This window comes from Paenibacillus phyllosphaerae (genome assembly GCF_014192105.1).
Taxonomy (GTDB): domain Bacteria; phylum Bacillota; class Bacilli; order Paenibacillales; family Paenibacillaceae; genus Paenibacillus_Z; species Paenibacillus_Z phyllosphaerae.
This window is the reverse complement of the sequence record NZ_JACHXK010000005.1, coordinates 418,938-475,071: the sequence shown is the minus strand read 5'-3', so window position 1 is coordinate 475,071 and position 56,134 is coordinate 418,938. Positions and strand designations below refer to the sequence as shown.

Below are 56,134 nucleotides of genomic sequence, written 5' to 3'. Positions count from 1 at the left end.
GCTTACGTTGCTTCGTCGCCCGGAAGTGAACTATTCGCATGTGGAACGCTTCGTACCGTCACCCGTAGAATTGACGGAAGATATGAAGGAACAGGTCGAGATTCAAATCAAATACGCCGGTTATATCGAGAAACAGCTTATTCAGGTCGAACGCCTCTCGAAGATGGAGAAGAAGCGGATTCCGGACAATATCGATTATAGCGACGTTCATGGGCTGGCCTCGGAAGCGAAGCAGAAGTTAACGAATATCCGCCCGCTATCGATTGGGCAGGCATCACGGATCAGCGGCGTAACACCGGCAGATATATCGATTTTACTCGTGTACCTCGAACATTATAATCGGGTTACTGCAGCGCGGGGGTAACAGAACATGAATGAAGCACCAGAGTGGTTCCTTCCTCTAATGGCAGAGAAGGGGGTAGAGCTGAACGAGGAGCAACTGCGCCAGTTCGGTCTCTACTTCCGCCTGCTGGTGGAGTGGAACGAGAAGATGAACTTGACAGGGATTACTGAGCGAGAAGCGGTTTACGAGAAGCATTTCTTCGACTCGGTATCCCTTGCGTTCTTTGTTAATATGGGCAAGGTGCAGTCGATTGCAGATATCGGATCAGGGGCAGGGTTCCCGAGCATTCCGCTTAAAATCTGCTTCCCGCATTTGAAAGTAACGATAGTGGATTCGTTGAATAAGCGGATCCAGTTCCTAACTCATGTTGTGGAACAGCTAGGTCTGCAAGACGTAGCTTGTGTCCATGGACGTGCTGAAGATATTGCCCGCGATATCAGTCATCGCGATCGTTATGATCTGGCGACGGCAAGGGCAGTTGCCAAGCTCAATGTACTCAATGAGTTCTGCTTGCCGTTCGTGAAGAAGGGCGGATCGTTCGCAGCGATGAAAGGCGCCGATCCACAAGAGGAGATCAAAGAGTCCGTTAGAAGTTTGTCTGAGTTAAAAAGCAAGGTAGCTAACACCTTTCACTTGAAGCTACCGTTCGAGCAGTCCGATCGGCATATCGTCGTCGTGGACAAGTTGGACGGAACACCTAAGAAATATCCGCGCAAAGCTGGTCTTCCTTTAAAACAGCCAATTGCGTAAAACGAGAAGCAAAATGTTCCACGTGAAACATTTGCCGATAAATTGGAATTTAATCGCTTCTTGTCAAGCAGGAAATCATTTTGCAGCCGCAGAATTAGTGTAGTGACAATTCTCGGCACTTTGAATTCGGGTGGTAGTTGACGAGATGAAAGAACAATTTTCGCGTTTATTTGGTCTTGCCGACCAAAAGAGCAATCAAGACGAAGTCAAGCAGGTGGCAATGGGCGAGATAGACACGAGCCCGTATCAGCCGCGTACCGTTTTTGATGATGAGCGTATTGAAGAGCTCTCTCAAACGATTCGAACACATGGGGTTATTCAGCCGATTGTCGTTCGGATGCGGAATGGACGTTATGAGATCATTGCTGGTGAACGGCGCTATCGCGCAGTGAAGAAGCTAGGGCTGGAGACGATTCCGGCTATCGTCCGTGAGTTTAATGATTCTCAAGCGGCTTCGATTGCACTAATTGAGAACTTGCAGCGTGAAGGTCTAACCGCCATCGAAGAAGCGGTCGCTTACCAGAAGCTGATTGATCTCCATTCGTTAACCCAAGAAAGCTTGGCGCAGCGCCTGGGCAAAAGCCAGTCCACAATCGCGAACAAGATCCGCTTGTTAGGTTTGAGCGAGCCTGTTAAGAATGCACTTATCGAACGGAAAATAACAGAACGCCACGCTAGGGCGTTGCTCGCTTTGGATACGGATGAGCTGCAGCAAAAGGTGCTTGAAGATGTTGTAACCAAAGAATTGAACGTGAAACAAACCGAAGCCCGTGTCGCTTTCTATAAGGAAGCGGCGAAGATGAAAAAGTCGAAGCGGGTTTCATTCACGAAGGATGTTCGGCTAGCGCTCAATACGATCCGCCAATCGATTGATATGGTTACAGAATCTGGGCTTCAGATTAAGACGGACGAGAAGGATTATGAAGATCATTACGAGATTGTCATTCAAATCCCGAAACGTTCGCGTGAAGGCAAGGTTTAAAGTTGGACAAATGCTATTGGTAAGACCGGGATATTATGAAACTTTCTTCATATAGTAGCGAATACTAGAGAAACATGAGAGAATAGAGAAGTCGAGACGAACATTAATCTGTTCAACACCAGCCGTCCTGTGTAAGGGCGGCATCGCCATTTTTACAACTATCGTACAAGATATGCAGTCGCAGTAGCATTCATCGCGATAAAGCGGAGATTAAGGCAATGTTCCGTTTTGTCGTTTTTTTGCGATCAATGTATAATAAGATAGATTGCAGGGAAGTGTGCGATCGACTGCATTTGATAATGAAGATAATCGGCGACGAGATGCGCTGCGTGATGGATAATGGACGACTATTCCAATTTCTTCTAGAAGGTTCGAGAGAAGGTATTAAAGAAGGTATCGGAAAGGCAACTCTTGTGTGTCACGGGTGAAGATCGACAAGCTATCAACATAGAGGTGAACGGTTTGTCTAAAACGATTGCGATAACCAACCAGAAGGGCGGTGTCGGTAAGACGACAACGTCTGTCAATCTGGGTGCCTGCCTCGCCACACTAGGCAAGAAAGTACTGTTGGTCGATATTGATCCGCAAGGCAATACGACAAGCGGGGTCGGCGTTAATAAAGCTGATGTTCGGCATGATGTATATGATATTCTCATTAATGATGTCCACCCTAGCGATGCCACCATTGCCACAAGCATTGAAGGGCTAAGCATCATTCCTGCGACGATTCAGCTTGCCGGTGCGGAGATTGAGCTCGTACCGACAATATCCCGCGAGATGAAGCTGAAGAAATCGCTGCAGCAGGTGAAGAATCAGTATGACTACATTCTCATCGACTGCCCGCCATCGCTCGGTATTCTGACCGTCAATTCTTTAACCGCGGCCGACTCGCTGATCATTCCGATTCAGTGCGAGTATTATGCGCTAGAGGGCTTGAGTCAACTGCTCAATACGGTACGTCTCGTGCAGAAGCATCTCAATACGAATCTTCAAATCGAAGGCGTATTGCTGACTATGTTAGATGCGCGTACGAACCTGGGCATTCAAGTTATTGAAGAAGTGAAGAAGTATTTTCAGCAAAAAGTGTACCAGACCATTATTCCGCGCAATGTCCGTTTAAGTGAGGCGCCATCTCATGGACAAGCCATTATTACGTATGATCCGAGATCCAAAGGGGCCGAGGTTTATCTTGAACTCGCGAAGGAAGTGATTATGTATGAGCAAGCGGCTAGGTAGAGGACTTGATGCGCTTATTCCATCTCTTTCAGTTAGCGAAGAAGATAAGGTCGTTGAAGTTTCATTAGGTGATCTTAGACCCAATCCGTATCAACCACGAAAAACATTCGATGATGATGCAATAAGAGAACTAGCCGAATCAATTAAACAGCATGGCGTTATTCAACCGATCATCGTTCGTACGGTTCTGAAAGGTTATGAAATCATTGCAGGTGAGCGTCGTTTCCGCGCTTCACAGCTGTGCGGTAATAGTTCTATTCCGGCTGTCGTACGGAATTTCTCGGATCAGCAAGTGATGGAGATCGCGCTGATCGAGAATTTGCAGCGCGAGGATCTGAATGCGATCGAGCTTGCCTTGGCCTATCAAGCTCTCATGGATAAGTTTGATTTGACCCAGGAAGAGCTCTCACTAAAGGTAGGTAAGTCTCGTTCTCATATCGCGAATTTTTTGCGTTTGTTATCGCTGCCTGAGGAGATCAAAGATAATGTTTCACGTGGAACATTATCGATGGGACATGCAAGAGCGCTCGTCGGGGTTAAAGAAGACTCGCGTAAAAAAGAGTTGGCGGAAATCGCGATTCGTAACGAGTGGAGTGTACGCGATCTGGAGGAAGCGATTCAGAAGCTGGATCAGCAGACGCCGCTTAAGACGAAACCTGCCGCCAAAAAACGCGATCCTTATATTGAACAAGTCGAGGATACGCTGCGCGATCAATTCAAAACAACAGTGAAAATTAAACAGCAGAAGGATAAAGGACGTATCGAGCTGCTGTATTACAACAAGCAGGATCTAGAGCGTTTGCTCGAAATGCTGCGACTAATGGCTTAAATCAGATAGCATACCGAAGCGGAGGAGGAAGATGAAGATGCCGCTTCGGTATGCTATTATTAAGTTGCGGAACAAACGAGAGGGAGGGGGAGAAAGATGGATCAGGAGCAAACACGCCCGATTATTTATTTGGACCATGCTGCAACCTCGTGGCCGAAGGCACCTGGCGTGATCGAAGCTGTCGTCCAAGCCATGGAGAACGATTCGGCAAACCCGGGCAGAGGAAGCCACCAGATGGCGGTTCGGGCTAGCCGAATTTTGTTTGATACCCGCAAACAATTAGCTAAGCTCTTCCGGATTAAAAATCCGAATGATATTGCCTTTACCTTGAATACAACAATGGGACTTAATATGGCGATCAAAGGATTGGTTACGCCGGGGGACCACGTTATCGCTACAGCGGTAGAGCACAACTCGGTTCGCCGTCCGTTGGAATATCTCAAGGCAACAGCAGGGATCGATGTTACGTACCTGGAACCCGATGATAAAGGTTATCTAGATCCGAATCTGGTGAAAAACGCGATACGCTCAACGACCAAACTGGTTGCAGTTAATCATAGTTCGAATCTGCTCGGGTCGGTCATATCGGTTGGCGATATTGGCGCTATAACCAAAGCCAACGGCGTTAAGCTGCTCGTAGATGCCGCGCAGAGTGCGGGGACAATCGATATTGATGTGGCAGCTATGGGAATCGATATGCTCGCTTTCCCTGGACATAAAGGCTTGCTAGGCCCCCAAGGGACCGGTGGATTGTACATCGCCCCAGACCTGGATTTGGAACCGCTTATGCATGGTGGAACGGGCAGTCAATCGGAGTCGCCTCAACAGCCGCTTGTGAGACCGGATCGCTATGAAGCCGGGACCCCTAATACATCGGGATTAGCCGGATTGAAAGCGGGCGTGCAGTACGTCCTGCATGAGACACCGCAAAAGATACATACTAAGGAGTGGGCATTAACCCAACGCATGATGGAAGGGCTATTGTCTATCTCTGGCGTGCGCATACTAGGCCCGGCACTGGGAGAGAATCGCTCGGGCATTGTATCCATTATCGTGGAGAATGTGGATCCTTCGGAGACCGCCTTTATCCTTGATCAGCATTACGGAATTGCCGTGCGCTCGGGATTCCATTGCACGCCGCTTGCCCATGGCATAGCCGGAACATTGGAGACAGGCGCAATTCGATCGAGTGTGGGCTGCTTCACGACAGAAGCGGAAGCCGATGCATTCGTAGATGCGATCCGAGAAATCAAGCAGCATTATCAATAACAGTAAGCAGGCAGACAGGGGAGCGGAACAAACTGATGGAAGAGTGGACATTGCAGCCTATGGATGGGGTAACGATCGGACTTGCAGCGCTGGTACTAATTTTATTGATCCGGTCGTTCGTGATAGGCAGCAAGTTGAAAAAACTGCGTAAAAGCTATACGCAGTTTATGGACGGAGCAGGCGTAGAAGATTTGGAACAAGTCATCCTCGGTCTTAAGTCGCGGATCCAGGAGCAGGATGAACAACTCGCTCAGCTTCGCACGCAGCTGGGCCAGTTGAGTCAGAACGCCAAATCGAAGAAGGGCAATGTTGCGGTTCATCGCTATAACGCCTTCACAGACGGCGGAAGCAATCTCAGCTTCTCTCTGGCGGTGCTTAGCGATGAGGAAGAAGGCTTCGTGTTAAGCGGACTGCATAACCGAGAGACGACGTATGTGTATGCGAAGCCGGTAAAGCAGAGAGATTCTGAATATCCGTTGACACCGGAAGAGAAGATGGCAATCAATCTTGCGTTGAAGCAGGAATCGTAGGGCGGACCGTCTTCATGATGGCCGAGAAAAGGCTATGTGAAATGACGTCTGACATCCGCATGACGAGATGAAGACGCGTATTCTGCAAAACAAAATATTCCATAAAGCCGCCTACGTTAACGATACCCGTAACATGAATATCGCCGACGGGCGGCAGTTCTTTATTCACGCCTGCGCCGGGGCGAACAGGGCCTGTCCCGACCTGGATGCTGCCGACGCTGGATACCTGACCTAGACAGGCATCAATGCCGATAATATAAGGATTGCGAACTTGGCGGCTGATTCGTTGGAGCGTATCATCCAAATTCATGGCATGAACCGGATCCTCGAGCGTGCCATAAAGATCGAAGTAGCGGCTGCGATATTTGCTCAGAGAGGTGCCGACCAAGGGGCCGAGCGCGTCACCGGTAGAGCGGTCGGTGCCTACACAGACGACGACGATCCGGGCATGATCCGGGACGTCAGCAAGCAAGTGCGTCAGTCGATTGATCAACAGACCGGTAACATTCGGCTCCGTGTAAGGTACTTTGAATGGATTGTCTTTCATTCCCGTCAGTTTCATGGAAATCCCTCCCGCCTAATTGAGCAAGAGCCCGCGCGTCGGCATCTCTAGCATTCTATCAACAGCGCAATCTCTTAGATCCGGCTTCCTAAGATCATAGGATCTTTATTGTTGTTTACTAGCTAGTATATGGTTGGGACAACCATTTTATACTTGCCCATAAGGAGAAACGCTACTTTTCGTTAGAGGGGACGAAAGCTTGTGCTTATCGCATTTGATTCAACGCAGCAGGCGCTTCGTGCGGAGATGCTGCTAGAGTACGTGGACATTGAAATAGATATTTGTCCCACGCCGAAAGAAATAACGGCAGGCTGCGCGCTATCCATTCATTTTGCCGAAGAAGATCTGCAGATGGTCCACCATGTCATTACGGAAGAAAAAGTGGAGATCCGCGGATTATTTCGTCCATCTGAGGGTGGAGGTTATGAGCAGGTCATCGTATAATAGATGAAATGATGCTTAGGCTAAGGCGCACGTTCGCACCTTGCCAGAAGGGGAGCGTAAGCGAATGGAACGCAAACAGTTCGATCTTGGCGACGTGGTACAGATGAAGAAGCAGCATCCGTGCGGCACGAATGAGATGGAGATTATCCGGATGGGGATGGATATCCGAATCAAATGTGTCGGCTGCAAGCACAGCGTGCTTATACCGCGGGCAAAGTTTGAGAAGAATATGAAGAAGGTGCTTCGTTCGAAGGCAGCCCAGGAGGGCGGAGAAGCGGAACAAACGCAGGAGTAAAGCAAATGTAAAAAACTTTTGCGGGGCGCTTGCATTTGGACGAGTACCATGCTACAATAATCTTCGTTGACCGAATTGGAGAGGTACCCAAGAGGCCCAAGGGGGCTGACTCGAAATCAGCTAGGCGTGTCACAGCGTGCGTGGGTTCGAATCCCACTCTCTCCGCCATACATACAATCAAGCGACTCTGATGAGTCGCTTTTTTTGTTGCTTAAGACCAGGCACAGTCGTCGCAAGTTGATGGTTGTGCGAGCTCATAATGGCCACAGTAGGTATGGGGGTTCAAGGGCAGAGCTTCAAGGAAGCCGGAAGCATACAGGACCCTCAGGAATATAAGATCGAGTAGGGCAGCACAAGGCGTGCACACGGATCACGAGGCTGGCCTCTGGCGCATGATCATTACCATATGACCGAGCCACACTGCATGTCGCGATGGAACGGCGAGATACCCCACCACAGCTCCCGGCAGAACTGCGGCGTCCTAAGACAAGCGTATGAAGCGATAGACCACCCATGGAGTTGGACTTCGAGTGAGGCGTTTTTTCAACCGATGCATTGTATGTGTTCAGTGAAGAGCATGAATGATTCATGCAAAGAGGTAAGAGCAGTTGAGGGTCAGCCAAGGAGCAGGAGACAGACAGGTAAAGGTATAGCAAGAACATTCCGCAGGCACTTTGTCACGAAGTTAGATGTGAGCGGCAGGTTCTGTAAGCGTGGAATGGAAGGTACAGATGACAGCGAATACGCAAGCGCTTATCGCAAGAGGGGAAGCGGCGAACATTCGGCAGAGATTCATGGGGAAGACAAATAGAAAAAGGGCTCTTGCGAGCCCTTTCCGACGGTGGTTGATCGATTGTAATTCGTCACAGATAAGCTTTAGGAAGAAACCACGGTCATCGGTTAAACCGATGTGCTTGTGTTACAGACGCTGGTCTTTGGCACAACCCCTCGCTTCTTGGTTCATGCTTAATTAGTGGACTAAATCACCATGCGTTCCTTGCGCCATTAGGTTCAACGGAACCACGCCTCTCTTCGCACCGTCATGAATTAGAATGAGCAGCCTGCGCTGTTTTTATACATGGCTTTTTTATTTCATTCGCGTCCACTTGCGATTATGGTTAGACGTTTCCGGGAACCTGGCGCCTTTATCGAGATGAACTTTCTTCGGGTTATTGATCCCCATATGGAAATCGGCCTCGCCAACCTCAATATAAGTGCCTTCATTCGGAGCGCGATCGCCAGGTCGAAACTCTGTCCATTCACCCACAGTATTCAGCCTCCTTAAGGATATATAGAGGATGATCTTTCATAAGCCGTGATGGGCAGAACGAAAGACATCCGGCTAATAGTGTGTGCGGACTTGCCTAGAACATGAAAGGCAGAATGAGGGATGTCGAAAGTTGAATTGTTTTGCTTGCTATTAGCCATAAGGATTTGGTATAGTGTTATGGTATGCGAGGAATTACTCGCTCCTTGCTCCCTTAGAGGGGGCCGCTAGTCCAAAAGGAGGTGAATCAGAATGCGCAAATACGAAGTGATGTACATCATTCGTCCGGATGCGGAACAAGAAACGGTACAAGCTCTTACCGAGAAGTTCCAAGCAATCATCTCGAACGGCGGAGAGGTTACAAAGCAAGACGTAATCGGTAAACGCCGCCTTGCGTATGAGATCAACAAGGTTCGTGACGGTATTTACGTTCTCGTTCATTTCAACGGCACTCCAGCTGTTGTTGCTGAGCTTGACCGCGTCATGAAAATTACGGATGAAGTTATCCGTTTCTTGGTTGTTAAAGACGTTGCTTAATTATAAGTCGTCTACATTACGTAAGGAATGTTTGATTGGAGGCGAATGTCGATGTTGAACCGTGTTATTCTTATCGGCAGATTGACGAGAGATCCGGAGATGCGTTATACCCCGGCAGGCGTTGCGGTTACGCAATTCACGCTTGCAGTAGACCGTCCGTTCCAAAGCGGCGGAGAACGGGAAGCGGATTTCATTCCGGTTGTTACCTGGCGTCAACTCGCTGAGCTATGTGCGAATTATTTGCGTAAAGGTCGTCTTGCGGCGGTGGAAGGTCGCATTCAAGTGCGGAACTACGAGAACAACGAAGGCAAACGCGTCTATGTGACGGAAGTAATTGCCGATAACGTTCGTTTCTTGGAATCCAATCGTGAACAAGGCGGACAGCGCGAAGAATCGGGCGGCTTCGGCGGCGGTGGCGGTCAAGGCGGCGGCGGCAGCTATGGTGGAAACCAGGGCGGCAGCGGCGGCGGAGGCAATTATGGTGGCGGCGGCGGTTCTTACGGCGGTGGAAGCCGATCTGGTGGATCCGGAGGATCTTCGCGGAACGACAATCGTGATCCGTTCTCGGATGACGGACGCCCGATCGATATTTCGGAAGATGATTTGCCATTCTAACTGAAAGGACGGATGAATATGAGCTTCAAGCAAAGAGAAGGCGGCGATGAGCGTCCAGAACGCAAATTCGGCGGTCGTAAAGGCCGTAACAAACGTCGTAAAGTTTGCTTCTTCACGGCTAATAAAATTTCGCACATTGACTATAAAGACACGGACTTGCTCCGTAAATTTATCAGCGAGCGCGGAAAAATTTTGCCACGCCGCGTAACAGGAACAAGCGCGAAGTACCAACGTCTCCTGACGATCGCTATCAAGCGTTCCCGTCAAGTAGCGCTCCTGCCTTACACAACAGAATAGTCTTCCCGCGTACATGTACGCTTACGGAAGATCTAACGGAACAGCCGACTTTGTCGGCTGTTTTTGTTTTTCTTGGCATTGTAAACGACTGCAGCTGCTGTCGCTCTAACTGTGATACGAATCAAAACAACTGCGACTGGCGTTCGGCATACTCCCCGATAAGCGGCAGCTTAAACCAGCGTCCACGCATGGCGAGTGCCATCATGGCAATCCAGAGGATGACGCAGAACGGAGCGAAGAAAATGCCAATAATCCACCCGATAATCGGCAGCAAGCCGAGCACAATATTGATTACCATCAAGGCGATTGAGACCAGAATGGACTGGAGGGCATGGAACTTCACGAATCGGCTTTGCTTCTCCCAGACAAGAAAAATAACACCTGTAATGCAAAGGCCGAAATAGCAAAGCAGACCAACCAGCCTGGGGTCCATTCCGGTCGATGAACGGTCCGGCATATAAGGCTGCATAAGACTTGTCTCCCTTCCCGAATATGTCCTAGTGTTACTTATTCGTTAGTAAGGCAAACTATGCCCTCAAGGCTTGGCAAGTGACACGCGATCGAACAAACTGTCAGCGGGATTCACCAAACCTTAAGCATCCAATCGTTACCAAGTTGTAACTTTCGTCTTGGCTATATCGTTTAAACTAAAGGCGATCCGTTTATATAGATAAAGGAGTTAGGGGTTAAGCCATTCATGACACAACAACAAGAGGCACGTACATCACGTAGATGGAAATGGGTGGCTGCGCTGCTCGCTGTCGTTCTTGTATCCGGCGTTGCCGGATATGCCAATCGTACGCGGCTGGCGTCATGGGGATTCGATCTGTTCTTCGCCGATCAGGTGAAGGAGAAGCTCGATCACTCCTACAAACCGCTTACTGGACGTGAAGCCAAACCGATTGCCACCTACAAGAAGGAAGAGCCGCTATCGTTGCTGCTGCTCGGCGTTGATCAACGCGAGGATGAGATCGGCCGGTCGGATACGATGATCTATACCGTCATTCGCCCGGAGGACGGAACCATTCTGATGGTATCCATCCCGCGAGACACGTACACTCCTATTGTAGGCAAGACGAAGAAGAATGGTGATCCGTGGGAAGACAAAATCACGCATGCCTATGCATTCGGCGGCGCGAAGATGTCGGTGGAGACGGTAGAAAACTTATTCGGCTCCCGCGTGGATCACTATGCGACGATTAATTTCAATGGATTCCGGAACGTCATTGACGCGATAGGCGGCATCCCGCTGCCGATCACGGAAGATCTCGTGAATGATGATCCCGACCATGAGAAGTTCGTCGTCAAGGCAGGGCAGGATGTGTACAACGGCAAGGACGCGCTCAATTATGTCCGTTACCGCGAAGATGCGGGAGGAGATAGGAGCCGGACGGAAAGACACCAAGTATTTTTGAATGCCATTATGGATAAGGCGTCTCAAGTCAATCAATGGTCGAAAATACCTGCACTCATGGACATAATGGGAGATAATTTTACGACCGATCTGACTTCTACCCAAATCATTGATTTGGCCAAAATCATGCTGAAATCGAACCAGCGGACGATCTACAGCCATACCTTAAAAGGGGAGGGGCATCGTAAATCGAGAGGCGGGGCGTGGTATTATTTTGCCGATGAAAATGATTTGGCGGCTGTGAATGCGTTAATCGAGGCTTGGCTGGATCCAACCTTGAAGAGCAGTCAGCTGCCGTTGCCGGATGAATATAAACCGAAGACACCGCCTGCTGGATCGCCGAAGGGAAGCGGCGGGACGGTCAGCGAACATACGCAGTCTTAAATAGAAGCAGAACGGATCGGATGTCTCCAAGGCTTAAGCTGGCGGTCAATGCGTCATTCCAAGTCTTACGGCTTGCAACGCAAACCAATGCCGCGAGAGGCCGACTATATATGAAATAGGGAGATCCTTTCATGAATATTGCGTTTTTCTTATTACCGAAGCAAGAAGTCGTATGTCTGCCGCTCGAAGCAACGCTGAGGCAGACGCTGGAGAGAATGGAGCATCATCGCTACACGGCTGTACCGATCCTGGACCAGGATGGTTGTTATGCGGGCACCGTGACGGAAGGCGATTTGTTATGGCATATGAAGAACAATCCCGAGCTGACATTCGAGCAAACCCACCGGGTGAAGCTAGCCGATGTTCAGCTTCGCCTTGCGCATAAGGCCGTACGTATCGATGCGAATATGGATGACCTGATTACGCTGGCGAAGGTTCAGAATTTCGTACCCGTTATCGATGATATGAACCGCTTTATCGGTATCGTTCGCCGGAGCGATATTATCGATTACTGCGAGAAGACGATCGTGAACGGCGGCTTGCCCATGAAAGAAATCGCGGCCGGATAACGTTTGCGTTGGCGACTTCATCGTAGTAGGATAAAGGAAACAGTTGGTAATAGGGTATGAGGCCGTCCTCCTGTGAGGGCGGCTTTTTTTATGAAAACAAGCGATGCAGATGTGTACACAGGAGGCGTTAGAATGAGTAATCATGAAGAACGCAAGAGAAGCAGCGGCCGAGGCTCCATGCGCGGACTGTTGACGCTTGCGGTTGTGCTTATTATCGCATTCGGCGGATATTTGGCTTACTCCTTGTTACAAGACGGCGGCTCTGCCCCGAAACAGCAGCCGAATGAGACGGCAGAAAACAACGAAGGATCTGGCGCAAGTAATGGGACGAGCGGCGCCGGACAAGCTGACGAGGGTGAGGACGGAATCCCTGAGGCAGAGAGTGACGGTAGCGGGCAGGTACAGCCTCTTGATCCCGCCGCAGAACTGGAGAAGACGGTGACCGAAGCGGATCTCGCCAAGCAATACGATATCGTCATTACCGGCGGACGTGTCATTAACCCGGAGACCAAGCTGGATCAGGAAGGATTGAATGTCGGCATTACCGGAGACACCATCGAGGTCGTGACGGCCAAGCCGCTTCAAGGGAAGAAGGTTATCGACGCGACCGGCCTCGTCGTATCGCCGGGTTTCATCGACAATCTGTCCTATGACCCGAATCCGCTGGGCGTCTGGCAAAAGATCGGCGATGGCGTCACCTCCAATATTGCGATGCATGGCGGCACGTCGACCCCGAAGGCTTGGTATGCGCATTATGAGCGGGACATGCCCCCGGTTAACTTCGGCGCCTCCTTCTTCTACACGCAGGCGCGCAACCAATTCAAGCTAAGCCGTTACGAGGCAGCGAAGCCGGAGCAGATCGCCAAGCTGCGCGAGCAGGCGGAAGATGCGCTCAACAACGGCGCTCTCGGGATCTCGTTCAGTCTGGAATATGTGCCGGGCATCTCGAAGGAAGAGATTATTCCGTTGATGGAGCTTGCGCAGGAGTATAATGTGCCGGTGTATTTTCACGGGCGGTATTCCGATGCAGAGGCACCGGGAACGGAGCTTGAAGGGACGCAGGAATTGATTACTTACGCGGAAGAGACGGGCGCGGCTGTCCATATTGACCATATTAACAGTACGGGCGGAACGTTCTCGATGACGGAGGCGCTCAGCCTGATCGATGCGGCGAGGGCGCAGGGATACGATATTACCGCATGTACATACCCGTACGATTACTGGGGTACCTACCTGAATTCGGCTCGATTCGACGAGGGCTGGCAGGACCGGTTCCGTATTTCGTACAATGATCTGCAGATTGCCGGCACGACGGAGCGCTTGACCGAGCAGACCTTCCGGCAATATCAGAAAGAAGGCAAGCTGGCCGTCGCTTATGCGATTCCGCCGCAAGCGGTCATCGACGCCTTCAAGGCGCCGTACGTGATGATCGGCAGCGACGCGATTCTAGAGCCGGGCCACAACAACCACCCCCGTGCTTCCGGGACGTTCGCGCGGGCAATCGGGCTCTACGTGCGCGAGCAGCAGGTTATGTCCTTGATGGACGGTATCGCCAAGCTGAGCCTGATGCCGGCGCAGCGGCTGGAGAAGCAGGCGCCCGAGCTCCGCAAGAAGGGCCGGATCGCTAAAGGAATGGACGCAGATATCGTCATTTTCGATTACAACACGATCAATGACCGTTCGACGGTGGAGCAGCCGGATTTGATGTCGGCAGGGATCAATGTGGTGATTGTGGCCGGGCAAGTCGCGCTGGAAGACGGCAAGTTGAACAAAAAAGCGCGCCTTGGTGAGCCGCTGCGCAGCCAATTCGTCCGTGTCGGCGCTCAGACGGCAGCGAGCACGCTGCAATGGGAAGGCAAGAGCTATCCGGTGCTGTCCTACAATCAGGCCAGCTACGTCGATCTGGCGGCGCTCGGAGAGCATGGATACTCGCTCACGTGGGACAAAGTGACGAGTACCTTCACGGTTGCCCAAGGCAGCGCTGCAGCGGGCACGCAGAGCGCGAGCACGCCAAGCGAAGCGCCGAAGCAAGGGATGCTCATGCTGCAACGCGGATATGAAGCTCAATTCGGCGAGGTAAAAGGGGAGCTGCTCTCGATCGGCGACCGCGCCTTCGTGCCGATCTCGTTCCTCGCCGGCATCGGATTGAAAGCCGAAAATGACGGCGACGCATGGATGATCGAAGCGTGACAAATAGCGCATCCGGCTAGTCAAGGGCGTTCTCGCGCATCGCGCGGAGCGCCTTTTTGCCATAGCAAGGCTGAAGGGGCTCACGGGAGGGCGCGCATTCTCAGTTGCGCTTTGTTTTATGGTATAATGGGGATTAAAGTTTAATTGCATAACCTAAAGCTGCAAGAGGTGAACAGGTTGAAAACCGGCATGAAATCTATTGTATGGAGCGCGTTGCTGCTGCTAATGCTGCTAGCCATCGCAGTTCCGCTGCTTAATGTCCTGAGCGTAATCGTCATTATGGTTCCGGCGGTTATTCTGTACGTGTCATTAACCAGAAAGGCTTTTGCTATTCACATGCTGGTTGTCTACGGCATCGCATTGGCTGTGCTAGGTCCCGCATCGCTTATCGTCGGCTTGTTCTTCTTGGTGCCCGCCATCGTAATGGGTCATCTGTACAAGAAGCAGGCGACGGCACGCAAGGTGCTGACGGCGACGATGTTGACGCTGCTCGGCGAGCTGCTGCTGGAACTGGTGCTATTCGACATTCTGTTTGGCGTATCGATGTTGGATGAGATCAGCGATATGATGCGGCAGACGATGTCGAACATAAGCGCGGAAGGCATGATGCCCGCGTATATGACCGCAGATGTGACGGATGCCTTCATCCAGACGCTCATTCACTCCATCCCAATGACGCTCATCGTCGTCGCGTTCCTGTACACCGTCATTACGCATGCGATCGCAAGACCGACGCTTGCCAAGGCAGGGTACACGGTACCGAAGCTGCAGCCAGCCCGCGAGTGGATGCTGCCGCGAATTTTCGTTCTTTATTATCTCATCGTTTTCTTAGCTGATATGGTCGTGTCCGATCAGAACAGCTCGTTCCTGGGCGTCGCGCTGCTTAATCTGGCACCGCTCATGCGGATGGCTTTCTCGATTCAAGCTATCGGATTTTTCTTCTTTGTCGCACATGAGCGCGGCTGGAACCGGATCGTTCCGATTCTGCTGGCAGCCCTCATCGTCGTATTCCCGCCACTGTCGATGATTGGGGTATTCGATACCGCATTTCCGATCCGCAGAGCGTTCAAGAAACCGTGAGTACAGGGGCGAAGTAGCGATGCCGAAGTTTCTGATGAAAAGATGGCACGGCATGCACCACTTGTGGGCGTTCGTGCTGATGCTGCTGCTGACGGTGGCCCTGGCTTGGTTCGAGTGGAAGCTCGGCCTGCTGGGGCTTGTGCTCTCAGGCGCTGTAGGCGCCTTCTCATGGATGGCGGAGCGGGCGTTCCGGCGTGACCTGAAGTCGTATTTGGCGACGCTGTCTTACCGCGTGAAGAAGGCCGGCACGGAAGTGATCAGCGACCTGCCGTTTGGCATTATTTTGTATAATGAAGAGAAAACCGTGGAATGGCATAATTCGTTCGTGACCGATATGTTCGAGCGGGAGTCGGTGATCGGGGATTCGTTAACCGATCTGTTCCCGGCACTGACGCAAGCGAAAGACAAGGAAGGGACGATGGAAGTCGCCATCGGTTCGTCGATCTATGAGTTGATGTTCCGCTTCGAGGAGCGGCTGCTGTACGTGCGCAACGTGACGCAGCGCTGGGAGCTGGCCAGAAGGTATGAGGAAGAGAAGCTCGCCCTTGGCATCGTCATGATGGATAACCTCGAAGAGGTGACCCAAGGAATGGATGACCAGCAGCGCAGCATGCTCCTCTCCAAGGTAACGACGGAGATTACCGAATGGGCGCAGAAGTTCCAGGTTTATCTCAAAAGGTTGACCAGTGACCGTTATCTGATCGTCACCGATCAGCGGACGCTGAAGCAGCTGGAGCTGTCGCGCTTCGTCATTCTCGACGAGGTGCGGGAGATGACCGGCGATCAGAAAATCCCGATGACGCTCAGCATCGGCTTCGCGGCCGGCGCCGAGACGATCGTGGAGCTCGGTCAATGGGCGCAGACCAGCCTCGATATCGCGCTCGGGCGCGGAGGCGACCAGGCAGCGGTCAAGGTTGGCCAGCGACAGTCGTTCTACGGCGGCAAGTCCAACGCGGTGGAGAAGCGTACCCGCGTGCGGGCAAGGGTCGTCGCGCATGCGCTGCGCGATCTGATCAAGGAAAGCGACAATCTCGTGATCATGGGCCACAAGATGCCGGATATGGATGCAATCGGCGCGGCGATCGGCGTGATGAAGGCGGCTCAGCTGTTCAACAAGGAAGCGTTCATCGTGCTAGAGGGCATCAATCCGGCGATCCAGAAAATGATGGAGAACCTGAAGGAAGACGAACGTTTCGCCAAACGGTTCATTACGCCGGATCAAGCGACCAACCTGATCGATTCCGGTACGCTGGTCGTCGTCGTCGATACGCACAAGGCTTCGATGGTCAAGGAGCCGCGGCTGATACAGCAGGCGGATCGGATCGTCGTCATCGACCATCACCGTCGCGGCGAGGAATTCATCAACAATGCGATTCTGGTCTACATGGAGCCTTATGCTTCCTCGACCTGCGAGCTCGTCACCGAGCTGCTGCAGTATATTCATGACCGCGTCGTGCTCGACGTGAGGGAGTCGACCGCTTTGCTTGCGGGGATTACCGTCGACACGAAGAGCTTCTCGCTGCGTACGGGCTCCCGCACGTTCGAGGCTGCTTCGTTCTTGCGCCGAAGCGGGGCGGATACGTCGATGATCCAGAAGATGCTGAAGGAAGATTTGGCCGAATATATCAAGAAAGCCGAAATGATCAAGCATGCGGAGATTATGTTCGAGCATGTGGCGATCGCTGTGACCGAGCCGGGGCGCAAGTATTCCCAGCTGCTCATCGCGCAATCGGCGGATACGCTGCTCAATATGACCGACGTGCTCGCCTCCTTCGTCATTGGGGAGCGGCAAGACGGGCTGATCGGCGTCAGCGCCCGTTCGCTCGGGCACATGAATGTGCAAATCGTTATGGAACGCATGGGCGGCGGGGGTCATCTGACCAACGCGGCGGCTCAGATAGAAGGAACGGTCACCGAGGTGTCCAATCGACTGAAGCAGGTGCTTCAAGAACTTGATGAGGAAGAGGGGTTATTCGAATGAAAGTAATCTTTTTGCAAGACGTAAAGGGCCAAGGCAAGAAGGGCGAGGTTAAGGAAGTATCGGAAGGCTACGTACGGAATTTTTTGCTGCCTAAGAATTTAGTGAAACCTGCATCAGAAGGCAACCTCAAGACGTTAGATATTCAGAAGGCAGCCGAAGTGAAGCGCAAAGAGAAAGAGAAGGAAGATGCGCAGGCACTCGCGGCGAAGCTCGGAGAACTTACCGTCGTCGTGAAGACGAAAGCCGGCGAAGGCGGCCGCGTATTCGGCTCGATCACGAGCAAGCAGATCGCCGAATCGCTCGAGAAGCAAGGCTACAAGATCGACAAGCGCAAAATCGAGCTCGCCGAGCCGATCCGCGCCATCGGATTCACGAATGTTCCCGTGAAGCTGCATCCGGAAGTGAAAGCAACGCTTAAAGTGCAGACAGCGGAGGAATAATACTCTAAGGGTAAAGGAGACAAGCGAACAATGAGCGAAGAACAGCTGATGTTTGACCGTGTACCCCCGCAGAATACAGAGGCCGAGCAAGCGGTCCTGGGCGCTGTCTTATTGCAGACAGAGGCTCTGGTTACCACGATGGAACGGCTGCGCAGCGAAGACTTCTACACGCCGTCTCACCAGTTGATCTATGAAGCCATGATCGAGCTGGGGGAAGCGAATCAGCCGATCGACCTTGTCACACTGACTGCCCATCTGCAAGGCAAACAACAGCTCGAAGAGGTCGGCGGCGTCAGCTACTTGGCGAAGCTCGGCAACGCCGTTCCGACGGCGGCGAACGTGGATTACTACGCGCAGATCGTCGAAGAGAAGTCGCTCTTGCGGCGGCTCATCCGCACCGCGACGCAGATCGTCTCGAACGGCTATGCGGCAGCCGACGATATCGGCCTTATGCTCAGCGACGCCGAGCAGCGCATTCTCGAGCTGTCCAACCGCCGTTCGAGCAGCGGATTCATCTCGATCCGCGAGGTGCTCATGGAAGCCTTCGAGAAGGTCGAGCAGCTGTATTCGAACAAAGGCACATCGACCGGGATTCCGTCCGGATTCATCGATTTGGATAAAATGACGGCCGGCTTCCAGCGCAATGACTTGATCATCGTGGCGGCCCGTCCTTCCGTAGGTAAGACGGCCTTCGCGCTGAACATCGCCCAGAACGTCGGGGTCCGCGCCAAGGAGACGGTCGCGATCTTCTCGCTCGAGATGAGCGCCGTGCAGCTCGTAAACCGGATGATCTGCGCGGAGTCGAACGTCGATGCGGGACGGCTCCGTACGGGTTACCTGGAGGGAGACGACTGGGAGAAACTGACGATGGCGATCAGTGCCTTGTCGGAAGCTCAGATTTATATCGACGATACGCCGGGAATAACGGTCGCCGACATCCGGGCCAAGTGCCGCCGCCTGAAGAAGGAGCGGGGCCTCGGCATGATTCTGATCGATTACTTGCAGCTCATCCAAGGCCGCGGCAAGGCCGGCGAGAACCGTCAGCAGGAGGTCTCCGAGATCTCCCGTACGCTGAAGCAGATCGCTCGTGAGCTCGAGGTGCCGGTTATCGCGCTGTCGCAGCTCAGCCGTGGCGTCGAGCAGCGTCAGGACAAGCGCCCGATGATGTCCGACCTTCGCGAATCCGGATCGATCGAGCAGGATGCCGACATCGTTGCCTTCTTATACCGTGACGACTACTACGATAAAGAATCCGAGAAGAAGAACATCATCGAGATCATTATCGCCAAGCAGCGTAACGGTCCGGTAGGGACGGTGGAGCTGGCGTTCCTGAAGAGCTTCAACAAATTCGTCAGTTTGGACCGGACGCATCAAGAGCCGGGGCAGGCCTCATAAAATCAATTATTTGTGGTTCGAAGTTGCGACAATCCCGAACAATCGTGTGTAAGCCCATGCGATTGTTCGGGATTTTTTGTTGACTTTGATTTTTAACATTGCTACACTAAGACTGCTGCCATACGAACCTGGCAGTAATTTTCGGTGTGCACCTGCACCGAGTGGGGGTATGAGCATGTCAACGGTAGTTGTTGTCGGAACCCAATGGGGAGACGAAGGAAAAGGAAAGATTACGGACTTCCTCGCGGAAGGCGCTGACGTGGTCGCCCGTTATCAAGGCGGTAACAACGCAGGCCATACAATTATGATCGGCAACAAGAAATATAAGCTGACGATGATTCCGTCCGGTATCTTCAATCAGAATAAAACTTGTGTCATCGGGAACGGCATGGTTATCAACCCATCCGCGCTCATCGATGAAATCAACTATATACATGACAACGGGTTCTCGACAGAAAACCTGCGCATCAGCGACCGCGCGCACATCATTATGCCGTACCATCTCGTGTTGGACGGTCTGGAAGAAGAGCGCAAGGGCGACAACAAGATCGGCACGACGCGCAAAGGCATCGGCCCATGCTACATGGACAAAGCTGCGCGCAACGGTATCCGCGTAGCGGATCTGATGGATGCGGAAGAGTTCGAGCAGAAGCTGCGCCGCTTCGTAGTCGAGAAGAACCAAGTGATTCAACAAGTGTACGGCAGCGAAGGACTGGACGTGGAGAGCATTCTGAAGGAGTTCCTCGGCTATGCAGAGGTGCTTCGTCCATACGTCACCGATACGTCGGTCGTGCTGAACGATGCGATTGACGGTGGGCAGAAAGTACTGTTCGAGGGCGCGCAAGGCGTCATGCTCGATATCGACCAAGGTACATATCCGTATGTAACTTCGTCGAATCCGTCCGCTGGCGGCGTCTGCATCGGTTCCGGCGTAGGTCCGTCCAAGATTCAGCAAGTCATCGGCGTAGCCAAAGCTTACACGACTCGCGTAGGCGACGGCCCGTTCCCGACTGAACTGGCGAACGAGACTGGCGATTGGATCCGCGACCGCGGCCATGAGTACGGTACGGTAACAGGCCGTCCGCGCCGTGTCGGCTGGTTCGATACGGTCGTTGTCCGCCACGCACGCCGTGTCAGCGGCATTACAGGTTTGTCCCTCAACTCGCTGGACGTATTGTCGGGCCTTGAAACGGTCAAGATCTGTACGCACTACAAGCTTCGCGGCGAAGTGATCGAGCATTACCCGGCGAGCCTGAAGCTGATCTCCGAGTGCGAGGCAGTCTATGAAGAGCTGCCAGGCTGGAGCGAAGATATCTCGAATGCGAAGACGCTCGATGACCTTCCAGAGAATACGCGCCGCTACGTTGAGCGCGTATCCGAGCTGACAGGCATCCCGATCGCGATCTTCTCCGTCGGCCGCAACCGCGAGCAGACGAACCAAGTTATGCCGATCTACGTCTAGTCGATCAGAAGATAAGAGCAGCGAGCAATCGCTGCTCTTTTTTGCGTCCAGGGGGCATCAGCGGATAGGGCAATAGAGGGGAGGGTGTAACATTTTTAACCAGGCCTGGTGAATGGTTCAAGTCCGCGATGCGCATACTAAGAAGTATGAATTGGGGATGCAGGCGCCCCTCCCAAGGAGGTACGGCGGTGCATTCGCACGCGGAGGATGATCAAAATGGGTTGGAAAATGGCAAGCTGGTTAGGGAAGACGGTCGCGGCAGGATTAATCATCAGCTTCTTATCGATCTGGACGACGGGTTACATCGTGAACAGCTACGTGGAGACGCTGCTGAAGCAGTTCAACCTGCCGCTCGAAGTGCAGCCGGTCGCGCTTAGCGGGGTATGGGGCGGCTTATGGGGAGCTGACCCGGTGGAGGAGAAGGAGACGCAGACGGCTGAGACGGACAAGGATGAACCTGCGGATAAGGCCGCGACGGAAGATCCCGCTGATGAGGACAAGACCGGCGAGAAAACGGCGGTAGACGGCAGCGGAACTACGACAAGCCCTACGTCGGATCTTGACGAGACCGCCAGCGGAACGGATCCGGCAGCGGACGAGGATAGCGGCAGCGATCCGCTCGCAGTCGATGCCTTCGGCGATCTGCCGGATGGCGCGGTAACGGATATCGGCGGCGGGACGGGGACGAAGGCGAACAGCGGGGCTACGGCGGATGACGGTGCTTCTGCGCTCGATGAGGCGTCAGAGGGCGGCGTGGCGATGTCCACGGAAGAAATCAATGCGGCCAAGAGCCAAATTAGCGATGCGGACAAAGCCGAATTGTTCAATGTCATGATGACCAAGCTGCCGCAAGAAGCGTGGCAGAACATCTCGACGATGATGGAGGAAGGGCTTACGGAAGTCGAGATGACGGATGTGCAGCAGCTGATCGCGCAATATTTGAGCCGGGAAGAGTACGACCGGATGATGGAGATTCTGAAAAAATATTAATGTTTCATAAAGGGCGATTTGTTTGATCGCGTCTTAGCGCGTGTGATACAGTATAAAACGGAGCCAATCGATGTAGAAATTTGATGTCGAAATCGAGCAAACGAACGTACCAAGACACGAGAAGGAGACGATCATGTCCGTTTTTAACGATAACGATCGGATCCGAAAGGTGTGGAACTCGTTCCGGCAGACCTTTCGGCGCGTCCGACCAGAAGCAGACAATCCAGAGCAACAACAAGACGCGATCAAACATATAGCAGCAAAGCGAATCCTACATAAGAAACCTCTTATTATGGCAAGCGGTGCTATCGCAATCCTGCTCATCGCCGGTTTCGGCGGGAATGAGTTTGTAAAAGCCAACACGACCGATTATTACAATGTCTATAAGGACGGTCAGCTAATCGGCGCCGTCGCAACCGAAACGCAAGTGAAGGAGCTCGTCGCGAAGAAGGAGCAGGAGGTCAAGGCAGCTAATCCGGACCTCAACATGGTGCTCAGCACGGGTACGCTTACCTATGAGAAGAAGAGCGAGTTTAAGGCGGATCCGGACACGGAAGACACGCTGCAGAAGCTTCAAGGGCTGTTCACTTCCCATGCTACAGGCGTGGAACTGAAGGTCGAAGGCAAGACCATCGCGATCGTGAAGGATCAGGCGGCGGCAGATAAGATCCTCGCGAGTGTCAAAGCGCGCTATGCGCCGGAGACGGCTGCGAAGAATAAAGCAACCGAGGTAACCGCGCTCGCTTATGCGGAAGAAGCAACGACGGACAAGCCGGTTACTGAAGTGAAATCGGTCGAGATCGTCGAGAACGTGACGACCGCGGCGGCCAATGTAGACCCGGATCAGATCGTGGATGCGGGCACTGTGTATGCTCAGATGGTGCAAGGATCCGTGAAACCGACGAAGTATACGGTGCAAGACGGCGACTGCATCGGCTGTATCGCGCAGAAGTTCGAGATCTCGCCGCAAGTCATCTATGAGAACAACAGCTGGATTCAAGACGATATGATCAAAGTCGGCGATGTGTTGGATCTGACGGTCCGCCAGCCGGAAGTGACCGTGGAGACGGTTGAGCGCGTGACGGAGATCGAGTCGATCGAACCAACGACGGTCGTTCAGAAGAACAGCAATATGATGGCTGGCGAATCCAAGGTGATCCGTCAAGGCAAGAGCGGTTCGAAGAAGGTTGTCTATCAGCTGACCAAGCAGAACGGTTACCTCATGAGCGAGGAACTGCTCGGCGAGCAATTGATTGAATACTCGGTGCCTACGATCGTGATGAAGGGGACGAAAGTCATCCTCGGCGAAGGAACCGGTAATTTCGCATGGCCGGTATCGGGCGCCAAACTGACGAGCAGCTACGGCGAACGTTGGGGACGGATGCATAAGGGGATCGACATGGTCGGGAGCAGCACCATTATGGCTGCGGACGACGGCGTCGTTATCTTTGCCGGATTCAAGAGCGGCGGTCTCGGCTATGCCGTCATCGTCGACCATAAGAACGGGTATCAGACCACTTATGGGCATATGAGCGAGGTTACGGCGGAGAAGGGGCAGATCGTCGAGAAAGGCGATAAGCTCGGCGTTATGGGCAATACCGGACATTCGACCGGCACCCATTTACATTTTGAAATTTCAAAGAACGGGGTCGTGCAGAACCCGATCAAATATCTATAAGCTTGCCGCAGAATCGGGCAGGCTGAAGGAGAACCACACTTGCTGGAATGCGGGTGTGGTTTTTTCCATTTTCCGGGCCACATGAGGGAACTTTCATTGGGACTGGCCGAGTACCTATGTTAGAATGGGTATTAGGTATGGCAAGCATTCTTACTAGGCTGAAGCGATGCACAATTCTAGCAATGTGACAGGCGGTGGCATAGGTTGCACGGTAAAATATTGGTCGTCGATGACGAACAGCCAATTGCGGATATTTTGAAGTTTAATTTGGAGAAGGAAGGCTATCAGGTGATCTGCGCCTTCGATGGCGGAGAAGCGGTGAAGCTGGCGTTCTCGGAGGCACCGGATCTCATTCTGCTCGACCTGATGCTGCCGGTGAAGGACGGGATGGACGTCTGCCGCGAGGTGCGGACGCGTCTGTCGACGCCGATCATTATGCTCACCGCGAAGGATACCGAACTGGATAAAGTATTGGGCCTTGAGCTTGGGGCGGACGACTACGTGACCAAGCCGTTCAGCACGCGCGAGCTGCTGGCACGGGTGAAGGCGCATCTGCGGCGTCAGAAGGCTGAGCCGGCGCAAGCGGCTGTCAGCCAGCCTCAAGGAGCGGGAGAGCCTGCGGAAGAGAAGCAGGGCTTAGCGATTTTCAACCTGTTTATCGATACGGATATGTACGTGGTGTACAAGGATAACGAGCCGCTCGATCTGACGCACCGGGAGTATGAGCTCGTCTATTATTTGGCGCGCAACAGCGGCAAGGTGATGACGAGGGAGCATCTGCTCCAGGCCGTATGGGGCTTCGAGTATTTCGGCGATGTACGTACCGTGGATGTGACGATTCGCCGTCTGCGGGAGAAGATCGAGGATGATCCGAGCCGTCCGGAATATATTCTGACGCGCCGGGGTCTAGGCTACATGATGCGTAATCCGAAGCTTGGAGGTTTCGGAAGCGGATGAGCGGCATTCGCTATTTTCGTTCCATTCAGGTCAAGCTGATCATTATTTATGTGCTGCTCATTCTCATTGCGATGCAGCTCATTGGCGTCTATTTCATCAGTACGATGAAGACGTCGCTGACGAGCAACTTCACGACCAACCTGAATAATCAGGCGGACGTGCTGGCCAGCTTCGCGGCCGAGAAACTCGATGCAAGACCCGAGCTGCCAAGCGGCGATGGGCAGCAGACCGAGGAAGACCTGAACTCGCTCGTTCGCAACCTGTTTAGCGTGAACGAGGCGGAGATTCAGCTGATCGACGCCAGCGGCAAGGTGTTGGCGACTTCGCTGTCGACCCATCAGGAGTATGTAGGGAAGAAGAATACGTCGCTGGCGGTCAGCCGTGCGCTGCAAGGCATACGGGATAACGAAGAAGAAGTGATCGACGAGGACAATGTGCGCAAGAAGATTATTGCGAAGCCCGTCGTCTACGATACGAAGATCGTCGGCGCCGTCTATCTCGTGGCGTCGATGAAAGAGCTCTACTCGACCGTGAACCGGATTAACCGGATCTTCATGTCGGGGATGCTGATCGCGCTCGGATTGACTGGCGTGCTCGGCATCGTGCTCGCCCACACCATTACGAATCCGATCAAGGGGCTGACCAGGCAGGCGGCCGCGGTTGCCGAAGGACGGTTCGACCGTCAGGTACCGGTGCTCGGCGATGACGAGATCGGGCACTTGAGCGAAGTGTTCAACAACATGACGATGCGATTGCGCGATGCGCTGGAGACCAATGAGGAAGAGAAGGAGAAGCTCTCTTCCGTACTCGCCAATATGAGCGACGGCGTAATCGCGGCTGATGAGCAGGGAACGGTGATCATCTCGAATCGGCGCGCGGAGGAGATGCTGGGCGAGACGTGCCAAGGCCGGAAGATGTCCGAGCTGCTCGATATGGGCGAAGGCCAGCTGGCCGCCCTGCTGTCCGGCCATGAGTCGTCGTCGGTCATTCATCGCCAGCAGCCGGATGAGGATCTCGATGAGGTGATGCGCGTCACGTTCACGCCGATCCACCGCCGGGACAAAGGCATCTCCGGCGCCATTGCCGTGCTGCAGGATGTTACCGAGCAGGAGCGCCTGGAGCAATCGCGGCGCGAATTCGTCGCGAACGTCTCGCATGAGCTGCGGACGCCGCTGACGACGATCAAGAGTTATACGGAAGCACTCGATGACGGAGCGATGGAGGAGCGCGAGCTTGCCCAGCGCTTCGTCGGCGTTATCCGCAATGAGACGGAACGGATGATTCGGCTCGTAACCGACCTGCTGCATCTATCGCGGCTCGATTCCAACCAGGCGCCGCTGCGCAGGCAGCCGACGAATGTGCCGGATATGCTCGAGGAGGTAGCCGATCGGTTCTCCTTCCAGCTGCGGAAGAAATCGATCCGTGCTGAGGTGAAGGTGGAGAACGGCATTGTCAACGTGCTGCTCGACCGCGACCAGATCGATCAGGTATTGGACAATCTCGTATCCAATGCGATCAAATATACGCTCGACGGCGGAAGGATCGAGATCGCCGCACGCATGGCGGAACAGAGTTCGATCGCAATCAGCGTGAAGGATACCGGAATCGGCATCTCGCGCAAAGATTTGAACCGCATCTTCGACCGGTTCTACCGGGTAGACAAGGCTAGATCGCGCAATATGGGCGGTACTGGCTTAGGCTTGTCTATTGCCCGGGAAATCGTCAAAGCGCACGGCGGTTCGATCGCGCTCGATTCGGAGCCGAACGTCGGGACGACCGTGACGGTCACGCTGCCTGCCCTTCATGAAGGAGGTGCGGCCTCATGATCGAGAAGGTGAAGACGGTGGTCCTGACGCTGCTCGTGCTGCTCAGTCTGCTGCAGAGCTATTGGCTCGCTTACAGCATGCCGGGCATGGGAGCGACGGTAAGCCAGAAGCAGGATTACGTGAAAGCGGAGCAGATGGGTACGGAGGCGAAGGTCGAGGATCTTATTTTCCCGGCGGATATCGTGCTGCACTTCGGCAATGACCGTCATACGGTGCTGTATCCGGGCGTCAACTTCTATCAGATTATTTATGAACGCGTGATGGGCCGTGAGTTCAAAGGCTTCCAGCGCGACAACGTATATGCGATCGATTGGGACGCGGTGCGCAAGAGCGGCATCGGCGTCGAGCTGCGGTTCGGTTCAGGCGTTCCGGTCGAGCTGCTGAGCAAGGTGCTGAAGCTGTCCGAAGGCGACGTGGCCTTCCAGAAGGACGTGATTACCCGCATCTGGATCTACAAAAGCAATGACCGCGAGGAAGTGAGCACGTATTTCTTCAGCCTCGACGGCACGACGGTCTATCAATCCGTGCGCGCCGACTTGACCGTGCGAGACGTGCAGAACTATGTGGGCTTCGGCCAGTATTGGACGCCGTATCGCTACGTGGCGGACGAGCTGTATCTTGCCAAGGAGCCGCTGCAGGCGGTCGAGTCGCAGGTGAGCTATCAATCCTATACGCCGGAGCAGATGCAGCATAATCTATTCTTCGACCCGAGCGCGACGCGGGCGATTAACGACCGTGACGGTTCGCAGATCTATACCGATAGCAAGAGGGCGCTCCAAGTAGAGCAGGACGGCACTTGGATCCGCTATCGCGACCCCGCTGCCGTTCAAGACTCCGAGGACGATATGAGCGAGAATGTCTATGCCTCCGTCGTCTTCATTAATGAGCATGGCGGCTGGAACGGCTTGCACCGATTCATCCAGCCTTGGTCGGGAGAGAGCGTGCCGACGATTCGTTATCAGCAGTATTACGGCTCTTATCCGATCGTCTCGAAGCAACCGTTCTTGTTCGGCGAGATGCTGCTGCGGATGCAGCAAGGCGTCGTGACCGAGTATGAACGTTCGCTTATTACGCTCAGCGATACGCCCGAGAAGAAGGAAGTGCGCTGGCTGCCGGGCGGGCAAATGCTCGTCGATGCGCTGGCGAACTACGCCCGCCGCGAAGAGGTACAGTCCGTCTATCCGGCCGTTGAGGTAGCGATGCTGGCAGGCAGCAAGCTGCGGTTCTCGCCGATCTGGGCGGTACGCCTTCTCGATGGCACGCAGGAGAAGCTGCTCGGGGCTATGCAAGGGGCTACGAAGCCGGGACCGGGCGAGCCAGGCGGCGCCGATCCAGCCGAATCCGGCAATGGCGGAACAGCCGCCGGATCCGCTAACGGACCTTCAAATGATGCCGATCAGACCGCTTCTCTGTCCAAGACAGGGGCAGCTGTCGTATGGAGGTGACGGAAGCGAGATGGATTGGGGCAGAGCGAAGAGTGTGCTCATTCTGGCTTTCCTGCTGCTGAACGTGGCGCTTGGCTATCAGCTATTGTCGAGTATCGGCGAGGGGCTAAGTCCAAGCACCGATGTGAATGACCTGCCGGCCGAGACGCTGGCGATGATCCGGGAGAAGCGGATTGAGCTTGAAGCGAGCATTCCGCCGGAGACGCCGGAGCTGCGGGATTTGACCTATAAGGCCGCTTCCGAACCGGGTGGAGGCGAACGAACGGTACTGAAGACGCCAGTCGAGAATACGGTCGTGTATCAGGACCAGAAGCTGGAGGACGCGCTAGGCGGCGTCATTCCGAATTTGGACCAATATACGTTCGACCAAGCGGTCAGCCGTGACGGGGTGGACGGCGTGTTCGTCCTCTACCGGATGGTGGAAGGGCGGCCCATGTTCGACGTGAAGCTGGAGCTGTACTACAGCAACCAGAAAATCGTCGCGTACAAGCAGGACCAGATCGAACTGATGAACGTGGAAGAGACGGAGAAACAGGAGGTGCTCCCGGCGACGAAGGCGGCGGCAAGCTTGATCGACCGCAACTATTTGCCGACGGGGGCCGTCATTAAAGAGATCAAGCTCGGCTATCATCACGGGCAGATCTTCAACTCCGAAATTCAAGTATCCGCGCCTTCGTGGCGGATTCTGCTCGAGGACGGCAGCGCGTATTACGTCAATGCCATCAGCGGGGAAGTCGTGACGGGCAAGGAGAACGAGTCTTAAAGCGAGACTCGCGCAAGGCACATACAGCAAGAGTAGCAACTTACATCATGGGGAGCAGGAGAAAGGACAGGTATAACGAGCATGGGGATGCGTTTTACCGTACTGGCCAGCGGTTCGACAGGCAATGCGACCGTTGTGCAGACTGATGAAGCCACCGTACTGGTGGATGCCGGCATGAGTGTCAAGAAAATCGAGGAGCTGATGCGTGAGCGCGGAATCGCAGGCCATCATATGGATGCGATTCTCGTGACGCATGAGCATTCTGATCATATTAAGGGACTTGGCGCATTCGCCCGCAAGTTCGATCTTCCGATCTACGCCAACGAGGCGACATGGGGCGCGCTTGAACGCCATGTGGGGAAGATCGCGCCGGAGAAGCGGGTCATTATGCAGACGGGCGAGACGGTGAACTTCGGTAATATGAAGACCACCTCGTACGCGATCTCGCATGATGCGGCCGAGCCGGTGGGGTATGTTTTCGACGATGATGACGTGAAGCTAAGCTTGGCCACCGACTTGGGTTACGTGAGCGATAAGGTACGCAAGATGATCGAGGATTCCGACGTTCTCGTGCTCGAGTCCAATCACGATGTGGACATGCTGCGGATGGGGCATTACCCGTGGAATACGAAGCGCCGCATCTTAAGCGATATCGGCCATCTCTCGAATGAGGCGGCAGGCGAAGCGCTCTGCTATCTGATGACGGACCGGACGAAGCGCGTCTATCTGGCGCACTTAAGTCTCGATCATAATTTGATGGACTTGGCGAAGCTGACGGTGAATAATGTACTAGAGGGCAACGGCCACTTCTACCGAAGCGACGAGAAGCCGCTGCGCGAAACCTATCATGACCGGCCTACGCCATGGGATGAAGTGAGGCGGAAATAATCAGATCCAGCTCCAGGTCCAAGGCAGCTGTTTTCTGCTCCAACTCTTCTCGGGTCAGAAGGCCTTTGTCGATCAAGAGCTCGGTCATCGCACCAAGGGTGAGCAGCAGACGAAGATGGTCTCCCTTCAGATCGGCGAGCTTGGCCGCCATATGAACGTGCTCCATCGCGGCAGATGATTGATTACGAGGCATTATTATCGCTCCTTTAATGGCTTAAGTTTGTCCTACAGCGGAATGCTGCATGTCCAACCTCGCGGTTGTGCAAGCAAACCAATCCGCGGGCGTAGCGGAATGCTGCATGTCCAACCTTACGGTTGCGCACGCAAACCAATCCGCTTACCAGTCATAAATTTCCGCTTTTCTATCTATACTCTATTATTAGTGTAGGCGATTCTTCCGATATCATTCCTAGATTCGTAAAAAACATTCTTGATGCGCATAAGGCCATCGAGAGGAGCGATTATAGATGAGCTTGTTCGACGACGATTTCTATTCCACGCGCGTATCCCGCCGTACCCGCTGGACGAAACAAGAGGGCAAAGGCTTCTCGCCGATGCCAAGGCGCAGCCGCCGTTCCTGGTCAAGCTTCCGCCTGGCGATGTTCTCGTCGGTGACGAGCGCGATCGCGGTCGTGCTCGTGTTCGGCCTGTTCACCGGGTTCGACCGAGGCACAAGCTTCATTGCGGACGGCAGCACGGCTGTCGCTGCCATTCAGACGAACGACCCGCTGGAGCGGACGGTGCAAGCCGCCGATATGGTGCGTCCTGCGGTCGTCAGCATCATCAACGAGCAGTCGTTGTCCACGCTGCAAGGAATGGCAGAAGGCAGCGGAGACGCGGCTGGCAGCGAGGATGAGCTGACGGAGGCCGCGCTTGGCTCCGGCGTTATTTTTGAGAAGGTCAAAGGCAAGGCGCATATCATCACGAATGCGCATGTGGTAGCTGGCGCGCAAGCGGTGAAGGCGGTCCTCAGCACGGGCGAGGTTCGGGAGGCCGAACTGATCGGCACGGACGAGATTACCGATCTGGCGGTGCTCGAGATTGACGCGAGCGGCATCGATACGGTAGCCGAGATTGGCGATTCCACTGCGCTGCGTGCAGGGCAAATGGTCATGGCGATCGGCAACCCGCTCGGCTTGAGCGACTCGCTGTCCATGGGCATCGTGAGTAAGACGAAACGCGTCATTCCGGTGTCGCTCGCGCAGGATGGGAACTACGACTGGGAGCAAGAGGTCATCCAGGTGGACGCCTCGATCAACCAGGGCAACAGCGGCGGTCCGCTCATCGATCTCGATGGCCGCGTCGTCGGCATTAACAGCATGAAGGTCGCCGACTTCGGCGTAGAGGGCGTTGGCTTCGCGATTCCGACGCACGAGGCGATGCCGATCGTCGAGAGCCTGCTCGAGTACGGCAAAGTGAAGCGGCCTTACCTTGGCGTCTACACGATGGATCTGGGGCAATACCTGGCCCAGCAGGCGGCAGCCCGCGCGGTAGAGGATGATCCGGCGCTGGAGAGCGGCGCAGACGAGGAAGCCGGTCCACAGGACGACCATGGCGATGTACCGGATGCCGAGGAGCAGCTTGAAGATCCGGCTGACCTTATTTTGCCGGAGGACGTGGACCAGGGCGTGATCGTGCTGGAGGCCGTCGGGCCAGCGCTGGATGCGGGTCTTCAATTCAATGACGTGATCGTGAAGCTGGATAAGCAGACGATTACGAGCACGCTGGATCTTCGCAAGTATCTGTACGAGGCGAAGGAGATCGGCGACTCCATCGACGTGACCCTGTACCGGGACGGCAAGCGGGAGACGCTGACGTTCACGCTGGGCGAGAAAACTGACAAATAAACGGCTAATTTCGATCGTTTTGGTCGATGCTAATAGATACCGTTAGCGACATCATCGGGAAAATGAGGGACTAGTGAAGCATGTATTGTGTGTGTAAGGAACATATTGAGCTGGCGATCGACAAGTTCGTAGACGACTACGAGGATGCGCCGGATATCGTGGACCTAGTAGAAACGAAGTTTAGCGACTGGGAGGCGCCGGCGACGTGCGACATGTGCTCGAGCATTGCCGCGTACTTAGTCGTGTAGACACTGGCGCGGCGGAATAGAGCGTCGTTGCCAGCTAGGAGCGAACAGCTGGCAGGCGGAAGGACATCACCTGAAGTGGATAGGTTTGCGTAGACAACCGTGAGGTTGGATATGCGGCATTCCGCTGCTTTGGGTGGTGTCTTTTTATTTGCTGTAACTGAGAAAAGAGTGAGAAAATTTTTCGATATGGGTTGATAATAATTATCATTCTTGGTTAATATAGAAGTGAGCAAGACGAAAACGCGGTAGACGCTCGCAAGCGAGGTTGCCGGTTTCGTGCCTGACGCGATCTTCCCGGACAAGGTGGAGCTTGTACGTGGGTATGACGGACAGGAAAAAGGACAGCCGGTGGAGCGGCTGCCCTCGAGTAATTGCTTAAGTTAACCGTTAGATCTTAGGTTCGAACGTTTTGCAGTCGGTTTCCTCCGAGTTGTTCGCTTGTTTGCCGCGGTGGCTGACCACATAGATGGAGGAAGCATTGCATTGGTTGCCTGCAGCCCAATACTTACAGGAATTCACTTCGCACAGAACATCTTTCGCCATGAGTAATCACCTCCTTGGCATTAGGATGGACGAACGGTGTACCTCTTTATACCTCGGACAGCCCGCTTTGAATCCCTTTTGTGGAGTCGAAGCGGGTTTGTTCGCGTTCCCTTCGGGATATGGGGGCATCGTGTAGATGGTGGTCGGTCGACGCTTGGCTGCGTGTTGGGTACAATAGAAGGAAAAAGGGATGCCGCCAACAGAGTGGCGTCGTTAACGATAAGGGAGTTCAGACAGATGCAGATTCAATTGATCACGGTCGGCAAATTGAAGGAGAGATACTGGAACGACGCGGTGGCCGAATACGCCAAGCGGCTCGGGCCCTACGCTAAGCTCGACCTGCGCGAGGTGCCGGACGAGAAGGCGCCGGAGAACATGAGCGCCGCGGAGGCGGAGCAGGTGAAGGTGCGCGAGGGCGAGCGGATCCTCGCGGCGATCAAGGCAGACGCGCACGTCATCGCGCTCGCGATCGAGGGCGAGACGTGGACGAGCGAGCAGCTCGCGTCGCATATGGACAAGCAGGCCGTCTACGGGGGCGGGGCGTTCGCTTTTGTCATCGGCGGGTCGCTAGGGTTGTCCAGTGCCGTCCTGGCGCGTGCGGATAAGAAGCTGTCGTTCGGGCGGATGACGTATCCGCATCAGATGATGAAGGTGCTGGTGCTGGAGCAGGTGTATCGGGCGTTTAAGATTTTGAGGGGAGAGCCGTACCACAAGTAACGACTGTACAACTCATCAAGTAACCGACAGAGATTAAAGGGAAATTCCAGAATTAGAGGGGTTACAAATAGATTGTAGTCGGTTATAAACGGTGTTACTCTAACAACGGTATATTTAAAATCGATATTCTGCAAAAAACATCTCATAATAATCAACTACTCTAGCTATAAAGAAAGGTCATACCATGATAAAAGTTGAACGCTTATCCTTCTCATTTCCGCAAAAAGAACTATATAACGACATTTCATTTACGCTAGAAGAAGGGCAACATTGCGCTTTTATAGGAACAAGCGGCAGCGGGAAAAGTACGTTAATCGATATACTGATGGACCCCGAAAGCTATCTGTTCGATGGCAAATTAGAGATGGACCCCGAGTGCACGATTGGGTATGTAAGTCAGTTCTCAGAACTAGATAGCACCAAAGATACAACCGTTTTTGAATATATAGGCGAACGATTCCTAAAGATTCAAAATGAAATTCAATCGATTTGCGCGGAGATGGAAACTTCAACCGATCTTGAACCGTTACTGGAAAAGTATCAATTAGCGTTAGACGCCTTCGATGCGATGGGCGGGGAGGATTATGAAAGCAACATTCATAAGCAGCTGAATCTAGCAAACCTCATGAAGCGAAGAGATAGTAAGGTAACCGACCTGAGCGGCGGGGAATTCAAACTGATTCAAGTAATGAAAGAGATGCTTAACCGTCCCGACTTGATGATCATGGATGAACCAGATGTATTTTTAGACTTCGACAATCTCAATGCGCTTAAAAAGTTGATTAATTCCCATAAAGGCATGCTGCTAGTTGTGACGCACAACCGATATCTATTGAATCATTGTTTCAACAAAATTATACACCTTGAAAATACGGAGATCCAAGAGTTCGATGGGCGATATATCGAGTATAACTTCTCCTTGCTGGAGACCAAAATTGAGCTGCAGGAAATCGCGGTTGCTGAACAGGAAGAGATTGAGCGAAACGATAAGATCATCGATAATCTTAGAGTTATCGCAACGTACAATTCAGAAGCATCCAGAGGGAGAGCATTAAAAGCCAGGGTTAGATTTCAAGAAAGATTGGAAGCGCGTCGAATTAAAGCGCCATTCGTTGCTATTAAGCAACCGAATATCCAGTTTGATATGGACCATGAAATCGAAGACACTGTTGTTATAAGTGTCAATAATTTTAGTGTTGCCTTTGATGAGCTGCTTTTGGACAAGGTTAACTTTGAGATCAAATCTACGGATAAAGTCGCTATTATCGGTGCAAACGGTACCGGGAAAACGACCTTGCTCCGAGATATTTTTAAGAATAATCATGATTCGATTGAAATCAATGCGGATGCTAAAGTGGCTTATTTATCTCAGCTTCAAGGCGAAATGCTAAAGGACTCGAATACAATTCTGGAAGAATTCATCGAGGCGGGGTTCAAAACGTATGATGAGATCCGATTGTATCTCTCAAACTATGGCTTTGAAGGAGAAATCGTTAGTCAAAAGATAGCATCTCTATCCGGCGGAGAAAAAAATCTGCTTCAATTGGCTAAAGTTTCTGCCAGTCAAGCAAACGTATTGCTTCTTGATGAACCGACAAGCCATTTGGATACTTATACTCAAATCGCGCTGGAGAAAGCCATTGGAGAATTTAAAGGCGCGATTCTCATGATTTCTCATGATTTCTATTCCGTTGTAAATGGTATGGATTATGTTTTAATTATTGAAGATAAGACGATCCGAAAAATGGATTTACCGGAATTTAGACAGATGGTTTATGCGAGTCATTTTGATAAAGACTATTTAGAAATGGAACAAAAGAAAAAATCAATTGAAACAAAAATAGAACTGGCTTTAAAAGAAACTAATTTTGAACTTGCAAAAGGATTGATTGATGAGCTGGAAGCGCTGATTAAGTTGCTTTAGCCATGAATATGTATCCCGCTTTTGCTTGATTAATGAAAAAGATTAAACCATTAACATCCCGTCTCTCTATGAGGCGGGATTTTTTTACTGCCCGAATATTGCATCCCTTGCTAAGCTTCGGCTCGTCTAGAGCCATGAATAGATAGTTGCGAAAAAAATATTCGCTCCCGTGAAAAATAATCGGGCGCTCAGTTGTATTGAAAGTGAAAGGAGGTGCTGAGGTGTACAATTCATTCGAGCTCAATGAATCTGTGCGACGGGCCTTGGAACTTTATTCGCCAAGCTTGATCCGAATCGCCTTCGCGTACTTGAAGAACACGGCGGATGCGGAAGAAGTGACGCAGGACGTCTTTCTCGCCTATCTGCAGAAGCGCCCCGTATTCGATAACGGCGAACACGAGAAAGCTTGGCTCATCCGAACGACGATCAATAAAAGCAAAAATATGCTGAAGACCGGGTGGTTCCGCAGCCGCAACCCGGTTCCCGAAGACCTGAGCTACCTCCCCAAGGAAGAGAGCGACGTTCTGCAGGCCGTACTGGCCTTGGATAAGAAATATCGGATTCCGATCCATTTGCACTACTACGAAGGCTATTCCATTCAGGAGATCGCGGCAATTCTTGAGGCCAAACCCGCCACGGTGGGGACATGGCTGGCGAGAGGGCGCGCGATTCTCAAGGAGAAGATTGGAGGCATGGAGGATGAAGAAGTCTGTTTATAAGTCCGCGATGTCCCATTTGAAGACCAGCGACGATTTCCAAGAAGCAACCTATATCAAATTGATGAATCATAAGGAGACGATGAACATGGAAATGGCGAAGAAGAGAAGAAAAGTAACGGGTTGGACAGCCGGTATCGCGGCATGCGCAGTGCTCGCGGTGGGCCTTATCGCCCTCAATCCGGACTCCCCGGCGACAACGCCTTCGTCTCCGCCTACCAATACCGCGACGACGAAGCCTCCGATCATGGGCAAGGTGGCGGTCAACATTGACGGCATTATCTCCGAAGTGAGCGCGGACGGCAGGAGTTTCAAGGTCGGCGAGCTGTGGGTAGAAGTCACGGATCAAACGAAGCTGGGCAGCAGCGAGCCGACGGCCGCGGCACCATCCGAAGAGCTGCTGCAGAAGAATTTCCAAGTCGGCGACATCGTGTCCGGCTACACCTCGCAGGACGTCAGCACCGGCAAGGTGACGGCCGACGTGATCTACAACCTCATCGCACCGGAGAAGGAGGGCGAGACGAGCGAAGCGAAGCCGGCGATCACGGGCAAGATGGCGGTCAACATCGACGGCGTCATCTCCGAGGTGAGCGCGGACGGCAAGAGCTTCAAGGTCGGCGAGCTGTGGGTCACCGTGACACCGGAGACGAAGCTGGGCATCGACGGGCCGACGGCCGCGGCGCCATCCGAAGAGCTGCTGCAGAAGGAATTCAAGGTGGGGAATATCGTGTCCGGCTTCACGACCGACGACGTCAGCATGGGTAAGGTCAACGCGACGAACATCTACAACAACATGGCTCCGCAGCAATAATGTGCATTCATTGAACAGTAAAAACAGCGATTCTCCATTATTGGAGGATCGCTGTTTGAGTATGATCTATGGCGCCCAAGCCGAATTACTCCAAACGCTACTGACATCCTGTTGTCAGTAGCGTTTTTGTATAGTCGGAGTATACGAATATCGTAGAGTCTTGGAGAACGGGCGACCCTTCTCACCATTTTAACGAAAAGGCGGAATGTAGGTATGAGCACGATCAAATGGGCAGTAGATCCGGAGCACAGCTCTATTGAGTTTTCGGTGACGCATTTAATGATTAACCGAATCAAAGGCGTATTCGAGCATTTCCAAGCCAACGTAAGCTTTGACCCTGATATTCCAACAGCTATGGATATTCAAGCTTCTATCGACGCGAACAGTATCACGACCCGCCAGCCGCAACGGGATGAGCATCTGAAGAGCGGCGACTTCCTTCATGTAGATCAATATCCGGCCATTACGTTTGAGACCACCGGCTGTACCCTTGCTGGCGAAAGCCAGTATGAACTGACAGGCGATTTAACGCTTCATGGCGTAACAAAACCCGTTACGTTCCATACTGTTTTCGCAGGCGTAAACAAAGATCCCCGCGGCCGGGAACGCGCCGGGTTCCATTCAACGGCCCGTATCGAACGCAATGAATTTGGGTTGACGTTTAATTCTCCGCTGGAAGCAGGCGGCGTCATCCTCGGCAATGAAGTGAGAATCGAGCTCAATATTGAGGCAGTTAGAATCGTCGACTAAGTCTTCCATTCCTGGACAGGCAAGATCAATTTATTCTAATTGACGCCAACCGCGCATCCGTGATAATTTCACAGTGTGATAAATAAAGGCTATGTAACCTTCGGGTTCAACCTCGCTGAGAAGTGCGGGTTGGACCCTTTTTGCATTCCACGACCAGGGGAGGAATCGTCATGCGAGGAACAGATTTGCTGCTGCGGCGGCTGGGCGAGATCGGCAAGACGCTTGAACGCAAAGGGGGAGCTCTTGTCTTGTTAGGGGTCGGTTCCGTCGGGGCCGAGACGGAGCGGTTGGATGACTATTCGGATTTGGATTTCTTCGTTATCGTCAAGCCGGGGGAGAAAGACCGCTATATCGACCGCTTGGATTGGCTCGAAGAGACATATCCGCTTGCCTATTCCTTCAAGAATTCGGATGTGGGTTGTAAGGTGCTGTTCGAGGACGGTATTTTCGGGGAATATGCGGTATTCGAAGAGCGGGAGCTGGCGAGCGCCTCCTATAGGGGCGGCCGGGTCATATGGAAGGATCCAGCGTACACCAATACGACAATCGCCGACTCGCCGAACCCGATCCCTAGTCTGAAAAAGGATGCGTTGGACTTCCCGCTGAACGAAGCGTTAACGAATCTTTACGTCGGTCTCGGCCGCTATGCAAGGGGGGAGCGTCTATCCGCGACGAGGTTCGTGCAAGGTTACGCCGTGGACAGAATTCTATCCGTGCTCCACTTGCTGGAGCAGGAGGTGGATTACTATCCTGACCCATTCGGCAACGAGCGGCGGGTCGAGAAGAGATTCCCCCGTTTTGCGGATATCGTAGGAGAGATGATCCAGGGCTACGATCGCGTGCCCGAATCGGCGCTTCGCATTCTAGCTTTCATCGAGGACGCGTATCCCGTTAATCGAAGAATGAGCGAAGAGATACGGCGATTGGCTCAGCTCACTCGGTCGCTCGACTAGCGAACTTATTCGGTATGCTGCATCGACTGCATCCTTTTTAACATCGCTTGCGCCTTCTCGGGATCGTTCTCCAAAGCAATGTGGTACTCTAGCATCAGGTTCAGCGTAGCCAGCATGTGGTCATACTCCTCCTTCTTGCGCTCGATCTCATCGATCTTGGAGGAGATCCATTCGATGACTTGTTGATTGCTGCGCGTGTTCGTATCGTGATCCTTCAGGATGTCCTTCAGCTCCATGAGCGAACAGCCGATGCCCTGGAACTTCTTGATCAGTTTCATGCGTTCGAGCGCTGCGTCCGAATAGTTACGATAGTTATTGTTATCCCGCTGGACATGGCGAGTGTCCAATAAGCCTTCCTTCTCATAATAACGAATGGTGTGAATCGATAATCCGGTCTTGTCGGCGAGTTCCTGAATTTTCATGAATGACGCTCCTCCTTGAACGCTTGCTATAGAGTTAACTCTATAGTTTACAGTAAAGTGGTCAAGATCAAAAGCAAAAGGGGAGATCATCATGCGTATTTTCGTTACGGGAGCAACAGGATACATCGGTTCTGCCGTCGTCCAGGAACTAATTCATGCCGGCCACCAGGTCGTCGGTTTGACTCGCTCGGATAAAGGCGTCGCGCAACTTAAGGAAGCCGGAGCCGAAGCGCATATCGGGTCGTTGGAAGACCTGGGAAGCCTCCGCAGTGGAGCTGCAGCTGCAGACGGCGTCATTCATCTGGCGTTCAATCACGACTTCTCAGACTTCCCGGGGGCGCTCAGGACCGATCTTCAAGCCATCGAAGCGATCGGCGAAGTGCTCACAGGTTCCGGCAAGCCTTTCGTAATTACGGCTCACGCGAATGGGGAAGCGTCAGAGAATGCAGTGATGGCACTAGCTCAGCAAGGGGTGCGCACATCGATCGTGTCGTTAGCGCCAACCGTGCACGGCGAGGGCGACAAAGGTTTTGTGCCAACGTTGATCAACATCGCGCGAAGCAAAAGCGTGTCTGCCTACATCGGCGACGGGGCCAACCGTTGGCCGGCTGTCCACCGTCTAGATGCAGCGTCCCTGTTCCGCTTGGCGGTAGAGTCCGCTCCGGCCGGGTCGCGGTTGGACGGTGTAGCTGACGAGGGCGTGCCATTCCGAGACATCGCGGGCGTCATCGGCGAGCGCCTGAACCTCCCGGCGAGCAGCATTCCACGCGAAGAGGCAAGCGCCCATTTCGGATTTCTAGGCATACTCGCAGGGCTCGATATTCCGAGGTCGAGCGCACAGACGCAAGCCCTAGTGGGATGGCGTCCCGTACACGCGGCGCTGATGCCGGACCTTGAACAAGGACACTATTTCAACAACGAATCGGTTTAAGCAGGAAACTTGCCGTTAGCGACGTCGCGGGTGCCAATTGCATTTTGCCAGGCATTTAAGGCATATTAGCATTAGGTGTCTGGGTACGGACCCGCTACTCAAGGGTATTGGAGGTTGTTCTGTCATGTCGGATAACAACGCAAGCGGCAATCCGGGCAAAATGCACTTCATGTTATGGTCCACGCCGCCAAGGGCAACGTTCTCGGAGGATATGACGGCCGAAGAACGCAGCACGATGCACCAGCATATCGCCTATTGGACGGAAAAGCAGAATCAGGGGATTGCCCTTGTTTTCGGACCTGTCCGGAAAAAGGACGATCCGCATGGCCTCGCCGTCATCGAGGTGGAGCATGCCGATCAAGTCCCGCAACTCATCGCAGAAGATCCCGCCGTTATTGCGGGAATTATGACGACGGAGTTTTATCCGATGATGGCCGTTGTGCCCAAATAACAGACAGCATGACATGTGAAGCCATCCCGCAAAGGATGGCTTCGAGCCATGGATAGATTGCTAGCGGTAGGCCATAATAGATAGAAAGGCTATTCTACTAGAATGGGAGGGATCAATAATGTCATCTATCGTTGATTTTAAGAACGTGTCTACGGTTGGGGTAGAGTCCTCGCCGGTAGCAGAGGCGCTGGCAGGCTTACGTGCCAATGAAGCCCGGTACTTCATGAATAAGTACAAACATGTATTTACGGTGGTACCCGCTAGCGAAAGTCAGGAGACCCTCGATTACGTGAACCGCGTCTTGCAGGAAGAACGTAATCTTGCATTTGCTGCCCGACCGCTGGAGACGTCGCGGTTTCAGGTGGAGAATATCCAATTCGCCTACGTATTTTATGAGGACGGGCTCTCAATCAACGTCATGTATACCGTGGACGACCCGAAGAAGCGGGCCGTCGGGTTCAAGCTGTCGGAAGGGATGGAGATCCCGCAGGAGCTTGAAGGGAAGTTTAAGTTCGCGAGGCAGAAGTCTGCATTGGCCGGAACGATTCGAGGCTCGTATTTTGTCATTAAAGGCGAATATTAAGTTATGAAGGGAAGGGCACCTGGCAGAAGCCAGTGATGGCGCTCATAGCCGCGCGACCAAATAAGTCAGGCATCGCTCGATCTAGGATGCCCAGGCTGTCGAGAACGTTTCGACGGCCTTTTTCTATGCCCTTTTACGCCATTCCCCGACATTCCCCGCATAACTTTGGACCTCGATATTGCCCTCTTACCCACGAGTTACGACCGCTTAGCCGATAACTATTCCGCAATGGCCGGACCGCCGCTTAAATTAAGGTATGCAAGCAACGTGAAACGAAAGGTGGTCCATATGAAACTAGCCATTCGGATTATTGTCGGCGTCGTCGTCTTTGTGGGCATTGGAATCGGCGTATTAGCCTATGTGAACCGGCCGATATCGGAGGAGGCCGCAACGGAGAAGATTGAACGGCATTTAACGAAAGTCGTCTCCAACAATGAATCGTTATCCGGCGCCTTATTAACGATCGCCTCCGGGCAGACCGGCTACTTGGAACAATTCGCGGCAGGAACGACGCATCACGGCACAAGCGATCCGGTTCGCACCGATAGTCCCTATCATGCAGCCAGCGTCGGCAAGACGATGTGCGCGGCGATCTTCGGTCTGTTAGTCGACGAGGGGAGAATCAGCTTCGACGATACGATCGCCTCTTGGCTGCATGCCAATACCTTGAAGGGGCTCTTCGTCGTGGATGGCACGGATTATAGTGATCAGGTAACGGTTAGACAACTTCTTAGCCACACATCCGGCGTTGCCGACTATTTTGAAGGACCGGTAACCAGCGGGCAGCCCATGCTGGAGATGATCACGGCTAATCCCGATCTCTCCTTCACTCCGGCAGATCTGATTGCGTTCACGCGGGATCGGCAAGAGCCTGTAGGAACGCCGGGCCAACAATTCCATTACTCCGATACGGGCTATGTGCTGTTGGGATTGATTCTGGAGGCGATTGAGGGCAAGCCGTATGCGAAGATCCTGGAAGAGCGATTATTCGAGCCGCTTGGCATGAAGGACAGCTATTTGTTCGACAAGGATAAGCAGGCGGATAAGCTAGGCCTCTACTTGAACGGCATCGATGTTAGCCAGCGCAATGCGCTATCCGTCGATTGGGCCGGAGGCGGCGTAGTCACCACCATGGATGACCTATTAACGCTCATGCGGGCGCTCGAAGCTGGGGCGTTACTATCAGACGGAGTCTATAGCCAGATGACGGATTTCAGTCAGCGCTATGACAAAGGGATTTATTACGGCATGGGGATGATGTACTTCGATTTCAGAGAGCTGTCATTTCTGTTAGGCACGATGAACGATGTCTACGGCGGCGTCGGAGCTACCGGAACGTATGTTTTATATGACAAGAAGACGGACACCATCTTTATCGCTAACTTCGGATCGCTCGATTTTGCGGAGAAGGGTATCGAAGAATTGGTAAAAATAAGGATGATCTATGATAGAATCAAAGAGAAATAATCACTCCACAACCTCATGAGGAGACACATGATGGTTCAATTATTGTGTTCGAATAAAGTCCATGTCAAGCTGAAGCACGAGTTGGCCAAGTATCAGATCGAGCTGGATCCGGACAGCGACGTGACGCTCGTCGAACGGGGATTCGATATTCCCGGCGATAAGCTAAGCGTCGTCTTCGATGCCATCGACTATATGGATGTCGTTAAGCTGCTGGTGTCCGGCGTTCGGGAGGACCTGCTGGCTTGGCATGCGCTGACGGGCTTAAGCGATAATAAATTCGCGGTGATCGAACCGCGCGATATCGTATTTATCGAAGCGGGTCCGGACGGTCTCATGGCGCATACCAAGTCGAAGCCGTACAGCATCAAAGAAACGTTGCAATACTACGAGAATACTTGGGCGGCCAAAGGCTTCATACGGATCAATAAGTCCCAGCTCGCGAATCTGTTGCATGTCAAAGAGATCGTGCCCTGGTTTAATTCCCGGTACGTCCTGCGCATGGATAACCAGACGGAACTGGAAGTATCGAAAATGTTCTCTAAGAAGCTTAGGAATACACTGAACATATAGGAGAACCGGCATGGAGAATATTCACTTCGGCAATATGATTAAGTCCTTCTTTCTTGGTCTCTTCCTGGGTATCATCCTGCAGGTGTATGACCCGTCCGATGCGCTCTTTGAAGATAAGGTCATGGCCGTTCTAGCCAGCGGCAGCATCGGCTTCATGGTGGGGCTGCTTACGGAATGGCTCACTTCGGTCCTTCCGATTCGCCTCGCGAACGCTCGGATGTACTTTTTTATCAACAACCTTATCGCTTTAGCCGTAACGACGATGATCATGGGGGCCTTGATCCTGATTTCGGGTAGCCGTGCGGGGGACAAAGGGGAATTCGTATCGGCATTGATCATCGTGCTGAGCATCATATGCATAGCGAATCTATTCGACTACTTGATGTATCGTCGGGCGCAGCTTAAATTAAAAAGGTTTCAGGCTTCCTTGGAAGCGAATAGTTATACCGATTGATTACCGATTGAGGAAGCAGCAGAACCGACCGCTAAGGGGGCAATCGTTCATGAAAGACCATAACTATTATGACACGTTTATCGGCGTGGCCGAGGACTGTCCCGTAACAAATGCCGAGATTCCGCAGGCCAAGGGCGATGCGAAGCCCGTTCCCGTTCTTCAGTATGAAATGATCGCCGGCCATCCTTACCGCTATACGCAGGAAGACGTGTTGTTCGAAGTGTACGCGATGCGCAATGAGGTCGCGGAGGAGCAGCGGTCAGCGGCTCGCGAAGCTTTTTTCGCCAAAGGACAGCCTTGTCTGCGGACGTCGTCGCTCGGGAAACGGTACGGCTGGGGATTCCATCACGATACCGAAGGCAAGGTGGCCTTATATGCCGTTGAATCCGAGGCGTATGGGGATCTGTCGCAGGATGCCAGCCTCAAGCAGGTGAAAGCGATGCGCTCGAGCCGAGCCAAGCCTTAAAGCGGGCCATATCCCCAAAAAGTCAAAAACGTGGAAAAAACTTGAAATCCCTCGCCAACTTCATCCGTATACCAATAGCAGAGCAAGCCAATATTAACGACGAGTGGCTTTGTCGGTGTGCGGTACTTACCATGAAGTAAAGGGGAGAACTCAAGTTGGATTCCTTATGGTTAGAGTATGCGTGGGCACTACTCATTCTGATCGGTCTGGAAGGATTGCTGTCGGCGGATAACGCGCTCGTCTTGGCGGTCATTGCGAAGCATCTGCCGGAGGATCAGAAGAAGAGGGCCATCAACTATGGTATCATCATGGCGTTCGTGTTCCGGTTCGCGGCGCTGTTTGCGATCTCTTTCATTGCGAATGTGTGGCAGATCCAGGCGATCGGGGCGGCGTACCTGTTGTACCTCGGCCTGAAGCACATCATTAAGGCGAAGTTCGGCAAGGAGAACGAGAACATCCGCGAAGACGTCAAGAAGGACGCCGCAGGCAAAGGATTCTGGCCGACCGTAGGCAAAATCGCGCTGGCGGATCTCGCCTTCGCGATCGACTCCATTCTGGCTGCGGTGGCGCTCGCGCTCGGACTGCCGGATTCGCCGCTCGATAATTTCGGCGGAATGGACGGCGGCAAATTCATCGTCGTCGTTCTTGGCGGAATCGCGGGCCTCGTCTTGATCAAATTCGCGGCCACTTGGTTCGTCAAGCTGCTAGCTGACCGTCCGGCACTGGAGACAACGGCGTACGCGATCGTTGCTTGGGTCGGCGTGAAGCTTGCGGTCATTACGCTCGCACACGAAGATATCGGCGTGCTGGATCATCATTTTCCGCATAGCACGACCTGGACGATCATCTTCTATGCGGTGTTAGTGGGGATCGCGCTCCTCGGCTGGTTCACCCCGGCGAGTAAAAATAAATCGGAGGCGGATTCCCTCTAAGCCGCCGAAGCTCCGAATCGTCTATGCAACAAATAATGGCCAGTCCCGCATCGGGGCTGGCCACTTGCTTGTCTCACCGTGCATCTATGCTGCTCGTCCGTCCGTTCACCACGCGCCAATTCCCGTTCGCGCCAGCCGTAATGCGGCCCCGTTCCCGAATATAGTCGGCCAGCAGCTCCACCATGTCGGTGGCGATGTCCTTCACGACCGGTTTGTCCTGGAACATCGCGAAGTTGCCGCCGCCGCCCGCCCGGTAATTGTTCATGACGACGTCGAACGGCTCATCCTCAGCCAGCGGCTGGCCGTTAAGCTCCAGCTTGACGACGCGCTGACCGATCGGCTGAGCGATGTCCAGCACATAGTCGATGCCTTCCCACATGTCATAGTTGTAATGCTGCGGCTTCGGCAGGAGGAAGGCATCGCTGACGACGATCTTGCCTTGCGCATCGAGCGCAAAGTATTCCGCAGACTTCTCGAGCGCGCTTCGGATATCACGCCCGGAGATGCGGATCACCTTCAACGTATTCGGATAGATGTAGTTAGAGACGATATCCCGCATCGTGATGCGCGAACCGAAGCCCGGAGACAGATTATCGAACAGGGCGGTGTTCGAGATGCGCGCTCCGGAGACGTCCATTTGCACGCGGTTGATGAACTCGATGAGCGGGTGTTCGCGGAGCCGGACGTCGGCATGCGCGGCAATCGTCATATTGCCGTCCACGAAGCCAATCGGTTGGTCCAGCCACGTCTGCGTTAACGTTTCGACCTCATCGGCGATAAGCTCCATCCTCTCGTCCGCCCCGTAATCCGCGGCGTCGATCAAGGCCGACCGACTGCTCGCCACGCTCCAGCCCGACTCGCCTTGCTCAAGCTCCAGCGTCACTTTCCCCAAGTACCGCCCTTCATTCGCAGGCTGCACCACGCACACGCCGTTAATGTGGCAGCTCTCAATCGTGCGATGCTGATGGCCGGTCAGCAGCACATTGATGCCCTCCACCTGCTGGCAGAGTGCATACCCGACATTCTCGCCCGTCAGCGGCTCCGTCGGTACGCCTGTCTCCACGTCACGCTCGAAGCCGCCGTGGTACGACACAACGACGACGTCGACGCGTTCCTCTCGTTTCATCACATCGACCCAATGCCGAGCGGTTTCCACCGGATCGTCAAAAAGGATTCCCTCAATATGCTGCGGCTGCTCCCAGTTCGGGATATACGACGTCGTCAAGCCCAACACCCCGATCCGCACGCCGTTATCCAGCTCGCGAACGAGATACGGTTTGCCGAACAACGGCGCGCCGGTTGCCGCCTCCCGAATATTGGCCGACAGCCAAGGGAAGCCGGACGCTTCAACCGCGCTGCGCAAGTAGGGCAGCCCGTAGTTAAATTCATGGTTGCCGAGCACGGCGGCGTCGTAGCGCAGCTCGTTCATGCAAGCGACGACGGGATTCGCCGGCTCAGCGTTGACCCGCGCATGATAGTACGTCAGCGGTGTGCCCTGCAGCGCATCCCCGTTATCGATCAGCAGCGTATGCGCATGCAGCTGCCGTTGCTCCTTCACGATGTTCGCCACCCGGGCAAGCCCGTGCCCGACCTCATCGCGGGTAGCGTAGCTTCGAGGACAGATAAAACCGTGCAGATCGCTGGTTGCCAACAGCACCACTTCGCATTGTTCGACTCGCATCTTGTCTTCCCACTCCTATACCTAGCCAGATTGCCCCCATTCTAGCACAAAGCCTCTAGCAGATTGAACGAATCTAGCGCGATTTACAAGTTCTTTAACTCCCTCTGACGAGTCGTTAATAAAGCCGTTATATACTGCTGAAGTGATCGAGTTCCAACAGAATATATAAAAAGTGGTGGAGGTTTCCAAGTGAAGAACACATTCAAAATGCTTACGACTGCCGTATTGGCCATCGGGTTGCTCGCGGGCTGCGGGTCGAACAATGCCAACAACAGCGGGAACAACGCTGCAGGCAATGCGGGAAATACGGGTACGCAGACAGAAACGAACGCGGCGGAGACGCCTGCAGCAGATACGGCCAAGACGATCGACGTGTTGAAAGTAAGCTTCGTCCCTTCCAAAGATCCGGAGCAAATCATCACGACAACCGAGCCGCTCAAAGAGTTGCTGAAGAATCAGCTGGCGACGCAAGGCTATAACGTAGGCAGCGTGCAAATCGACGTAGGCACGACTTACGAAGCAGTAGGCGAGGCGCTTAGCGCGGGTACGACGGACATCGGCCTGATCCCTGGCGGTACATACACGCTGTATGACGATGGCGCCGAAGTTATTCTGACGGCGACGCGCAAAGCGCTGTCGAACGACTCGGACAATGCGAAGGACTGGAACGACAACAAGCCGACGACGGGCTTGGATGATCAGCAAGCTTCTTACTACCGCGCACTGTTCATCGCAGGTCCTTCCGCCAAAGGCCAAGAGCTCTCGGCGAAAGTGAACAAAGGCGAAGAGCTGACATGGGAAGATCTCGACAGCGCCAACTGGGCGGTCATGTCCACTTCCTCTTCCGCTGGCTACATCTATCCGACGCTGTGGCTGCAGAACAAATTCAGCAAAGGCCTGACGGATCTGAGCAAAGTGACGCAATCCGATTCCTACGGCAGCTCGTTCGCGCGTCTGGCCGCAGGACAAGCCGACGTCATCGTCGCTTATGCCGACGCACGCCGCGACAATGAAGAGAAGTGGACCAGCGAGTACGGCGGCAAAGGCACGATCTGGGATGACACGAACGTCATCGCCGTGACGGAGCCGATCTACAACGACACGATCAGCGTGAGCAAGAACTCGCCGATCATGAACGACGACCTGAAGAAGGCGCTGCAAGAAGCGTTCATCGCCATTGCCGGCACGGACCAAGGCAAAGAGGTTATCGCGATCTACTCGCATGAAGGGTACAAGGAAGCGCAATCGGCGGATTACGACGGCGAGCGTAAAGCCCAGGAATTACTGCGCAGCATGAAATAGATTGAGTGGGGATGCAACCAATCTATTCGCCAGAATGCTGCATCCCTTTCCTATGGATGCAAACCAATCTATTCGCCAGAATGCTGCATCCCTATCCCATGGATGCAAACCAATCTATTTCGCCAGAATGCTGCATCCCTTTCCCATGGATGCAAACCAATCTGTCTGAGAACATCATGAAACCGTGATGTTCTCATTCTCTTTTTCTACCAATCTACGATTAAAGGATTGAATGCCACCGATGATTGCCTTCATAGAAGTGAACAAGACCTACCCCAATGGGACAGCCGCGCTGCAGAACATTAACTTAACGATCGAACAGGGCGAATTCGTGGCGGTCATCGGCCTGTCCGGAGCGGGCAAGTCGACGCTCATCCGCTGCATTAACCGGATGCACGACATTACGAGCGGCAAGCTCATCGTCGACGACGTGGATGTGTCGAAGCTCAAAGGCGCGCATATCCGCAAGTTCCGCCGCCGCATCGGGATGATCTTCCAATCGTTCAACCTGGTGACCCGCGCGACCGTGCTGAGCAATGTGCTCGTCTCCTTCGTCCCGGAACTGCCGATGTGGCGCAAATGGACGGGGATGTTCACCAAGCAGCACAAGATCCAAGCGCTCGAGGCGCTCGATAAAGTCGGCATTCTCGACAAAGCGTTCATGCGCGTCGACCAATTGTCCGGCGGTCAGCAGCAGCGGGTGGCGCTGGCGCGGACGCTCGCTCAGAATCCCGACATCATTCTGGCGGACGAACCGATCGCTTCTCTCGATCCCGTTACCTCGCGCATCGTCATGGACGACTTCAAGCGGATCAATAAGGAGCTGAACATCTCCGTCATTATGAATATTCATCACGTGGAGATCGCCCTGGAATACGCGGACCGGATTATCGGCATCCGCAAAGGCGAAGTGGTGTTCGACGGCGCAACGTCGAAGGTGACGCAAGCCATTCTGCAAGACATCTACGGCGGCAAGTGGGAAGCGGAACAAGCGGCCATCGAGGAGCAGGCGTCCTATGTGGGATAAGCTGTTTCCACCCAAACCGATAGCGCTTGCGAACGGGAAGGTCGTGCTGCAGAAAAGGTCCCGTGTCCCGCTGATCGTCCTTATCCTGATCGTCTGCACGGTAGCCTCGGCGAGATTCACGGGCTTCAGCTTCCAAGTGCTCTGGAAGAGGATGCACGAGTTCTTCACCCTCTTCCGCGCCATGATTCCGCCGGACTGGGGCAGTCTCGCCGATATTTGGCAGCCGCTGCTCGACACGATCAAGATGTCCTTGCTCGGCTCCATGATCGGCGCCTTGCTAGCCTTGCCTGTCGCCGTAGCGGCTTCGGCCAACATCGTGCAATCGAGAGCGATTGTTGCCGTGAGCAAAACGGTGCTCAGTCTGCTGCGGACCTTGCCGACGCTCGTAAGCGCCCTGATTGCCACGTTCGTGTTCGGCCTGGGACCGATGGCGGGAACGGTCGCGATTATGCTGTTCACGATCGCCTACGTCGGCAAGCTGCTGTATGAACAGATCGAGAACGTCGATATGGGAGCCTTTGAGGCGATGGAGTCGATCGGCATGACGAGGATCGAAGCGTTCCGCTTCGCGATCATTCCGCAGGTGCTCCCGGGCTATATCTCGACGTCGCTCTATTGTTTCGAGGGCAATGTGCGCTATGCGGCGATTCTCGGGTATGTCGGCGCCGGCGGCATCGGGCTGCTGATCAACGAGGGGCTCGGCTGGCGCGATTATCCGGCGGTGGGGATGATCATTCTCGTGCTGATCGTGACCGTCACCATTATCGAGAGCGTCAGCGAGCATTTCCGACGCAAGCTCATCTAAGGAGAACTTTACGCTTATGAATCACATCGAGAAACAATTGTCGGCCGCGCCGCGCCAGCAGTTCTATATCGCGACCATAGCGGGAATTATCGCCGTGCTGTTCATCTGGTCGTTCACGGCGGTCAACTTTAACGATATCGAGCAAAGCGGTCTTAAGATCGCCCGCAATATTGTCTACGGACTTACGCATCCGGATACGGCGCTGCTGTTCAACGTGACGAAGCAAAGCGTGCTGTATCTGCTCGTCGAGACGGTCGCCATCGCCTTCCTGGGCACGGTCGTCGGCGCTGTGCTTGCCGTGCCGCTCGCCTTCCTGGCCGCTTCCAACGTCGTGCCGAAGCCGGTTGCCTGGATCACCAGGCTGCTGCTTATCGCGATCCGTACCATTCCGGCGCTGGTGTACGGGCTTATCTTCATCCGCGTGACCGGACCGGGGCCGTTCGCCGGGGTGCTCACCGTCGGTCTGACGTCGATCGGCATGCTCGCCAAGCTCTACATGGACGCGATCGAGGAGCTCGATACCCGCGTGCTCGAATCGATGAAGTCGATCGGTTGCACCACCTTCGAGAAGATCCGCTTCGGTATCGTGCCGCAGCTGTTATCCGTCTTCCTATCGGTGATGATCTATCGCTTCGATATGAACATGCGCGAAGCGTCGATCCTGGGTCTTGTCGGTGCAGGGGGCATCGGCGCGCCGCTCATCTTCGCCATGCGAAGCTACAAGTGGGACCAGGTCGGCTCGATCCTGATCGGGCTGGTCGTCCTGATTCTCATCATTGAATTCGTCTCGGGCAAGCTGCGTTCGAAGCTGGTCAAGGGATAATTCGTAACGAAGGCCCGCCTGGTTGGCGGGCCTTTAACTTTTTCTCGACAATCACGATCATCCTTAGCGGATAATCGGTTATGATGGTCATGATTGGAGGTGCTTGATGAAATTAGAGCGGTTGATCGCGATTATATACAAGCTGCTGAATCACGAGGTGCTGTCGGCCTCCGTGCTCGCAGAGGAATTCCAGGTGTCACCGAGAACGATCTATCGCGATATCGACGTAATCTGCGCAGCGGGATTCCCGGTCGTGTCGTATCAAGGAATGAACGGCGGCTATGGCATCATGGACGGCTATAAGATGGATCGGAGCCTGCTCGGGTCGTACGATGTTCAAGCGCTGGTCACGGTACTCCGCAGTCTGTCGACCGTATTCGAGGACGAGCGCGCGCAAGGGACCATCGAAAGGCTGCAGACGATCGAGACGGGGCAGGATACGCCAAGTGTGGCGGTCAATCTGGAGACGCACCGTTCAGCTGTCGACGTCCTTCGAAATCTGCGCACCGCGATTACCGGGCGTAACGTCGTCCGCTTCGAATATATTAATGCCAAGAATGAGCGTACGACGAGGGAGATGGAACCGCTCAAGCTCCACTTCAAGTACAGCACATGGTATATGTACGGGTTCTGCCGAACGCGGCGGGATTACCGGGAATTCCGGCTGTCCCGGCTAATGGATTTGTCCGTCACCGAGGAGAAGTTCGAGCCGCATCACGATGTGGCGGAAGACGCCGCCGCGGCCAAGGCATGGCAAGGCCAGCAGGAGGATGTCGTCATCCGGGTAGGTACGGAGGCGCTTGCGGAGGCGATGGACCACTTTCATCAGGCAGAGCGGGAATTCCATGCCGACGGGAGCATGACGATGCGGATCCCGGTCTATCAGCCGCTAGGGGCCAAATGGCTGTGGTCTATTCTGCTCAGCCTCGGCAGCGGGGTAGAGGTGTTGGAGCCGATCGCGCTGCGCGGCATCCTGAAGGAGCAGCTTCAACGCGCGCAGAAGTTTTATGAAGATGTATGACAGTCTGTTGTCATACATCTTTTTTTATTATAGATACAAGAACTTCAGTTCATAGCTGACCCGCCAGAAGGAGACGATACGAATGACGAATTATCCCGTAACGATGTACAACTACCACACCTGGGCGAACCAAACGATTCTTGGCCGAATCAAGGAACTGCCGCCTGCCGTTCTGAGTCAGGAAGTGAACAGCTCGTTCCCGACCGTCGCGCACGCGCTTAGCCATCTCTATGCGGTGGACACGATGTGGTATCAAGTGCTGACGGGCACGGGCATGCCGGAGGCGCTGCAAGCAAGTATGCCGCTTAACGCGCGAATCTTGTCCACGGTGGATGAGTATGCGGATGCCTTCAGCGAGTTATCGGAGCGAATGGACGTATGGTTACGCAGCGAGCCCGATCTCGAGCAGGCGATCCTGCTCGATAATCCGTTCGCCGGCCTTCGCCAGACCCGCTTATCGGAGATCGTGCTGCATCTAGTCAACCACGGCACTTACCATAGAGGGAATGTGTCCACGATGCTGCGCCAGATGGGCCATGCTTCGGTGATGCAGGATTACGCGCTGTTCTGGTACCAACAGCAGTCTGAAGCGGCGGCCGGAAGCCATGGAGATTAGCACTTTCATTCCGGCAACAACAAGGGAAGAACTGAGGAATTGGCTGCAGGAGAATGGGAAGAGCGAATCTTGCTGCTGGGTCGTCGTCACCATGACGCAAGCTCCGGGTAGGCTGCTGTATTTGGAAGCGGTCGAAGAGGCGTTGTGTTTCGGCTGGATCGATGGGGTTAAGAAGAAACTCGCGGACGGTCGGCTGGCGCAGAGACTGTCTCCCAGAAGCCGCAGAAGCTCATGGACGGAACTGAACAAGGCACGCGTCCGCCGCCTCGGGCGATTGGGGCTTATGACGGACCAGGGAAGAAAGGTGCTTCCTGCCATGGACCCCGAGTCATTCGCCATCGATCCGGACATCGAACGACGGCTGCGGGAAGACGAGCACGTCTATGCGAACTTTGCGGCATTCCCCGATCTATACAAGCGGGTAAGGATCGACACGATTCAGAGCTGTCGCAATCAGCCCGAATTGTTCGAGCACCGGTTAGCCAAATTCATCGCCAATACAAGAAACAACCGGATGTACGGCCAATGGCACGATCATGGGCGCTTGCTCGAATAAGGGGCAAGCGCTTGATGGTCATGACAGAGCGAGTCTTCCCCAGATATGGCCGCTGAAGAGGGCGCTCAACCGGCTCATGCCGGCACCGGGTTTCTATAGAAGGTCGGGCTGCCGTTTACCCACATACTTGAACGCATGCATATGCGTCTTGGTCAGGTCGATCACTTCCTGGATGAAGATCTCCTGCGATTCGCGGAAGCCGCTCGTAATCCAGGTGCGCACCAGGCCATAGAAGCCGTAGGCGGTGTATTGCTTAAAGTAGTCCATGTTGACGGGGATATTGTTGATCGTCTCGAATTGGAACTGCTCCATGTAGATCTTCAGGATCGTCTGCGGGAAACCGGTGTGCAGCCCCGGCAGCGTATCGTCATACTGGATGAGATCGAAGAAGTCCCGGTGCTCGTAGATGTAGGTCACGATCTGGAAGGACGGCAGGTTGAGCTTGGCCGTCATGACTTTCTGGCCTGGGATATAAGGCGTGCCGACGGCTTCCTCCAAGCCTTGCATCATCGAGGCGAGCAGATCTTCGGCCAGCTCGATTTTGTCCTGGTAATGGACGTAGAAGGTGCTGCGGTTGTAGGCGGCCTGACTGACGATGTCTCGGACGGAGACCGCATGGTAGCCCTTATCCTTAATCAGCTTGATGAGGGCGGATTTCAGATGCTCCCTGGTCCGGTTCCGTCGCAGAGATGTCACAAGATGTTCATCGTTCATACAAAAAATCTCTCCCGAACAAGACACTTTCCCTTGATGTGTCTACGAATTGGACAGTCGCGATAATCTTGCTGATTGGTTCGTGGTAGGCACAGGCGTACAATTAAAGATGTTAACGCAACATAGTACGGCGCCAAGCAAGGTGCCTGCTATTAAAAATATTGTACTGGAGGAATCCACGATGGGCAAACTTCAAGGGAAAGTCGCAGTGATTACAGGTGGAGCATCCGGTATCGGGGCAGCTACGGCGCGCTTATTCGTCTCGGAAGGCGCGAAAGTGGTGCTGGTCGATCTGAACGAAGAGAAGGGCAAAGCATTCGAGAGCGAGCTGAAAGCATCCCAGGCGGAAGCGCTGTTCGTCAAAGCGAACATCACGAGCGAAGAAGATGTCGCGAACGTTTTCGAACAAGCGGTCGCAACATTCGGTAAAGTAGACGTCGTGTTCAACAACGCAGGGATTGGCCGCGTAACGCCAACACACGACCTCGATTATGCGGAATGGCGCAATACGGTTAACGTCGACCTCGACGGCGTATTCCTGGTGGCTCGTGCTTCGATCCGCGAAATGCTCAAAGCAGGCGGCGGCGTCATCGTCAACACGGCTTCGATGTACGGTTGGGTCGGTTCGCCGGGTTCGGCTGCGTACAACGCGGCTAAAGGCGGCGTCGTGAACTTGACCCGTTCGCTCGGTCTGGAATATGCCGAGCACAACATTCGCGTGAACGCTCTGTGCCCAGGCTTCATCGACACGCCGATCATTCCGGAAGAAAGCAAGCAAGTGCTGGCAACCATGACGCCGATGAAGCGTCTTGGCCAAGCGGAAGAGATGGCCAAAGCCGTTCTGTTCCTCGCGAGCGACGACTCTTCTTACATGACGGGCGGCAGCCTGGTTGTCGACGGCGGATACACCGCGCAATAATGCGACTGCCGGTTCGAAGCCGGAGTGGGCAAGCCTCCTCATAGCGCTATGCATCCAAGAAAGCCTGAAGCGGACGCTTCAGGCTTTTTGCTATTGGATCGCCAAGCTGTTCAGCTCTCCTTCTTATCGGAATCCGGCGATTGCTGCGCAGCCGATTCTGCTTGCGGCTCAGCTGGCTTCGCGGCAGCCGGCTCGACCGCAGGCTGAGGCGGGGGTGAAGGAGGCGTAGGGGCAGGGTTCGGCCTGCGCTCTACCTTGAAGTTAAACTTGCGCAGCAGCAAGATGATCACCAGTACGAGGATAATGAGGAGCAGTACACCGCCGGCGATGAGCAGGATCAGCGTCCAGTTGAGTCCGGTATCCGGTTCGTTGTTCACCGCCATGCGGGAATCGGATATGAACGTCTGAATGTACGGGTAGCCGGGATTGAGCTCGTTCACTTCTCTGAATTTGTCGAGCGCCTTGCTGTATTTGCCTTCGTTGAAGAACGTCAGCCCTTCTTTGTACAAAGTGGTCAGCTGGCTTTCCGTCGGCGTCACGTTCAGCTCATTGAGGAATTGCTTGGCAATGCTGACCGGAATGACGAAATTCATGCCCTGCACTTCGGCGCCATTGGAGGAATCGATGCTGCCGAACGTGGCGATCCCGATGACATCCCCTTGCTCGTTAAACACCGGACCGCCGCTGTTGCCGTGCGTCATGGCGGCATCGACCTGCATAATGTCCCAGCCGCCGGGCATCGTCTTGCGGGCGCTGATCAGTCCGGAGGTGAGCGTCGATTCGAGGACGCTCTCATCGGCCAGCATCGGATTGAAGGTGGCTGCGCCCGGATAGCCGATGACGAAGATTTGGTCCCCGGTGCGCAAGCTGCCATCGTCGCCGAGCGGTACGGTCGGGAGATTGTCGCTGTCGATCTTGAGAATCGCGACATCCTTGCCCGGACTTACCTCGCCGCGCTTTTTAACCTCGCTGACGAATCCCTTCTGCATCACTTGAACGCCCGGAATGGCGACGCCCATCTCGGTATACACCTGCGTCGTAATGCCGCTGAGCGTCGCATATTGGATGTAGAAGGTGGCCGCTGCTTCCCGCAGCTGCTGCAGCGTCTCCTCCGTCGGCTCATAGTTGGCGGCGTTCACCTCATTGATGAAGGCGGTCACGTCCTGCTCGATCAGCTCCTGCAGACCGGTCATGATGAGCAGTTCCTTTAGCTGGTCTTCGGGCGTATAGACGACATGAGCATTCGTCAGAATATAGCCGTCAGGGGTAATGATGAACCCCGTCCCCGTAGCCCCGGCTTGCACTTCTTGGGTCGTTACCGTCTTGGTCGGCAGCAGATACTTCAGCGGATCCTTGAAAATATCCTGGAAGATGGCGTCGATGATCGCATTCGGATCGTTCGCTAGCTTGCCGTTCACGATGTCCCGCGCCAGCTTATCCTGCAGCTGCGCCAGCGCTTCTTGCGACATGATGACTTGGGGAATCGAGATGCTCGCCTTGTATAGCGTGGCAATCATGACGACGCCCGGTTTGTTCGTATCCGCCAGCACTCTCGGATCCATCGGTCCTTGATCGGCGTCGGCAGCCGCGGCTTGCTGGCCATAAGCAACCGTCATGAAAGCAAAGGTTAGCAAAAGGATGATCAACCGCAGCAGCATGCGCCTCATCGGCTGAATCCTGTAGGGATGCACCATGAACCAAGCTCCTCCTTCGGTAATCGCAAATATTGGAAGCCAGTGGTAATTATTCAGTACGAAACGATTGTATTTACACGCGGCTCCAAATAGAATGCAACGAAGCGAAAAAGGGGTCTTGAATGGCGTGTTTTTATTGTTAAATGTCTGTTCCTGTCGCCTTAGGACAGCTCTATACAACGTAAACAACCGCCAACGCCTGAGCGTAAGCGGTTGTCTCCATCAGTCTCCAATTTACTGTCTGCCCCTAACCAGCCGCCTGAGCAATACCTCGAGCGGGCCGTTCTTGTTCCACTTCTCAAGGCTTGCCGCTGCAGCAACCGCCAACACCCAGACAGCGCCCGCAATCAGAGCCGCAACCCCATTGCTTACCAGTCCGCCCAGATCGAATGCGACCGGGGAGAAGAGCAGCACGAGCACCGCCTCATTCCACACGTAGAACGTCAACGAGCATTTACCCAGGGCCATGACCGAACGCGCCGCAAGACCCGGCTGTTCCAACTTCGCGCCGATCAGGCCGAAGACCGCGGCATATGCAAGTCCTCCCGCGACACCGGTTAGAATATGCAGGCCTTGCGCGAGGCCGGCCGTGAACCAATCGGGATGCCAGACGGTGCCGAGCAGCGTTACCGGCAGCGCCCCAATCAGGGAGACCGGCAATCCGATCCGAATGATCGAGGCCAGCGTCTTGGAATGGCGCTGGGGCTCGGTTAATAACCGTTGGCGAGCCATCCAGATCCCGAGCAGTACGGAAGGCAGTACCGGGAACATGG

Annotated in this window: 61 protein-coding genes and 1 tRNA gene (2 of these 62 only partly in view); 52 read left to right on the top strand and 10 right to left on the bottom strand. The window is 53.9% G+C overall.

Annotation, left to right across the window (positions count from 1 at the left end; genetic code table 11):
- The 7 genes from mnmG to FHS18_RS14550 all read left to right on the top strand — a co-directional run.
- On the top strand, positions 1-364 hold the 3' portion of the coding sequence (gene mnmG / locus FHS18_RS14580) for a tRNA uridine-5-carboxymethylaminomethyl(34) synthesis enzyme MnmG (protein WP_183600786.1). It extends 1,526 nt beyond the left edge of the window; the window shows 364 of its 1,890 coding nt (coding positions 1,527-1,890); the start codon falls outside the window, past its left edge; its stop codon occupies positions 362-364.
- A 6-nt stretch (positions 365-370) separates the two neighbouring features.
- Entirely contained in the window at positions 371-1,093 is a 723-nt protein-coding gene (gene rsmG / locus FHS18_RS14575; protein ID WP_183600785.1) for a 16S rRNA (guanine(527)-N(7))-methyltransferase RsmG, read from the top strand.
- Between the two features lie 145 nt (positions 1,094-1,238).
- Entirely contained in the window at positions 1,239-2,075 is an 837-nt protein-coding gene (gene noc, locus FHS18_RS14570; RefSeq protein ID WP_183600784.1) for a nucleoid occlusion protein, read from the top strand.
- Positions 2,076-2,537: 462 nt separating this feature from the next.
- A complete protein-coding gene (locus FHS18_RS14565; RefSeq protein WP_183600783.1) occupies positions 2,538-3,311 on the top strand; it encodes a ParA family protein in 774 nt (257 codons plus the stop codon).
- Entirely contained in the window at positions 3,292-4,140 is an 849-nt protein-coding gene (locus FHS18_RS14560) for a ParB/RepB/Spo0J family partition protein (RefSeq protein ID WP_183600782.1), read from the top strand. Before FHS18_RS14565 ends, FHS18_RS14560 begins: the two co-directional genes overlap by 20 nt.
- 96 nt (positions 4,141-4,236) lie before the next feature.
- Positions 4,237-5,409, top strand: a complete 1,173-nt coding sequence (locus FHS18_RS14555; protein WP_183600781.1) for an aminotransferase class V-fold PLP-dependent enzyme — start codon at positions 4,237-4,239, stop codon at positions 5,407-5,409.
- 35 nt (positions 5,410-5,444) lie between these two features.
- Entirely contained in the window at positions 5,445-5,939 is a 495-nt protein-coding gene (locus tag FHS18_RS14550) for a DUF4446 family protein (protein WP_183600780.1), read from the top strand.
- Here FHS18_RS14550 and yyaC read toward each other — a convergent pair.
- Positions 5,911-6,501, bottom strand: a complete 591-nt coding sequence (gene yyaC, locus FHS18_RS14545; protein WP_183600779.1) for a spore protease YyaC — start codon at positions 6,499-6,501, stop codon at positions 5,911-5,913. The two genes, FHS18_RS14550 and yyaC, sit on opposite strands and share 29 nt — an antisense overlap.
- A gap of 201 nt (positions 6,502-6,702) precedes the next feature.
- On the opposite strand from yyaC, the gene FHS18_RS14540 reads away from it, so the two are divergent.
- The 3 genes from FHS18_RS14540 (at position 6,703) to FHS18_RS14530 (ending at position 7,408) form a co-directional block, all read left to right on the top strand.
- Positions 6,703-6,945: a putative Se/S carrier-like protein gene (locus FHS18_RS14540; protein WP_183600778.1), complete on the top strand. Its 243-nt coding sequence runs from the start codon at positions 6,703-6,705 to the stop codon at positions 6,943-6,945.
- Between the two features lie 64 nt (positions 6,946-7,009).
- On the top strand, positions 7,010-7,240 hold the full coding sequence (locus FHS18_RS14535; protein ID WP_183600777.1) for a DUF951 domain-containing protein: 231 nt from the start codon (positions 7,010-7,012) through the stop codon (positions 7,238-7,240).
- Between the two features lie 77 nt (positions 7,241-7,317).
- Positions 7,318-7,408: transfer RNA gene (locus tag FHS18_RS14530), tRNA-Ser, on the top strand.
- Between the two features lie 919 nt (positions 7,409-8,327).
- On the opposite strand, the gene FHS18_RS14525 is transcribed toward FHS18_RS14530, so the two are convergent.
- Positions 8,328-8,507 carry a YjzC family protein gene (locus FHS18_RS14525; protein WP_183600776.1) on the bottom strand — a complete coding sequence of 60 codons (180 nt, stop codon included), beginning with the start codon at positions 8,505-8,507 and terminating at the stop codon, positions 8,328-8,330.
- A 252-nt stretch (positions 8,508-8,759) separates the two neighbouring features.
- Between FHS18_RS14525 and rpsF the strand changes: the two genes are divergently transcribed.
- From rpsF to rpsR, 3 genes are read left to right on the top strand one after another with little or no spacing between them, the layout of a single operon-like run.
- The gene (gene rpsF / locus FHS18_RS14520; RefSeq protein ID WP_183600775.1) at positions 8,760-9,044 is read left to right on the top strand and encodes a 30S ribosomal protein S6; all 285 of its coding nucleotides are present in this window, start codon (positions 8,760-8,762) and stop codon (positions 9,042-9,044) included.
- Between the two features lie 51 nt (positions 9,045-9,095).
- On the top strand, positions 9,096-9,659 hold the full coding sequence (ssb, locus tag FHS18_RS14515) for a single-stranded DNA-binding protein (RefSeq protein WP_183600774.1): 564 nt from the start codon (positions 9,096-9,098) through the stop codon (positions 9,657-9,659).
- Positions 9,660-9,677: 18 nt separating this feature from the next.
- Positions 9,678-9,956, top strand: coding sequence for a 30S ribosomal protein S18 (gene rpsR, locus FHS18_RS14510; RefSeq protein ID WP_183600773.1), 279 nt, complete (start codon positions 9,678-9,680; stop codon positions 9,954-9,956).
- Positions 9,957-10,077: 121 nt separating this feature from the next.
- Here rpsR and FHS18_RS14505 read toward each other — a convergent pair whose 3' ends face one another.
- Positions 10,078-10,425, bottom strand: a complete 348-nt coding sequence (locus tag FHS18_RS14505) for a DUF4870 domain-containing protein (RefSeq protein ID WP_183600772.1) — start codon at positions 10,423-10,425, stop codon at positions 10,078-10,080.
- A gap of 228 nt (positions 10,426-10,653) precedes the next feature.
- Here FHS18_RS14505 and FHS18_RS14500 point away from each other — a divergent pair, with 228 nt between their 5' ends.
- From FHS18_RS14500 to FHS18_RS14430, 15 genes are all read left to right on the top strand, one after another.
- Positions 10,654-11,754, top strand: a complete 1,101-nt coding sequence (locus tag FHS18_RS14500) for an LCP family protein (protein ID WP_183600771.1) — start codon at positions 10,654-10,656, stop codon at positions 11,752-11,754.
- A 131-nt stretch (positions 11,755-11,885) separates the two neighbouring features.
- Entirely contained in the window at positions 11,886-12,323 is a 438-nt protein-coding gene (locus FHS18_RS14495; protein WP_183600770.1) for a CBS domain-containing protein, read from the top strand.
- Between the two features lie 132 nt (positions 12,324-12,455).
- Positions 12,456-14,513 (top strand): amidohydrolase family protein, encoded by a 2,058-nt coding sequence (locus tag FHS18_RS14490; protein ID WP_246427642.1) that lies wholly within the window; start codon positions 12,456-12,458, stop codon positions 14,511-14,513.
- A 189-nt stretch (positions 14,514-14,702) separates the two neighbouring features.
- The gene (locus tag FHS18_RS14485) at positions 14,703-15,593 is read left to right on the top strand and encodes a DUF2232 domain-containing protein (protein WP_183600769.1); all 891 of its coding nucleotides are present in this window, start codon (positions 14,703-14,705) and stop codon (positions 15,591-15,593) included.
- Between the two features lie 19 nt (positions 15,594-15,612).
- On the top strand, positions 15,613-17,574 hold the full coding sequence (locus FHS18_RS14480; protein ID WP_183600768.1) for a DHH family phosphoesterase: 1,962 nt from the start codon (positions 15,613-15,615) through the stop codon (positions 17,572-17,574).
- Positions 17,571-18,014 carry a 50S ribosomal protein L9 gene (gene rplI, locus FHS18_RS14475; RefSeq protein ID WP_183600767.1) on the top strand — a complete coding sequence of 148 codons (444 nt, stop codon included), beginning with the start codon at positions 17,571-17,573 and terminating at the stop codon, positions 18,012-18,014. The genes FHS18_RS14480 and rplI overlap by 4 nt, the downstream gene beginning before the upstream one ends.
- A gap of 30 nt (positions 18,015-18,044) precedes the next feature.
- Positions 18,045-19,409, top strand: coding sequence for a replicative DNA helicase (gene dnaB, locus FHS18_RS14470; protein ID WP_183600766.1), 1,365 nt, complete (start codon positions 18,045-18,047; stop codon positions 19,407-19,409).
- A gap of 175 nt (positions 19,410-19,584) precedes the next feature.
- Entirely contained in the window at positions 19,585-20,871 is a 1,287-nt protein-coding gene (locus FHS18_RS14465) for an adenylosuccinate synthase (RefSeq protein WP_183600765.1), read from the top strand.
- Between the two features lie 216 nt (positions 20,872-21,087).
- The gene (locus FHS18_RS14460) at positions 21,088-21,861 is read left to right on the top strand and encodes a prolipoprotein diacylglyceryl transferase (protein WP_183600764.1); all 774 of its coding nucleotides are present in this window, start codon (positions 21,088-21,090) and stop codon (positions 21,859-21,861) included.
- Between the two features lie 292 nt (positions 21,862-22,153).
- Entirely contained in the window at positions 22,154-23,539 is a 1,386-nt protein-coding gene (locus FHS18_RS14455) for a M23 family metallopeptidase (protein ID WP_246427641.1), read from the top strand.
- Between the two features lie 204 nt (positions 23,540-23,743).
- Positions 23,744-24,496, top strand: coding sequence for a response regulator YycF (yycF, locus tag FHS18_RS14450; RefSeq protein WP_183600762.1), 753 nt, complete (start codon positions 23,744-23,746; stop codon positions 24,494-24,496).
- A complete protein-coding gene (gene walK, locus FHS18_RS14445; protein WP_183600761.1) occupies positions 24,493-26,322 on the top strand; it encodes a cell wall metabolism sensor histidine kinase WalK in 1,830 nt (609 codons plus the stop codon). Before yycF ends, walK begins: the two co-directional genes overlap by 4 nt.
- Entirely contained in the window at positions 26,319-27,767 is a 1,449-nt protein-coding gene (locus tag FHS18_RS14440) for a YycH family regulatory protein (RefSeq protein ID WP_183600760.1), read from the top strand. The genes walK and FHS18_RS14440 overlap by 4 nt, the downstream gene beginning before the upstream one ends.
- A gap of 10 nt (positions 27,768-27,777) precedes the next feature.
- The gene (yycI, locus tag FHS18_RS14435; RefSeq protein ID WP_183600759.1) at positions 27,778-28,530 is read left to right on the top strand and encodes a two-component system regulatory protein YycI; all 753 of its coding nucleotides are present in this window, start codon (positions 27,778-27,780) and stop codon (positions 28,528-28,530) included.
- Between the two features lie 81 nt (positions 28,531-28,611).
- On the top strand, positions 28,612-29,418 hold the full coding sequence (locus FHS18_RS14430) for an MBL fold metallo-hydrolase (protein WP_183600758.1): 807 nt from the start codon (positions 28,612-28,614) through the stop codon (positions 29,416-29,418).
- On the opposite strand, the gene FHS18_RS14425 is transcribed toward FHS18_RS14430, so the two are convergent.
- Positions 29,387-29,611, bottom strand: a complete 225-nt coding sequence (locus FHS18_RS14425; protein WP_183600757.1) for a hypothetical protein — start codon at positions 29,609-29,611, stop codon at positions 29,387-29,389. The two genes, FHS18_RS14430 and FHS18_RS14425, sit on opposite strands and share 32 nt — an antisense overlap.
- Before the next feature lie 274 nt (positions 29,612-29,885).
- Here FHS18_RS14425 and FHS18_RS14420 point away from each other — a divergent pair, with 274 nt between their 5' ends.
- A complete protein-coding gene (locus FHS18_RS14420; RefSeq protein WP_183600756.1) occupies positions 29,886-31,265 on the top strand; it encodes a S1C family serine protease in 1,380 nt (459 codons plus the stop codon).
- An 80-nt stretch (positions 31,266-31,345) separates the two neighbouring features.
- The gene (locus tag FHS18_RS14415; RefSeq protein ID WP_183600755.1) at positions 31,346-31,513 is read left to right on the top strand and encodes a CxxH/CxxC protein; all 168 of its coding nucleotides are present in this window, start codon (positions 31,346-31,348) and stop codon (positions 31,511-31,513) included.
- Positions 31,514-31,900: 387 nt separating this feature from the next.
- On the opposite strand, the gene FHS18_RS14410 is transcribed toward FHS18_RS14415, so the two are convergent.
- Positions 31,901-32,056, bottom strand: coding sequence for a DUF1540 domain-containing protein (locus tag FHS18_RS14410; RefSeq protein ID WP_183600754.1), 156 nt, complete (start codon positions 32,054-32,056; stop codon positions 31,901-31,903).
- 237 nt (positions 32,057-32,293) lie between these two features.
- Between FHS18_RS14410 and rlmH the strand changes: the two genes are divergently transcribed.
- The 6 genes from rlmH to FHS18_RS14380 all read left to right on the top strand — a co-directional run bounded on the left by rlmH (position 32,294) and on the right by FHS18_RS14380 (position 37,927).
- A complete protein-coding gene (gene rlmH, locus FHS18_RS14405) occupies positions 32,294-32,773 on the top strand; it encodes a 23S rRNA (pseudouridine(1915)-N(3))-methyltransferase RlmH (RefSeq protein ID WP_183600753.1) in 480 nt (159 codons plus the stop codon).
- A 184-nt stretch (positions 32,774-32,957) separates the two neighbouring features.
- On the top strand, positions 32,958-34,697 hold the full coding sequence (locus tag FHS18_RS14400) for an ABC-F family ATP-binding cassette domain-containing protein (RefSeq protein WP_183600752.1): 1,740 nt from the start codon (positions 32,958-32,960) through the stop codon (positions 34,695-34,697).
- A 221-nt stretch (positions 34,698-34,918) separates the two neighbouring features.
- Complete coding sequence (locus FHS18_RS14395) at positions 34,919-35,416, top strand: sigma-70 family RNA polymerase sigma factor (protein WP_183600751.1); 498 nt, start codon at positions 34,919-34,921, stop codon at positions 35,414-35,416.
- Complete coding sequence (locus FHS18_RS14390; protein WP_183600750.1) at positions 35,397-36,224, top strand: DUF5666 domain-containing protein; 828 nt, start codon at positions 35,397-35,399, stop codon at positions 36,222-36,224. The genes FHS18_RS14395 and FHS18_RS14390 overlap by 20 nt, the downstream gene beginning before the upstream one ends.
- Positions 36,225-36,437: 213 nt before the next feature.
- Positions 36,438-36,974 (top strand): YceI family protein, encoded by a 537-nt coding sequence (locus tag FHS18_RS14385; RefSeq protein WP_183600749.1) that lies wholly within the window; start codon positions 36,438-36,440, stop codon positions 36,972-36,974.
- Positions 36,975-37,144: 170 nt separating this feature from the next.
- Entirely contained in the window at positions 37,145-37,927 is a 783-nt protein-coding gene (locus tag FHS18_RS14380) for a hypothetical protein (protein ID WP_183600748.1), read from the top strand.
- 5 nt (positions 37,928-37,932) lie between these two features.
- On the opposite strand, the gene FHS18_RS14375 is transcribed toward FHS18_RS14380, so the two are convergent.
- The gene (locus tag FHS18_RS14375) at positions 37,933-38,349 is read right to left on the bottom strand and encodes a MerR family transcriptional regulator (protein WP_183600747.1); all 417 of its coding nucleotides are present in this window, start codon (positions 38,347-38,349) and stop codon (positions 37,933-37,935) included.
- 91 nt (positions 38,350-38,440) lie between these two features.
- On the opposite strand from FHS18_RS14375, the gene FHS18_RS14370 reads away from it, so the two are divergent.
- The 8 genes from FHS18_RS14370 (at position 38,441) to FHS18_RS14335 (ending at position 44,203) form a co-directional block, all read left to right on the top strand.
- A complete protein-coding gene (locus FHS18_RS14370) occupies positions 38,441-39,280 on the top strand; it encodes an SDR family oxidoreductase (RefSeq protein WP_183600746.1) in 840 nt (279 codons plus the stop codon).
- Between the two features lie 124 nt (positions 39,281-39,404).
- Complete coding sequence (locus FHS18_RS14365; protein ID WP_183600745.1) at positions 39,405-39,731, top strand: YciI family protein; 327 nt, start codon at positions 39,405-39,407, stop codon at positions 39,729-39,731.
- A gap of 118 nt (positions 39,732-39,849) precedes the next feature.
- Positions 39,850-40,314 carry a phage tail protein gene (locus FHS18_RS14360; protein WP_183600744.1) on the top strand — a complete coding sequence of 155 codons (465 nt, stop codon included), beginning with the start codon at positions 39,850-39,852 and terminating at the stop codon, positions 40,312-40,314.
- Between the two features lie 288 nt (positions 40,315-40,602).
- Positions 40,603-41,781: a serine hydrolase domain-containing protein gene (locus FHS18_RS14355; RefSeq protein ID WP_183600743.1), complete on the top strand. Its 1,179-nt coding sequence runs from the start codon at positions 40,603-40,605 to the stop codon at positions 41,779-41,781.
- Between the two features lie 27 nt (positions 41,782-41,808).
- Positions 41,809-42,351 (top strand): LytTR family DNA-binding domain-containing protein, encoded by a 543-nt coding sequence (locus tag FHS18_RS14350; RefSeq protein ID WP_246427640.1) that lies wholly within the window; start codon positions 41,809-41,811, stop codon positions 42,349-42,351.
- Between the two features lie 10 nt (positions 42,352-42,361).
- Entirely contained in the window at positions 42,362-42,805 is a 444-nt protein-coding gene (locus FHS18_RS14345) for a hypothetical protein (protein WP_183600742.1), read from the top strand.
- 49 nt (positions 42,806-42,854) lie between these two features.
- The gene (locus tag FHS18_RS14340) at positions 42,855-43,271 is read left to right on the top strand and encodes a DUF6157 family protein (RefSeq protein WP_183600741.1); all 417 of its coding nucleotides are present in this window, start codon (positions 42,855-42,857) and stop codon (positions 43,269-43,271) included.
- Between the two features lie 155 nt (positions 43,272-43,426).
- On the top strand, positions 43,427-44,203 hold the full coding sequence (locus FHS18_RS14335; RefSeq protein WP_183600740.1) for a TerC family protein: 777 nt from the start codon (positions 43,427-43,429) through the stop codon (positions 44,201-44,203).
- A 73-nt stretch (positions 44,204-44,276) separates the two neighbouring features.
- Here the strand turns inward: FHS18_RS14335 and FHS18_RS14330 are convergent, their stop codons facing one another.
- On the bottom strand, positions 44,277-45,884 hold the full coding sequence (locus FHS18_RS14330) for a bifunctional metallophosphatase/5'-nucleotidase (RefSeq protein ID WP_183600739.1): 1,608 nt from the start codon (positions 45,882-45,884) through the stop codon (positions 44,277-44,279).
- Positions 45,885-46,073: 189 nt separating this feature from the next.
- On the opposite strand from FHS18_RS14330, the gene FHS18_RS14325 reads away from it, so the two are divergent.
- The 7 genes from FHS18_RS14325 to FHS18_RS14295 all read left to right on the top strand — a co-directional run bounded on the left by FHS18_RS14325 (position 46,074) and on the right by FHS18_RS14295 (position 52,034).
- Positions 46,074-47,186: a phosphate/phosphite/phosphonate ABC transporter substrate-binding protein gene (locus FHS18_RS14325; protein ID WP_409348581.1), complete on the top strand. Its 1,113-nt coding sequence runs from the start codon at positions 46,074-46,076 to the stop codon at positions 47,184-47,186.
- Between the two features lie 241 nt (positions 47,187-47,427).
- Positions 47,428-48,213, top strand: a complete 786-nt coding sequence (phnC, locus tag FHS18_RS14320; protein ID WP_183600738.1) for a phosphonate ABC transporter ATP-binding protein — start codon at positions 47,428-47,430, stop codon at positions 48,211-48,213.
- Complete coding sequence (gene phnE / locus FHS18_RS14315; protein WP_183600737.1) at positions 48,203-49,018, top strand: phosphonate ABC transporter, permease protein PhnE; 816 nt, start codon at positions 48,203-48,205, stop codon at positions 49,016-49,018. Before phnC ends, phnE (FHS18_RS14315) begins: the two co-directional genes overlap by 11 nt.
- A gap of 16 nt (positions 49,019-49,034) precedes the next feature.
- The gene (gene phnE / locus FHS18_RS14310; protein ID WP_183600736.1) at positions 49,035-49,841 is read left to right on the top strand and encodes a phosphonate ABC transporter, permease protein PhnE; all 807 of its coding nucleotides are present in this window, start codon (positions 49,035-49,037) and stop codon (positions 49,839-49,841) included.
- Positions 49,842-49,947: 106 nt separating this feature from the next.
- Positions 49,948-50,862 carry a helix-turn-helix transcriptional regulator gene (locus FHS18_RS14305; protein ID WP_183600735.1) on the top strand — a complete coding sequence of 305 codons (915 nt, stop codon included), beginning with the start codon at positions 49,948-49,950 and terminating at the stop codon, positions 50,860-50,862.
- Between the two features lie 82 nt (positions 50,863-50,944).
- Complete coding sequence (locus FHS18_RS14300; RefSeq protein ID WP_183600734.1) at positions 50,945-51,478, top strand: DinB family protein; 534 nt, start codon at positions 50,945-50,947, stop codon at positions 51,476-51,478.
- Positions 51,468-52,034, top strand: a complete 567-nt coding sequence (locus tag FHS18_RS14295; RefSeq protein WP_183600733.1) for a YdeI/OmpD-associated family protein — start codon at positions 51,468-51,470, stop codon at positions 52,032-52,034. Before FHS18_RS14300 ends, FHS18_RS14295 begins: the two co-directional genes overlap by 11 nt.
- Positions 52,035-52,127: 93 nt before the next feature.
- Here the strand turns inward: FHS18_RS14295 and FHS18_RS14290 are convergent, their stop codons facing one another.
- Positions 52,128-52,748, bottom strand: a complete 621-nt coding sequence (locus tag FHS18_RS14290; RefSeq protein ID WP_183600732.1) for a TetR/AcrR family transcriptional regulator — start codon at positions 52,746-52,748, stop codon at positions 52,128-52,130.
- Between the two features lie 181 nt (positions 52,749-52,929).
- On the opposite strand from FHS18_RS14290, the gene FHS18_RS14285 reads away from it, so the two are divergent.
- Positions 52,930-53,667, top strand: coding sequence for an SDR family NAD(P)-dependent oxidoreductase (locus FHS18_RS14285; RefSeq protein WP_183600731.1), 738 nt, complete (start codon positions 52,930-52,932; stop codon positions 53,665-53,667).
- Positions 53,668-53,777: 110 nt separating this feature from the next.
- On the opposite strand, the gene FHS18_RS14280 is transcribed toward FHS18_RS14285, so the two are convergent.
- Together FHS18_RS14280 and FHS18_RS14275 are read right to left on the bottom strand one after the other, a co-directional pair.
- Positions 53,778-55,361 carry a S1C family serine protease gene (locus FHS18_RS14280; RefSeq protein ID WP_183600730.1) on the bottom strand — a complete coding sequence of 528 codons (1,584 nt, stop codon included), beginning with the start codon at positions 55,359-55,361 and terminating at the stop codon, positions 53,778-53,780.
- 234 nt (positions 55,362-55,595) lie between these two features.
- Positions 55,596-56,134, bottom strand: the 3' end of a protein-coding gene (locus tag FHS18_RS14275; RefSeq protein WP_183600729.1) for a DUF418 domain-containing protein. The gene runs 622 nt beyond the window's last position; the window shows 539 of its 1,161 coding nt (coding positions 623-1,161); its start codon lies beyond the right edge, outside the window; it ends in the stop codon at positions 55,596-55,598.

What these genes read in the sequence shown, in the direction of transcription:
- ssb (WP_183600774.1), top strand. Translation starts at nt 9,096, where the DNA reads ATGTTGAACCGTGTTATTCTTATCGGCAGATTGACGAGAGATCCGGAG.
- FHS18_RS14345 (WP_183600742.1), top strand. Translation starts at nt 42,362, where the DNA reads ATGGAGAATATTCACTTCGGCAATATGATTAAGTCCTTCTTTCTTGGT.
- FHS18_RS14410 (WP_183600754.1), bottom strand. Translation starts at nt 32,056, where the DNA reads ATGGCGAAAGATGTTCTGTGCGAAGTGAATTCCTGTAAGTATTGGGCT.
- walK (WP_183600761.1), top strand. Translation starts at nt 24,493, where the DNA reads ATGAGCGGCATTCGCTATTTTCGTTCCATTCAGGTCAAGCTGATCATT.
- FHS18_RS14440 (WP_183600760.1), top strand. Translation starts at nt 26,319, where the DNA reads ATGATCGAGAAGGTGAAGACGGTGGTCCTGACGCTGCTCGTGCTGCTC.
- noc (WP_183600784.1), top strand. Translation starts at nt 1,239, where the DNA reads ATGAAAGAACAATTTTCGCGTTTATTTGGTCTTGCCGACCAAAAGAGC.
- FHS18_RS14285 (WP_183600731.1), top strand. Translation starts at nt 52,930, where the DNA reads ATGGGCAAACTTCAAGGGAAAGTCGCAGTGATTACAGGTGGAGCATCC.
- FHS18_RS14290 (WP_183600732.1), bottom strand. Translation starts at nt 52,748, where the DNA reads ATGAACGATGAACATCTTGTGACATCTCTGCGACGGAACCGGACCAGG.
- FHS18_RS14490 (WP_246427642.1), top strand. Translation starts at nt 12,456, where the DNA reads ATGAGTAATCATGAAGAACGCAAGAGAAGCAGCGGCCGAGGCTCCATG.
- FHS18_RS14430 (WP_183600758.1), top strand. Translation starts at nt 28,612, where the DNA reads ATGGGGATGCGTTTTACCGTACTGGCCAGCGGTTCGACAGGCAATGCG.
- yyaC (WP_183600779.1), bottom strand. Translation starts at nt 6,501, where the DNA reads ATGAAACTGACGGGAATGAAAGACAATCCATTCAAAGTACCTTACACG.
- FHS18_RS14385 (WP_183600749.1), top strand. Translation starts at nt 36,438, where the DNA reads ATGAGCACGATCAAATGGGCAGTAGATCCGGAGCACAGCTCTATTGAG.
- FHS18_RS14480 (WP_183600768.1), top strand. Translation starts at nt 15,613, where the DNA reads ATGCCGAAGTTTCTGATGAAAAGATGGCACGGCATGCACCACTTGTGG.
- FHS18_RS14365 (WP_183600745.1), top strand. Translation starts at nt 39,405, where the DNA reads ATGTCGGATAACAACGCAAGCGGCAATCCGGGCAAAATGCACTTCATG.
- FHS18_RS14550 (WP_183600780.1), top strand. Translation starts at nt 5,445, where the DNA reads ATGGAAGAGTGGACATTGCAGCCTATGGATGGGGTAACGATCGGACTT.
- phnC (WP_183600738.1), top strand. Translation starts at nt 47,428, where the DNA reads ATGATTGCCTTCATAGAAGTGAACAAGACCTACCCCAATGGGACAGCC.
- FHS18_RS14460 (WP_183600764.1), top strand. Translation starts at nt 21,088, where the DNA reads ATGGGTTGGAAAATGGCAAGCTGGTTAGGGAAGACGGTCGCGGCAGGA.
- yycI (WP_183600759.1), top strand. Translation starts at nt 27,778, where the DNA reads ATGGATTGGGGCAGAGCGAAGAGTGTGCTCATTCTGGCTTTCCTGCTG.
- FHS18_RS14400 (WP_183600752.1), top strand. Translation starts at nt 32,958, where the DNA reads ATGATAAAAGTTGAACGCTTATCCTTCTCATTTCCGCAAAAAGAACTA.
- FHS18_RS14390 (WP_183600750.1), top strand. Translation starts at nt 35,397, where the DNA reads ATGAAGAAGTCTGTTTATAAGTCCGCGATGTCCCATTTGAAGACCAGC.
- FHS18_RS14500 (WP_183600771.1), top strand. Translation starts at nt 10,654, where the DNA reads ATGACACAACAACAAGAGGCACGTACATCACGTAGATGGAAATGGGTG.
- FHS18_RS14555 (WP_183600781.1), top strand. Translation starts at nt 4,237, where the DNA reads ATGGATCAGGAGCAAACACGCCCGATTATTTATTTGGACCATGCTGCA.
- phnE (WP_183600737.1), top strand. Translation starts at nt 48,203, where the DNA reads ATGTGGGATAAGCTGTTTCCACCCAAACCGATAGCGCTTGCGAACGGG.
- FHS18_RS14375 (WP_183600747.1), bottom strand. Translation starts at nt 38,349, where the DNA reads ATGAAAATTCAGGAACTCGCCGACAAGACCGGATTATCGATTCACACC.
- FHS18_RS14340 (WP_183600741.1), top strand. Translation starts at nt 42,855, where the DNA reads ATGAAAGACCATAACTATTATGACACGTTTATCGGCGTGGCCGAGGAC.
- FHS18_RS14330 (WP_183600739.1), bottom strand. Translation starts at nt 45,884, where the DNA reads ATGCGAGTCGAACAATGCGAAGTGGTGCTGTTGGCAACCAGCGATCTG.
- FHS18_RS14300 (WP_183600734.1), top strand. Translation starts at nt 50,945, where the DNA reads ATGACGAATTATCCCGTAACGATGTACAACTACCACACCTGGGCGAAC.
- FHS18_RS14370 (WP_183600746.1), top strand. Translation starts at nt 38,441, where the DNA reads ATGCGTATTTTCGTTACGGGAGCAACAGGATACATCGGTTCTGCCGTC.
- rpsF (WP_183600775.1), top strand. Translation starts at nt 8,760, where the DNA reads ATGCGCAAATACGAAGTGATGTACATCATTCGTCCGGATGCGGAACAA.
- FHS18_RS14425 (WP_183600757.1), bottom strand. Translation starts at nt 29,611, where the DNA reads ATGCCTCGTAATCAATCATCTGCCGCGATGGAGCACGTTCATATGGCG.
- rpsR (WP_183600773.1), top strand. Translation starts at nt 9,678, where the DNA reads ATGAGCTTCAAGCAAAGAGAAGGCGGCGATGAGCGTCCAGAACGCAAA.
- FHS18_RS14360 (WP_183600744.1), top strand. Translation starts at nt 39,850, where the DNA reads ATGTCATCTATCGTTGATTTTAAGAACGTGTCTACGGTTGGGGTAGAG.
- FHS18_RS14420 (WP_183600756.1), top strand. Translation starts at nt 29,886, where the DNA reads ATGAGCTTGTTCGACGACGATTTCTATTCCACGCGCGTATCCCGCCGT.
- FHS18_RS14560 (WP_183600782.1), top strand. Translation starts at nt 3,292, where the DNA reads ATGAGCAAGCGGCTAGGTAGAGGACTTGATGCGCTTATTCCATCTCTT.
- FHS18_RS14415 (WP_183600755.1), top strand. Translation starts at nt 31,346, where the DNA reads ATGTATTGTGTGTGTAAGGAACATATTGAGCTGGCGATCGACAAGTTC.
- rsmG (WP_183600785.1), top strand. Translation starts at nt 371, where the DNA reads ATGAATGAAGCACCAGAGTGGTTCCTTCCTCTAATGGCAGAGAAGGGG.
- FHS18_RS14455 (WP_246427641.1), top strand. Translation starts at nt 22,154, where the DNA reads ATGGCAAGCGGTGCTATCGCAATCCTGCTCATCGCCGGTTTCGGCGGG.
- FHS18_RS14295 (WP_183600733.1), top strand. Translation starts at nt 51,468, where the DNA reads ATGGAGATTAGCACTTTCATTCCGGCAACAACAAGGGAAGAACTGAGG.
- FHS18_RS14495 (WP_183600770.1), top strand. Translation starts at nt 11,886, where the DNA reads ATGAATATTGCGTTTTTCTTATTACCGAAGCAAGAAGTCGTATGTCTG.
- FHS18_RS14305 (WP_183600735.1), top strand. Translation starts at nt 49,948, where the DNA reads ATGAAATTAGAGCGGTTGATCGCGATTATATACAAGCTGCTGAATCAC.
- FHS18_RS14465 (WP_183600765.1), top strand. Translation starts at nt 19,585, where the DNA reads ATGTCAACGGTAGTTGTTGTCGGAACCCAATGGGGAGACGAAGGAAAA.
- phnE (WP_183600736.1), top strand. Translation starts at nt 49,035, where the DNA reads ATGAATCACATCGAGAAACAATTGTCGGCCGCGCCGCGCCAGCAGTTC.
- FHS18_RS14505 (WP_183600772.1), bottom strand. Translation starts at nt 10,425, where the DNA reads ATGCAGCCTTATATGCCGGACCGTTCATCGACCGGAATGGACCCCAGG.
- rplI (WP_183600767.1), top strand. Translation starts at nt 17,571, where the DNA reads ATGAAAGTAATCTTTTTGCAAGACGTAAAGGGCCAAGGCAAGAAGGGC.
- FHS18_RS14355 (WP_183600743.1), top strand. Translation starts at nt 40,603, where the DNA reads ATGAAACTAGCCATTCGGATTATTGTCGGCGTCGTCGTCTTTGTGGGC.
- FHS18_RS14485 (WP_183600769.1), top strand. Translation starts at nt 14,703, where the DNA reads ATGAAATCTATTGTATGGAGCGCGTTGCTGCTGCTAATGCTGCTAGCC.
- FHS18_RS14350 (WP_246427640.1), top strand. Translation starts at nt 41,809, where the DNA reads ATGATGGTTCAATTATTGTGTTCGAATAAAGTCCATGTCAAGCTGAAG.
- rlmH (WP_183600753.1), top strand. Translation starts at nt 32,294, where the DNA reads ATGCAGATTCAATTGATCACGGTCGGCAAATTGAAGGAGAGATACTGG.
- dnaB (WP_183600766.1), top strand. Translation starts at nt 18,045, where the DNA reads ATGAGCGAAGAACAGCTGATGTTTGACCGTGTACCCCCGCAGAATACA.
- FHS18_RS14280 (WP_183600730.1), bottom strand. Translation starts at nt 55,361, where the DNA reads ATGGTGCATCCCTACAGGATTCAGCCGATGAGGCGCATGCTGCTGCGG.
- FHS18_RS14380 (WP_183600748.1), top strand. Translation starts at nt 37,145, where the DNA reads ATGCGAGGAACAGATTTGCTGCTGCGGCGGCTGGGCGAGATCGGCAAG.
- FHS18_RS14535 (WP_183600777.1), top strand. Translation starts at nt 7,010, where the DNA reads ATGGAACGCAAACAGTTCGATCTTGGCGACGTGGTACAGATGAAGAAG.